Annotated in this window: 50 protein-coding genes and 1 pseudogene (2 of these 51 cut by a window edge); 15 read left to right on the plus strand and 36 right to left on the minus strand. The window is 34.8% G+C overall.

All coding sequences use genetic code 11. The features are described 5' to 3' along the window. A protein-coding gene (gene aspT / locus BB050_RS17635) for an aspartate-alanine antiporter (protein WP_066034511.1) crosses the window boundary here: on the plus strand, positions 1-32 show its final stretch. 1,651 nt of this gene lie to the left of the window's left edge; the window shows 32 of its 1,683 coding nt (coding positions 1,652-1,683); its start codon lies off the left edge, out of view; the stop codon is at positions 30-32. 163 nt (positions 33-195) lie between these two features. On the opposite strand, the gene BB050_RS17640 is transcribed toward aspT, so the two are convergent. The 9 genes and pseudogenes from BB050_RS17640 to BB050_RS17680 all read right to left on the minus strand — a co-directional run bounded on the left by BB050_RS17640 (position 196) and on the right by BB050_RS17680 (position 9,928). Then, positions 196-912, minus strand: coding sequence for an anaerobic ribonucleoside-triphosphate reductase activating protein (locus tag BB050_RS17640; protein WP_083219869.1), 717 nt, complete (start codon positions 910-912; stop codon positions 196-198). Next, a complete protein-coding gene (gene nrdD / locus BB050_RS22195) occupies positions 869-1,033 on the minus strand; it encodes an anaerobic ribonucleoside-triphosphate reductase (protein WP_008469083.1) in 165 nt (54 codons plus the stop codon). The genes BB050_RS17640 and nrdD overlap by 44 nt, the downstream gene beginning before the upstream one ends. After that, positions 1,014-3,137 carry a ribonucleoside triphosphate reductase gene (locus tag BB050_RS17650; protein ID WP_066034513.1) on the minus strand — a complete coding sequence of 708 codons (2,124 nt, stop codon included), beginning with the start codon at positions 3,135-3,137 and terminating at the stop codon, positions 1,014-1,016. The genes nrdD and BB050_RS17650 overlap by 20 nt, the downstream gene beginning before the upstream one ends. Before the next feature lie 14 nt (positions 3,138-3,151). Then, positions 3,152-3,883, minus strand: coding sequence for an iron-sulfur cluster repair di-iron protein (gene ric, locus BB050_RS17655; protein ID WP_066034514.1), 732 nt, complete (start codon positions 3,881-3,883; stop codon positions 3,152-3,154). Between the two features lie 31 nt (positions 3,884-3,914). Continuing rightward, positions 3,915-5,429: an L-aspartate oxidase gene (gene nadB / locus BB050_RS17660; RefSeq protein WP_066034515.1), complete on the minus strand. Its 1,515-nt coding sequence runs from the start codon at positions 5,427-5,429 to the stop codon at positions 3,915-3,917. Between the two features lie 30 nt (positions 5,430-5,459). Then, positions 5,460-6,391, minus strand: a pseudogene (nadA, locus tag BB050_RS17665) (quinolinate synthase NadA). A gap of 191 nt (positions 6,392-6,582) precedes the next feature. After that, positions 6,583-8,577, minus strand: a complete 1,995-nt coding sequence (locus BB050_RS17670) for a TonB-dependent receptor (RefSeq protein ID WP_066034516.1) — start codon at positions 8,575-8,577, stop codon at positions 6,583-6,585. A gap of 63 nt (positions 8,578-8,640) precedes the next feature. After that, positions 8,641-9,486 carry a FixH family protein gene (locus BB050_RS17675; RefSeq protein WP_066034517.1) on the minus strand — a complete coding sequence of 282 codons (846 nt, stop codon included), beginning with the start codon at positions 9,484-9,486 and terminating at the stop codon, positions 8,641-8,643. Between the two features lie 73 nt (positions 9,487-9,559). After that, positions 9,560-9,928 (minus strand): hypothetical protein, encoded by a 369-nt coding sequence (locus tag BB050_RS17680; RefSeq protein WP_066035220.1) that lies wholly within the window; start codon positions 9,926-9,928, stop codon positions 9,560-9,562. 126 nt (positions 9,929-10,054) lie between these two features. On the opposite strand from BB050_RS17680, the gene BB050_RS17685 reads away from it, so the two are divergent. The 7 genes from BB050_RS17685 to BB050_RS17715 are packed head-to-tail and all read left to right on the plus strand — an operon-like array spanning position 10,055 to position 16,729. Continuing rightward, positions 10,055-10,531, plus strand: a complete 477-nt coding sequence (locus tag BB050_RS17685; protein ID WP_066034518.1) for a c-type cytochrome — start codon at positions 10,055-10,057, stop codon at positions 10,529-10,531. Positions 10,532-10,563: 32 nt separating this feature from the next. Further along, entirely contained in the window at positions 10,564-12,537 is a 1,974-nt protein-coding gene (gene nosZ, locus BB050_RS17690; RefSeq protein WP_066034519.1) for a Sec-dependent nitrous-oxide reductase, read from the plus strand. Positions 12,538-12,591: 54 nt separating this feature from the next. After that, positions 12,592-13,593 carry a nitrous oxide reductase accessory protein NosL gene (locus tag BB050_RS17695; protein ID WP_236940359.1) on the plus strand — a complete coding sequence of 334 codons (1,002 nt, stop codon included), beginning with the start codon at positions 12,592-12,594 and terminating at the stop codon, positions 13,591-13,593. Positions 13,594-13,621: 28 nt separating this feature from the next. Continuing rightward, the gene (locus BB050_RS17700; protein ID WP_066034520.1) at positions 13,622-14,854 is read left to right on the plus strand and encodes a nitrous oxide reductase family maturation protein NosD; all 1,233 of its coding nucleotides are present in this window, start codon (positions 13,622-13,624) and stop codon (positions 14,852-14,854) included. After that, positions 14,851-15,573, plus strand: coding sequence for an ABC transporter ATP-binding protein (locus BB050_RS17705; RefSeq protein WP_066034521.1), 723 nt, complete (start codon positions 14,851-14,853; stop codon positions 15,571-15,573). The genes BB050_RS17700 and BB050_RS17705 overlap by 4 nt, the downstream gene beginning before the upstream one ends. 36 nt (positions 15,574-15,609) lie before the next feature. Beyond that, positions 15,610-16,323, plus strand: coding sequence for an ABC transporter permease subunit (locus tag BB050_RS17710; RefSeq protein WP_236940360.1), 714 nt, complete (start codon positions 15,610-15,612; stop codon positions 16,321-16,323). Positions 16,324-16,354: 31 nt separating this feature from the next. Next, positions 16,355-16,729, plus strand: a complete 375-nt coding sequence (locus BB050_RS17715) for a group III truncated hemoglobin (protein WP_066034522.1) — start codon at positions 16,355-16,357, stop codon at positions 16,727-16,729. 133 nt (positions 16,730-16,862) lie between these two features. Here the strand turns inward: BB050_RS17715 and BB050_RS17720 are convergent, their stop codons facing one another. The 7 genes from BB050_RS17720 to BB050_RS17750 all read right to left on the minus strand — a co-directional run bounded on the left by BB050_RS17720 (position 16,863) and on the right by BB050_RS17750 (position 30,094). Beyond that, positions 16,863-17,459 carry a Crp/Fnr family transcriptional regulator gene (locus tag BB050_RS17720; RefSeq protein ID WP_066034523.1) on the minus strand — a complete coding sequence of 199 codons (597 nt, stop codon included), beginning with the start codon at positions 17,457-17,459 and terminating at the stop codon, positions 16,863-16,865. A 197-nt stretch (positions 17,460-17,656) separates the two neighbouring features. After that, on the minus strand, positions 17,657-18,976 hold the full coding sequence (locus BB050_RS17725; RefSeq protein ID WP_164085594.1) for an OmpA family protein: 1,320 nt from the start codon (positions 18,974-18,976) through the stop codon (positions 17,657-17,659). A gap of 29 nt (positions 18,977-19,005) precedes the next feature. After that, positions 19,006-25,374: a T9SS type A sorting domain-containing protein gene (locus BB050_RS21765; protein WP_164085595.1), complete on the minus strand. Its 6,369-nt coding sequence runs from the start codon at positions 25,372-25,374 to the stop codon at positions 19,006-19,008. Between the two features lie 14 nt (positions 25,375-25,388). Further along, positions 25,389-26,519: an ABC transporter substrate-binding protein gene (locus tag BB050_RS17735; protein ID WP_066034526.1), complete on the minus strand. Its 1,131-nt coding sequence runs from the start codon at positions 26,517-26,519 to the stop codon at positions 25,389-25,391. Positions 26,520-26,570: 51 nt separating this feature from the next. Next, on the minus strand, positions 26,571-27,161 hold the full coding sequence (locus BB050_RS17740; protein WP_236940361.1) for a phage tail protein: 591 nt from the start codon (positions 27,159-27,161) through the stop codon (positions 26,571-26,573). 225 nt (positions 27,162-27,386) lie between these two features. Continuing rightward, positions 27,387-29,741: a mechanosensitive ion channel family protein gene (locus BB050_RS17745; RefSeq protein ID WP_066034527.1), complete on the minus strand. Its 2,355-nt coding sequence runs from the start codon at positions 29,739-29,741 to the stop codon at positions 27,387-27,389. A gap of 104 nt (positions 29,742-29,845) precedes the next feature. Next, complete coding sequence (locus BB050_RS17750) at positions 29,846-30,094, minus strand: hypothetical protein (RefSeq protein ID WP_066034528.1); 249 nt, start codon at positions 30,092-30,094, stop codon at positions 29,846-29,848. A gap of 91 nt (positions 30,095-30,185) precedes the next feature. Between BB050_RS17750 and BB050_RS17755 the strand changes: the two genes are divergently transcribed. Beyond that, positions 30,186-30,479 (plus strand): winged helix-turn-helix transcriptional regulator, encoded by a 294-nt coding sequence (locus BB050_RS17755; protein WP_008469053.1) that lies wholly within the window; start codon positions 30,186-30,188, stop codon positions 30,477-30,479. A gap of 2 nt (positions 30,480-30,481) precedes the next feature. On the opposite strand, the gene BB050_RS17760 is transcribed toward BB050_RS17755, so the two are convergent. The 11 genes from BB050_RS17760 to BB050_RS17810 form a co-directional block, all read right to left on the minus strand. Then, positions 30,482-32,146: a sensor histidine kinase gene (locus tag BB050_RS17760; protein WP_066034529.1), complete on the minus strand. Its 1,665-nt coding sequence runs from the start codon at positions 32,144-32,146 to the stop codon at positions 30,482-30,484. A gap of 4 nt (positions 32,147-32,150) precedes the next feature. Continuing rightward, on the minus strand, positions 32,151-33,164 hold the full coding sequence (locus BB050_RS17765; RefSeq protein WP_066034530.1) for a SpoIIE family protein phosphatase: 1,014 nt from the start codon (positions 33,162-33,164) through the stop codon (positions 32,151-32,153). Continuing rightward, a complete protein-coding gene (locus tag BB050_RS17770; RefSeq protein WP_008469048.1) occupies positions 33,157-33,573 on the minus strand; it encodes an anti-sigma regulatory factor in 417 nt (138 codons plus the stop codon). Before BB050_RS17770 ends, BB050_RS17765 begins: the two co-directional genes overlap by 8 nt. After that, a complete protein-coding gene (locus BB050_RS17775; RefSeq protein WP_008469047.1) occupies positions 33,554-33,952 on the minus strand; it encodes an STAS domain-containing protein in 399 nt (132 codons plus the stop codon). The genes BB050_RS17770 and BB050_RS17775 overlap by 20 nt, the downstream gene beginning before the upstream one ends. 18 nt (positions 33,953-33,970) lie before the next feature. Beyond that, complete coding sequence (locus tag BB050_RS17780) at positions 33,971-34,813, minus strand: STAS domain-containing protein (protein ID WP_008469046.1); 843 nt, start codon at positions 34,811-34,813, stop codon at positions 33,971-33,973. A gap of 487 nt (positions 34,814-35,300) precedes the next feature. Beyond that, complete coding sequence (gene pdeM, locus BB050_RS17785) at positions 35,301-35,939, minus strand: ligase-associated DNA damage response endonuclease PdeM (RefSeq protein WP_066034531.1); 639 nt, start codon at positions 35,937-35,939, stop codon at positions 35,301-35,303. Positions 35,940-35,945: 6 nt separating this feature from the next. Further along, positions 35,946-38,405, minus strand: coding sequence for a ligase-associated DNA damage response DEXH box helicase (locus BB050_RS17790; RefSeq protein WP_066034532.1), 2,460 nt, complete (start codon positions 38,403-38,405; stop codon positions 35,946-35,948). Beyond that, positions 38,405-40,006 (minus strand): ATP-dependent DNA ligase, encoded by a 1,602-nt coding sequence (locus BB050_RS17795; RefSeq protein WP_066034533.1) that lies wholly within the window; start codon positions 40,004-40,006, stop codon positions 38,405-38,407. Before BB050_RS17795 ends, BB050_RS17790 begins: the two co-directional genes overlap by 1 nt. A 71-nt stretch (positions 40,007-40,077) precedes the next feature. Beyond that, the gene (locus BB050_RS17800; protein WP_066034534.1) at positions 40,078-41,082 is read right to left on the minus strand and encodes a ligase-associated DNA damage response exonuclease; all 1,005 of its coding nucleotides are present in this window, start codon (positions 41,080-41,082) and stop codon (positions 40,078-40,080) included. Between the two features lie 36 nt (positions 41,083-41,118). Beyond that, the gene (locus tag BB050_RS17805) at positions 41,119-41,478 is read right to left on the minus strand and encodes a YidH family protein (RefSeq protein ID WP_164085596.1); all 360 of its coding nucleotides are present in this window, start codon (positions 41,476-41,478) and stop codon (positions 41,119-41,121) included. Positions 41,479-41,522: 44 nt separating this feature from the next. Further along, positions 41,523-41,840 carry a hypothetical protein gene (locus BB050_RS17810; protein ID WP_066034536.1) on the minus strand — a complete coding sequence of 106 codons (318 nt, stop codon included), beginning with the start codon at positions 41,838-41,840 and terminating at the stop codon, positions 41,523-41,525. A 226-nt stretch (positions 41,841-42,066) separates the two neighbouring features. On the opposite strand from BB050_RS17810, the gene BB050_RS22215 reads away from it, so the two are divergent. Then, on the plus strand, positions 42,067-42,195 hold the full coding sequence (locus BB050_RS22215) for a hypothetical protein (protein WP_257784745.1): 129 nt from the start codon (positions 42,067-42,069) through the stop codon (positions 42,193-42,195). An 87-nt stretch (positions 42,196-42,282) separates the two neighbouring features. Here the strand turns inward: BB050_RS22215 and BB050_RS17815 are convergent, their stop codons facing one another. The 6 genes from BB050_RS17815 to BB050_RS17840 form a co-directional block, all read right to left on the minus strand. Next, entirely contained in the window at positions 42,283-42,912 is a 630-nt protein-coding gene (locus BB050_RS17815; RefSeq protein ID WP_066034537.1) for a DsbA family oxidoreductase, read from the minus strand. 393 nt (positions 42,913-43,305) lie between these two features. Further along, a complete protein-coding gene (gene dnaN, locus BB050_RS17820) occupies positions 43,306-44,424 on the minus strand; it encodes a DNA polymerase III subunit beta (protein WP_008469033.1) in 1,119 nt (372 codons plus the stop codon). Positions 44,425-44,531: 107 nt separating this feature from the next. Beyond that, on the minus strand, positions 44,532-46,217 hold the full coding sequence (gldG, locus tag BB050_RS17825; protein WP_066034538.1) for a gliding motility-associated ABC transporter substrate-binding protein GldG: 1,686 nt from the start codon (positions 46,215-46,217) through the stop codon (positions 44,532-44,534). Then, the gene (gldF, locus tag BB050_RS17830) at positions 46,217-46,942 is read right to left on the minus strand and encodes a gliding motility-associated ABC transporter permease subunit GldF (RefSeq protein ID WP_066034539.1); all 726 of its coding nucleotides are present in this window, start codon (positions 46,940-46,942) and stop codon (positions 46,217-46,219) included. Before gldF ends, gldG begins: the two co-directional genes overlap by 1 nt. 100 nt (positions 46,943-47,042) lie before the next feature. Further along, positions 47,043-47,339, minus strand: a complete 297-nt coding sequence (locus BB050_RS17835) for a putative quinol monooxygenase (protein ID WP_066034540.1) — start codon at positions 47,337-47,339, stop codon at positions 47,043-47,045. A 185-nt stretch (positions 47,340-47,524) separates the two neighbouring features. Further along, on the minus strand, positions 47,525-48,352 hold the full coding sequence (locus BB050_RS17840; RefSeq protein ID WP_066034541.1) for an SAM hydrolase/SAM-dependent halogenase family protein: 828 nt from the start codon (positions 48,350-48,352) through the stop codon (positions 47,525-47,527). 265 nt (positions 48,353-48,617) lie between these two features. On the opposite strand from BB050_RS17840, the gene BB050_RS17845 reads away from it, so the two are divergent. From BB050_RS17845 to BB050_RS17860, 4 genes are all read left to right on the plus strand, one after another. Next, positions 48,618-49,568, plus strand: coding sequence for a PhoH family protein (locus BB050_RS17845; RefSeq protein WP_008469028.1), 951 nt, complete (start codon positions 48,618-48,620; stop codon positions 49,566-49,568). A 321-nt stretch (positions 49,569-49,889) separates the two neighbouring features. Next, positions 49,890-50,720, plus strand: a complete 831-nt coding sequence (locus BB050_RS17850; protein ID WP_066034542.1) for a Cof-type HAD-IIB family hydrolase — start codon at positions 49,890-49,892, stop codon at positions 50,718-50,720. Positions 50,721-50,861: 141 nt separating this feature from the next. Further along, the gene (locus BB050_RS17855; RefSeq protein ID WP_066034543.1) at positions 50,862-51,815 is read left to right on the plus strand and encodes a phosphoribosylaminoimidazolesuccinocarboxamide synthase; all 954 of its coding nucleotides are present in this window, start codon (positions 50,862-50,864) and stop codon (positions 51,813-51,815) included. A gap of 255 nt (positions 51,816-52,070) precedes the next feature. Further along, a complete protein-coding gene (locus BB050_RS17860) occupies positions 52,071-52,451 on the plus strand; it encodes an ankyrin repeat domain-containing protein (RefSeq protein ID WP_066034544.1) in 381 nt (126 codons plus the stop codon). A 70-nt stretch (positions 52,452-52,521) separates the two neighbouring features. Here the strand turns inward: BB050_RS17860 and BB050_RS17865 are convergent, their stop codons facing one another. Further along, positions 52,522-53,064 carry an SRPBCC family protein gene (locus BB050_RS17865; protein WP_066034545.1) on the minus strand — a complete coding sequence of 181 codons (543 nt, stop codon included), beginning with the start codon at positions 53,062-53,064 and terminating at the stop codon, positions 52,522-52,524. Positions 53,065-53,447: 383 nt separating this feature from the next. On the opposite strand from BB050_RS17865, the gene BB050_RS17870 reads away from it, so the two are divergent. Beyond that, entirely contained in the window at positions 53,448-53,828 is a 381-nt protein-coding gene (locus tag BB050_RS17870; RefSeq protein WP_066034546.1) for an ankyrin repeat domain-containing protein, read from the plus strand. A 163-nt stretch (positions 53,829-53,991) separates the two neighbouring features. On the opposite strand, the gene BB050_RS17875 is transcribed toward BB050_RS17870, so the two are convergent. Beyond that, positions 53,992-57,090: an efflux RND transporter permease subunit gene (locus BB050_RS17875; protein ID WP_066034547.1), complete on the minus strand. Its 3,099-nt coding sequence runs from the start codon at positions 57,088-57,090 to the stop codon at positions 53,992-53,994. A gap of 3 nt (positions 57,091-57,093) precedes the next feature. After that, positions 57,094-57,671, minus strand: the 3' portion of a protein-coding gene (locus tag BB050_RS17880) for an efflux RND transporter periplasmic adaptor subunit (RefSeq protein WP_066034548.1). It continues 508 nt past the right edge of the window; the window shows 578 of its 1,086 coding nt (coding positions 509-1,086); its start codon lies off the right edge, out of view — the gene reads right to left on this strand; its stop codon occupies positions 57,094-57,096.

Genomic DNA, 57,671 nt, shown 5'->3' on the forward strand with positions numbered 1-57,671 from the left:
TTGGACCAATACTTGTCGGAATGATGTCTTAATCCGATCAAATCAAATGTACTAAATTTCAATTGTTATTTTATGGCTTGAAACTTCAAATCCTTCAAATGAAGTCCAATAGTTAACATTTAAGCTTTATTAAAGTAATAGATGAAATAATGATTGCTATTTTTTTGCTATTCTACAGATTAAGACTTGTATGTATTACTCTCTAATAATAACTTTTATTTTGGGAGTAGAGAAGTCTTTAAGTTGTATCTCTTTAGTAGAATTATCTAGATTTGAAAGTGTTGGCACATTATTCATAAAGTGTTGCACATAATAATTGCCTTCAAAATTTTGACTTTCAAGATATTTGATCATTTGAATAAAATCACTTTCTGTAATTAAAGAAGAATGAAAAGTAGTACGAACTTCAAACGGAATATTAGATTGAATCAAAAGAGAAAGAGTTTCTTGAAATTCAGAAAATAAGCCTGATTGCGTTAGTTTTTTAAAGGTATGAGGAAGACTTTTATAATCTAACGCGACATAATCAATTAATTGATCACGAATCAGGCTATTCAATATTTTTGGGTTGGAACCGTTGGTATCAATTTTAACCGCAAAACCCATTGCCTTGACTTCTTTTATAAAATCAATTATTTTTTTGTGTAAAGTACATTCGCCACCGCTTAAAACCACTCCATCTAGCAATCCTTTTCGCGTTTTGAGGAAAGTTAGAACTTCATTAAAATTTATTTTTCCTTTTCCCAAAACAATATCAGGATTGTAGCAGTATAAACACCGCATGTTACAGCCCGCAAACCACACAATGCAGGCTGTTTTATGCGGATAATCTAATAAAGTAAAAGGTGTGAGGCTAAATACTGCTTTATTAGATAATGGTTTCTTCGAAATGTGTACGCTGTTGGTGTTCACCTTTTTTTCCAATATTAAAACTTTCTACAGGCCTGTGATATCCCATTACACGGGTGTAAACCAAACATTTGCTTCTTTGTGATTTGTTTTCTTCTAGAATTTTATGCGTTTTTGTTTTCATAAGCCAAGTGTTTTTGATTGTTTTTATTGAGTAAAATTTCGTCGCATTTTGGGCAATATTCATGTTCTCCGTTTAGATAGCCATGAATAGGGCAGATGCTGAAAATTGGTGTTACGGTTATATAAGGCAGTTTAAAGCTGGTTAAAACTTTTTTCACGAAGTTTTTACAGGCTTCGGGACTGCTTATTTTTTCTCTCATATAAAGATGCAAAACTGTACCGCCAGTATATTTGCATTGCAATTCATCTTGAAGCAATAGCGCTTCAAAAGGATCGTCGGTATGATCAACAGGAATTTGGGAACTATTTGTATAGTATATGTTTTCATTTTGCCCTGCCTGAAGAATCTCTGGAAAACGTTTTTTATCTTCTTTTGCAAAACGATACGTGGTTCCTTCAGCCGGAGTTGCTTCCAAATTGTAAAGATTTCCTGTTTCTTCTTGAAATTCTTTCATTCGCAGTCGAATATGATCTAGAATTTCAGTTGCAAAATGAATTCCTGAAGTTTCTGTTATATTATGTTTCCCTTCAGAAAAATTTAGCACCATTTCGTTCATTCCGTTTACGCCAATTGTAGAAAAGTGATTTCTAAAATGTTTCAAATAGCGCTGTGTGTACGGATAAAGTCCGCGGTCGTACATCTGCTGAATAAACATTCTTTTTTTCTCTAAAGTCGATTTTGCTATTTGAAGCAATTCATCCAAATGTTCAAACAAAGTAATGATGTTTCCTTTGTGCAGATAACCTAGACGTGCCATATTGATGGTTACTACACCAATGCTTCCCGTCATTTCGGCACTTCCAAAAAGACCATTTCCGCGTTTTAGCAATTCTCTTAAATCGAGCTGTAGACGGCAGCACATACTGCGAACAGCATTTGGTTTATAAGCGTCTGGATTTTCTATGCGCTTACCATTTTCATCCAAAAGATATTGGCTTCCAATAAAATTCTGGAAATAAGATGAACCAATTTTAGCTGTGTTTTCAAAAAGCAAATCAACATTTTCTCCGTTCCAATCAAAATCTTCGGTAATATTTACTGTCGGAATAGGGAATGTAAACGGCTGGCCATTTGCATCGCCTTCAGTGATAATGGTGTAATATGCTTTATTAATGAGATTCATTTCATTTTGAAAATTAGCATATTTTAAATCTATCAATTTAGAAACGCCTCTTTTTTTAGCTTCTTCAATTAGCTTTTCATTAGTAACATTCAAAAATAAATGTTCGTCATTTATTGTCGGAATCTGTTCTTTTAAATCTTCAGGAACATTCCAATCTAAAGTGATGTTTGTAAAAGGCGACTGTCCCCAACGTGCTGGCACATTTAGATTGTAAACAAAACTTCTAATTCCTTTTAGCACTTCTTCATAAGAAAGCTGATCTTTAAAAACATATGGCGCTAAATACGTATCAAAAGAGCTGAAAGCTTGAGCGCCTGCCCATTCGCTTTGCAGTATGCCCAAGAAATTGGCCATTTGTCCTAAAGCTTCTCTAAAATGAGAAGGAGGTCTGCTCTCGACACGGCCACGAACGCCGTTAAAACCTTCATTTAACAGCACACGTAAGCTCCAACCAGCGCAGTATCCGGTAAGACAATCCAAATCATGGATGTGTATGTCGCCATTCCTATGAGCAGAACCTTCTTCTTTATTATATATTTTATCTAACCAGTAATTGGCGATTACTTTTCCGGCGGTATTACTGACTAGTCCCGCGTTTGAATACGAAATATTCGCATTAGCATTAATTCGCCAATCTGACTGGTTGATGTATTCTTCAACAGTTTGCGTACTGTCTATGTAAGTAGTGTCATCGTTTAAACCATTAATATGTTCTCGCTGTAATTTTCTCGTATGACGATAAATAATAAACGAACGCATGGTCTGGAAATAGCCGTTTTCAAAAAGTACTCTTTCAATAATGTCCTGAATTTCTTCAACAGGCCATGAATACTTTGCTTCTAGACCAGAAAGAACCGTTTTGAAAATTCTTTTGTCTACAGGCTGATTCACGCTCTGAAAGGCTTTTTGAATGGCATCCTGAATTTTATAAGCTTCAAATGGCTTATAATCTCCGTTGCGTTTGATTACATATTTTTCCATGGTTCTGATTTTATTTAAGACACTTTTTCAAATGTTTTTTCAAGTTCAATTGCTTTTGGAAACAGAATATTGTTTTCCAAATGCATATGTTTTTTCAAATCCTTGTCAAATTCTTCTAGCATGAGAAAAGCCACTTTATAGGTGCTGCATGAATCCACGGGTGGTGTATAATTATTAGTTAAGGCAGCAATTCTTCTAAAGCGTTGCCCTTCTGTAATATGATCGTCTTTTAAGGTTACAATTGGAGTTTCAATAGATAAAAAAGGCGGTGTTTCCAGTTCTGTACCTTTACTGTGTGCGGCTTTCATTTTTTTAATAAAAGGAAAAACAACCAACTCTTCTCTTTTCATATGAGCCGTTAAGTCCAAAAACGATTTTGAAAAAATAGTATGGATTTCATGAAGCTCAGGATGAATCGCACCGTGAACACCGCATAATTTATCTAAATATTCTAGAATAACAGGAGCTTTTTCTGCAACATATCTATGGTGAGTTTTGGTAATATAATCTGCAATCATGTCTGCAGGCCAATTTTTATAATCAAAAGACTGATTGGCAGAACTGTTTCTTGCTTTTTCAATATGGTCAATAAGAACACTTTCTTCAATATCTCTTTTTCTGCAGACTTCTTCGATAGTTCGATGCCCTTTGCAGCAAAAATCAATATGGAATTTTGTAAAAATGGCTGCTGTTTTGAAATCATCTGCTACGATTTCGCCAACTGTGGTTTTACTGGTCAGTTTCATAATGGTTGGGGTATATAGATTTATTTTGGTTTCAGCACATTTGTTTGTCTGTAGTGGCTTTGCATTGTTTAATAATCAATAGTGAAGCAGCTATCATATTTGAAAATTCGATAAACGGAATCGTGATTTCGTATGATTTTGTAAGCGAAACAGCATAATTATGAAGCTCTTTTATTTTTGCAAAAGCAAAATCGGCATCGCGTTCTTCACTCGTGTAAAACGAAGTGACCCATTTTTGCAATTCTTTTTTAAGTATTTCAAAAGCAAGATAATCATCTACATTATGTGCTTTTGGAAACTTTGGAATCAATATTTTGGATGAATAAATAAATTCAGCTATAGTTTTATCAACATTTTCCGAAGCTTGGTGTGCATATACTATAGCTTCGAGGAGTGAGTTGGATGCCAGACGATTTTTACCATGAAGTCCTGTTCTCGCACATTCCCCAATAGCGTAAAGATTTTTAATTGATGTAACTCCGTTTTGATCGACTTTAATACCGCCACATTGATAATGTGCAGCAGGAACAACTGGGATTAAATCTTTTTCAGGATAGATTCCTAGTTCATTGCAATGTGCTGTGATGACAGGAAATTGATTTGCAAAAGCTTTCGGATCTAAATGCCTGCAGTCTAAATAAACATGATTTTTGCCACTCAATTGAAGTTCTTTGCTTATGGCATTTGAGACCATATCGCGTGTAGACAATTCGCCTTTAATGTCATATTTAAACAAGAATCTTTTTCCTTCGTCGTTTACTATATGAGCACCAAAACCTCTAACGGCCTCAGAAATTAAGAATAACGGATTCTCTTTTCCTGTAAATAAAGCTGTTGGATGAAACTGAATATACTGCATATCGACAATTTCTGCTCCTGCACGTGCTGCGATTGCCAATCCGTCTCCTGTTGCTATTTTCGGATTTGTTGTATTTTCAAAAAGCTGTCCGCATCCGCCCGCACTTAAAACGATTGTTCTGGCTCTAATGTATTTAATTCGGTTGTGTTTTTTTTCAAAGAAAAAAGCTCCGGTACAAGTAGTTTTAGCTTTTTTTGTTTCGGTATTTAAGTCAATGACCATATGATTTTCTAAGAGTTCAATATTGGGCATTTTCTTGATCATTTTGAGCAGTTTCTGCTCGATTTCTTGTCCGGAGCTATCTTTATGGTGTAATATTCTATGTTGTGAATGTCCGCCTTCTAAACCTAAATCCCATTGGCCTTTTTCATTTTTATCAAAACATGCCCCAATTTCAATTAATTCCTGAAGTCTTTCTGGAGCTTGTTTAATAACCATATTAACCACTTCTTTATCGCACAGCCCTCCACCTGACCGAAGCGTATCATGTATATGTTTGTTAAAACTATCTTTTATGAGATCAGTCACCACTGCAATACCGCCTTGTGCCAGTCTTGTATTGGTGTTTTTAGCTGTTTCTTTCGTCATTATAACAATTGATAAATCTGGCCGTTTTTTTGCGATTTTCGTTGCAAAAAATAATCCCGAAATACCAGAACCTACGATAAGTATATCTGTTTTAAGCATGTTATTTTGATTTAGAGTTGTTGCATTTTTTTATGATAGTTCAAGCATCCTTTCAATAGGCTTTAGCGCTTGTATTCTCAGTTCATCTTTAATTAGCATTTCTGGCCTTTCATTTTTAAGGCACAAATACAATTTTTCGAGTGTATTCATTTTCATGAAAGCACATTCACTGCAGGCACAGCTATTGTCATCTGTGGTAGGAGCCGGAATCAGCGTTTTATCAGGTACAGCTTTCGTAAGCTCATGCAGGATACCGGCTTCTGTGGCCACAATGAAAACGGTAGTAGGATCCGTTTTAATGAAATTAATAATTCCCGAAGTTGAGCCGATGTAATGTGCTGCTTTTAAAATATGCTCTTCAGATTCAGGGTGTGCTGCAATTTTTGCAGTTGGATTTCTGTTATATATTTCAATTAGTTTGTCTAATGAAAAGGCTTCATGCACAACACAAGAGCCTTTCCATAAGACCAGTTCGCGTTTGGTTTCTTTCTGTAGGTATTTGCCCAAATTTTCATCTGGAGCAAATATGATTTTTTGTTCTACCGGTATCGACTCAATTATTTTTTGGCATTTGCCGACGTGCAGACCAAATCGCTCATGGCTTTTATTTGGGCAGAGCAGTTAATGTAAGTAACCACAATATGGTCTGGATACTGATCTTTAAACAATTTAAAATCTTCTGGCGGACAACCATCAGCCAAGGAGCAGCCAGCGTTCCAATCGGGTAATACTACTTTTTTGTTTGGGTTTAAAATTTTTGCGGTTTCTGCCATAAAATGAACTCCAGCAAAAACTATAATATCAGCATTTGTATTTTGAGCTTTTTTTGCCAGTTCAAGACTGTCTCCAATAAAATCTGCTATATTCTGAATTTCCTCATCTTGATAATAATGAGCCAGAATAATAGCATTTTTTTCTTTTTTCAATCGGATTATTTCCTGTACTAAAAAGTCCTTGTTCATGTTAATTTTTGAATTTTCTGCTATGTAGCTATATGAAAGCTGATGCTATTTATCTTTTAAACCTGTTTTTAAAATATATTTAAATACATAATTTTAATAGGGTAAATATATTATCATCATTTTTTTCAAAACATGATTCTAATCATACTGTTTTATATTTGTTTGTATATGTTAACCTTGATAATCGAATCTTAATTTAAATTGAGAGTGAGATTAACAAATATATTTCGGCCCATTCTTGGAATCTTGTTCCAATCGGCATAAGTCGTGTAATACTTATCAAAAATATTCTCAATTCCTGTTTGCAGTTTTAAGATGTTTTGATTCCAATGAAAAGCATATCCTGCATTAATTCCAAAAATCAGATAATCTGAAGTTTTGGTTTGCCCATAAGTTTTTGCAAATTCATTTTGTGCCAGATTTCCTAAAGCGTTAATTCCTGCATTAATTTTTTCTTTTTTAAAATCGATTCCTGCGCTGTATTTAATCGGACTTATAAATGGGAGATTATTTCCTTCATTATCTTTTCCCGAACTATAAGTAAGCTGAGATTTGAATTGCCAATTTTCCAGAAAATCATAAGTCAGATTAAAATCGGTATTGAAAATTTTGGCATTGTCTATAGCCTCATATCTTTTTACTCCAGAAGCGCCAATAGTCATAGGGAGCGTATTAGGATCAATTTTACCTATTATATAATTTGAGAAGCAGAAATAAGAACCTGTAATTTTTGCTGTGATTTGAGATGTTTTATATCCAACCGAAAAGTTTCCTTCGAGGGCATTTTCATTTTTTAGATTTGGATTTCCTATATAATCATAAAAGTCACTGCTGTTATACAAGTAGAATCCGTAGCCTTCAGATACAGATGGCGCTCTTTCGGCGTAAGCCAAACCAAATCCAAATTCAAATTGATCGATATTTTTGGTATAATTAGTTGCAAAACTTTTTAGGAAACGGTTTTTTGAAGCATCCATATCAGGATAAAAAATGCGGAGACTCGCTAGTCCGAAATCATTTGCTACGGTATTATTTTGGAACCCGAGATTAGTACTAATTCTCAAATGCTCTTTTTCAGAAATTTTGATGTTATCTTCTAAGGATGATCCGTTGTACAAAGTTCTGACATCTGGCCAAGTATACATAAACATCAAATTTTCATTTGGATCTGATGGATACATCGTCATCTCGGCAATTGACTTATTGTAAAAACCATTCAAGTCAGCTAGAAAATTATGTTTTTTAATTTTTCCTTTAATTCTCGAATAATAACCATAAGTATCAGACCATCCCGGCATATCCATGTGTATCGGTACGCTTGGTCTTTTGGTATCGTCCATTTTGTGGGTTATAGAATTGAAATATCCTTTTGTTTCCCAGTTTGTTATAAGGTTAGATTTTGGCATATATTTATAACATAGAGATACAATTTTAGCTTCGGCTAAAGAAACATCCATAGGAAGGGCAGGGTAGCCCACATTTGTTGCTTTATCATAAATTGCAGAAGCTTCTAAAAGATTTTGTTTGTTTATAAAATAACCTCCAATAGCAGAAATATTGTATTTGGTAAATTGAGAAAAACTCACTTCTTTGTTTCCACCTGCTTTATAATTATCGGCATCACGATGCATAAAATCAATATGGGTATAAAATCGAGTATCATTATATCCTAAAGAAGCACCAATAATTTTTTGCAGATTATTACTTTCAAAACCTGAATTTAAACTGCCGTTCCACCCCGCATTTTTATCACTAAACTGATTTCGTTTTAAATCGACAGATCCGCCAATTCCTGCTCCGTGACAACTAGCTTGTTGTCCAGATGCTACGCTGGCTTCAGTTAAATTTGAAACCTCAACATAAGACGTAATCGGATCCATTTTATCGGTACACGCACCAAATATGCGCATTCCGTCAATAGTAATCACGGTGCGCTCTGTAGCCATGTTGTTTATAATGGGTTCCCATGCATAAGCACCTCTTTTAATCATATTTACTTTTGATGATTTTGAGAGATATTCTTCTATAGATGTCAGTGATCTTGATTGTTTTAAGTGTAAAGAAGGTTTACTTCCAATGACAATTATTTCATTAAGTTTTACGGTTTCAAGACTATCATTTGGTTTTTCCTGCGCCCAGCATATTGTTGAAAATATAGCCAAGAAGGTTGCTGCTAGATTTTTCATCATTTTATACTTTAATAGAAAGAGACAAATTGTGTTATGCCTCTTTCTTGTTGTTTTTTAGATTTAAAATTCAATCTCAAAATAAAGACTGCTTGATGGATTGTCTGCTGTAACAGGTTCTCCTTTCAAAACTTCGTTATCAGCATTTAAAACTTGAAGGTTTATTTTCCAATATCCTGTCATGGTAAGAGAAAGTTTTCCTTTATAAAAACCATTAGTTTCAGATTGAAGCAAATCTGTATTGTTTGGTGAACCATGATTACCCATGCTCGGCATTCTTGGATCGATTTTGATTTTGAAATTATTTACAGCTTCAAAAGTCATCATATCTTTCATTTTGTAAATTCCTACTGCCATGTCGTTTAGCGCCACTTTTGGAGAAAATGGTGCGATATAGGCAATTACATAATTGTTTCCATCACTTCCCATAAATGAGCTAACCGTGCGTTTTGTCGATGCTGGTACGCTTATTCTATCGGTTGCGGTATAACTTACATTATTGATTTCGTAAGCTATTGTTAATTCCCAGTATTCTGTTTCGTTTTGTGCCATCTGAAAGATGATATCTCCTTCGTATACTGTTTTTTTATCTTTTTTTTCTACCTGAGATCTTGGACAAGAATGCTGCATCATGGCCATGTGCATTAACGGTATCCATTCTATTTTGGCATCTGTAATATAATTGTTGGTTTTCTTGTCTTTTATTCGAAGTGAAATACGATTGTAACCCTGCACCAAAGAACCTGTTGATGAGAATAATTCGATTACATGAGTATCATTGGTCATTTCCTGTATTTTATGAAGTCCGCTTGTTTCATCAATTGGAATTGAAGAAGAATCGTCATCAGAAGAGCAAGAGAATGAGATAATTGCTAGAAGTAAAAGCACTGTATATTTTAAAATTTTCATGAGATTTTAATTTAAATAATGATAATAAAAGGTCTGTCGAATGAATTCGAAAGAAGGAAGAATGAAATAAAAATCAAATGAAAATTGGAGGACGGAAGATATTGACGGCCTCTAAATGAGAATATAAGTTGTTGTAAAATGCATTTACTATAAAAGTAGAAGCACTATTTTTTTCAAAGGAGAATACTGGGATTTTGACAATAAACAAAACTACGGTTTCTGCTGTTTCACTTTTCTTTTCGTTAGAAGCTGGCGTATCATTTTTATAGCTTTTTGCTAATTCTTTTTTCAAATGACATTTTCCATTACAATGCAATTCCGGAGCATTTTTGTTTTCGCATAATTCAGTTGCAATGTAATGGTAGTTGACCACATAATCCAAAAATGGAAATGCAGGTCTGAATATTACCGCAAATAAAAATATGTAAATACAAAGCTTCATTGCTTGTGATTTTTGAGAATACGAAGGTATTATGAACTTTTTTTTGACGATATGATTGTAATCATACTTTTTGAAAAACATGTTTTAGAATTTTGATCAAAAGTTTAACAAGTAAAAAACAAAGTAATGAACAGATTATTTTTATTAACCATGTTTGGTTTTGTCTTACTCACATCTTGCGGCAAAGAAAAGTCAAACACCGATCAGGATTTTTCTACTCCAGCTCCAGCAGAGAAAACAGCTGACGCAGAATCCTATGATCCTAAAAGGGGTATTGGGAAATATGAAACCGTTGAATTAGGAGCTTCTTTGGATAAAGCATTGGCTGAAAAAGGACTTAAGACTGCCGAAGTTAAATGTACCTCTTGTCATAAACCTACAGATGAAAAATTAGTAGGTCCAGGATGGAAAGGGGTAACAGGAAGAAGAACACCTCAATGGATTATGAATTTTATTACCAATCCAGACCCAATGATCGACAAAGACCCAGAATTGCAGGCGCAATTGGAGCTTTGCATGATTCGTATGCCTAATCAAGGATTAACAGAAGATGAAGCAAGATCTATTTTGGAATATATGCGCCAGAATGATGGGGTTAAATAATTGAAAGGAATCAAAATCTAAATAATAGCCTTATGAAAAATAAATTTTTAAAATCGATTTTCGTTGTTACGTTAGGGTGTGCTTTTTTTGTTTCATGCAAACCAAAAGACTCTACAGATGCTGTTGAAGGCGATGCAGCCCAAAAAGTGTATGTGGCACCTGGAAAGTATGATGAATTCTACAACTTTGTATCGGGCGGTTTTAGCGGTCAGGTCAGTGTTTATGGACTTCCTAGCGGAAGATTGCTAAAAGTAATGCCCGTGTTTTCTGAAGATCCACAAAGTGGTTACGGTTACAGCGAAGAGACAAAACCAATGCTAAATACTTCTCATGGTTATGTGCCATGGGACGATCAGCATCACTTGGATTTGTCACAAACAAATGGAGAAGTTGACGGCAGATGGATTTTTGCTAATGCGAATAATACGCCACGTATTGCCCGTATTGACTTAAAAACATTTAGAACTGCTGAAATTATTGAGCTTCCAAATTGCGCAGGTAATCACTCCTCACCATTTATTACTGAAAATACAGAATATGTAGTAGGAGCAAGCCGTTTCAGTGTTCCATCAGATAATGATAATGGAGATGTGCCGATTAATACGTACAAGAAAAACTTTAAAGGATATCTTAGTTTCGTGAAAATTGGTAAAGAAGGTCAATTGGGTCTTTCTTTCCAAATCGTTGCTCCGGGTGTGAATTTTGATCTTAGCCACCCAGGTAAAAAAGAATCGCACGGATGGTTTTTCTTCTCATGTTATAACACAGAACAAGCTAATACTTTGTTGGAAGTTAATGCTTCTAAAAATGATAAAGATTTTATCATGGCTGTAAACTGGAAAAAAGCAGAGGAATATATTAAAGCTGGAAAAGGAAAACGAGTTCCTGCAAAATATGCCCACAATACTTGGGATGAAAAAACTCAAAGTGCAAAATCTGTAATCATGAATGAGGTTTTAACTCTAGATGCTGCAGAGCTTAAAGATATCTGTTATATGATTCCTTGTCCGAAATCGCCTCATGGCTGTGATATTGATCCAACAGGAGAATATATTATTGGAAGTGGAAAATTGGCGGCTTTGATTCCAGTATTTAGTTTCACAAAATTAAAAGATGCAATTGCAAAAAAACAATTTGATGGTGCTTACGCAGGAATTCCAGTTGTAAAATATGAAGCCGCACTTTATGGTGAAGTTCAAAAACCTGGTTTAGGACCTCTTCATACAGAATTTGATGGAAAAGGAAATGCTTATACTACAATGTTCGTTTCGTCTGAAGTGGTAAAATGGAATATCAAAGACTTAAAAGTTTTAGACAGAAAAGCAACTTATTATTCTCCTGGACACTTGATGGTTCCTGGTGGAAATACAGAAAAACCATTTGGAAAATACATGGTGGTTTACAATAAAATTACCAAAGATCGTTATCTGCCAACTGGTCCAGAATTAGCACAAAGTGCTCAATTATTTGATATTAGCGGCGATAAAATGAAATTACTTTTGGATTTCCCAACTATTGGAGAACCTCACTATGCGCAAGGTATTCCAGCAGATAAAGTTAGAAATAACGGTCAATTGAAATATTATGATATTGCAGCCAACAAACATCCTTTTGCTACTAAAGGTGAAAAGGAATCTAAAGTGATTAGAGAAGGCAACAAAGTTCACATTTATATGACTTCTATACGTTCTCACTTTTCACCAGATAATATTGAAGGAATTCGTGTGGGAGATGAAGTTTACTTCCATGTTACCAACCTTGAGCAGGATTGGGATGTTCCTCACGGATTTGCTATTAAAGGAGCAAATAATGCAGAATTGCTAATTATGCCAGGAGAAACATTAACATTAAAATGGGTGCCTGAGAAAAAAGGAATCTTCCCATTCTATTGTACAGATTTCTGTAGTGCACTGCATCAGGAAATGCAAGGGTATGTGCGAGTTTCGCCAGCAGGAAGCAATGTACCAATTACTTATAGTGTAGGTACCAATTTACCAAAAGAATAGTCAGTAACCACAAGGGAACAAAGTATTCTTTGTTCCCTTTTATTTTGAATTATTATGAGAAATAAAAAACTATCCGCTTTTTCTAGAGTCATGCTGTTTTTATCAGGGCTTTTATTAATTGGGGCGATATTTTTTCCTATTTGGAAAATTGAACTTACGGCTCCTCAATATCCCGAAGGGCTGGTGTTAAAACTCCACGCTTCAAAGATTGCAGGTGATGTAGATATAATTAACGGATTGAACCATTACATCGGAATGAAAACTCTGCATACAGAAGATTTTATTGAATTTAAAGTTTTGCCTTTTATCCTAGTAGTTTTAGGTATTGTTTCGATTGTTTGTACATGGAAATCAAATAGAAAAGGGCTCTTTATTTTCTTCTTTTCTTTTGTGATTTTTGGAATATTATCTGCTTGCGATTTCTACAGATGGAATTATGAATATGGACATAATTTAGATCCGAATGCTGCTATTAGAGTTCCTGGAATGGCTTATCAGCCGCCAATGCTTGGATACAAACAATTATTAAATTTTGGTGCCTATTCAATTCCTGATATTGGTGGATGGATGCTGATTGCAGTTGGAGTTTTGCTTTTTGCTGCTATCGCAAAAGAAAAATTTGCCAAACCATCTGGTCGGCTCTTGGGCATATTGTTGGTTCCTGCTTTTCTTTATTCATGTTCCAATGATAAACCTGTTCTGATAAAACTAAATGCTGACAATTGTGATTTCTGTATGATGGGAATTAGCGATGGCAGACATGGAGCTGAAATCATTACTGAAAAAGGAAGGATATACAAGTTTGATGATATTGCCTGCATGGCACATTATTGTAAAGATCATAGTGATACTAAAATCAAGAAATATTATGTACACGACTACACTAAAAATAATGAACTGATTCCAGCTGAAAGTGCCTTTTTTGTTTCAGGAGGAACGATTAAAAGTCCGATGAACGGAAATATTGCTGCCTTTACCAATAAAAGTGAAGCAAAAGCATTTGAAGCGCGAACAAAAGGAGAAGAAAAAGAATGGACCGCAATTTTGAATAAATAAAATGCTGTCTTAATTAAAATCTTAAATCATGAAACTGCATTTTTGCCTTTCAATGTTATTATTGTTTAATTGTCTTTGGTCACAGAAAATTGAAGTTGGCCAAGACAAAGCCGTAAAAACAATCAAAAAGGCAATAGAACTTGCCAAGTCTGGAGACACCATTATCGTTAATAATGGCATTTATCGAGAAGGCAATATTATTATAGATAAAAAAGTAATTCTACAGGGTAAAGATTTGCCAATTCTGGATGGACAGCTAAAATATGAAGTAGTTTCCATAAAAGCAGATAGCGTAATTTTTTCTGGATTTAAAGTGATAAATTCTGGTTATGCTTCCTTGAATGATCCTTGTGGAATTAAAATATATAACAAAACAGGAGTTGTTGTAAAAGATAATTTCTTAGAAAATAATTTTTTCGGAATCTATGCCCAAAAAGGAATAAACTGCATTATAAAAAATAATACCATAAAAGCCTATCAAAAAGAAGAACAGCGTATTGGAAATGGAATTCATTGCTGGAAAAGTGAGAACATGCAGATTGTAGGAAATAGGATTTCTGGCCATCGCGATGGAATCTATTTTGAGTTTGTTTCTAATTCTGTAATCTGGCGAAATGTTTCTAAAGCCAACATCCGTTATGGGTTACACTTTATGTTTTCTAATGATGATGCTTATATCGGCAATGTTTTTAAAAACAATGGGGCAGGAGTGGCAGTAATGTTTACTAAAAATGTAAAAATGTTCAACAATTATTTTGAAGAGAATTGGGGCGATGCGTCTTATGGTTTACTGCTCAAAGAAATTTCAGACAGTCACATTATTGGTAATAAGTTTATCCGAAATACTTCAGGAATTTATATGGAAGGAACGAGTCGTGTAAAATTGGAGAAGAATATTTTTAAAGATAATGGTTGGGGAATGAAAGTGCAGGCAAGCTGTATGGATAATGTGATTTCGTTTAATAATTTTCTTTCTAATACTTTCGACATCAGTACTAACGGAAGTTTGGTTTTGAATCATTTCAATAATAATTATTGGGATAAATATGAAGGTTATGATTTGAATCGGGACGGAATTGGCGATGTGCCGTTTCATCCACTTAGTCTTTTTGCTGTTATTACTGAGAATAACCCGTCGGCGATGCTTTTGTTCCGAAGTTTTATGATTACGCTTTTGGATAAATCAGAGAAAATCCTTCCGAGCATAACGCCTGATAATTTTGTTGATGAATCTCCCGAAATGAAATCTCTTGTATTATGATTACTTTAAAAAATATAAATAAAAAATTTGGCAGACTTCAGGTTTTGCAAGATGTAAACCTAGAGTTTAAAGCAGGAGAATGCATTGCGCTTATAGGCCCAAATGGTTGCGGAAAAACTACTTTGATAAAATCGGTTTTAGGAATGGTTTTGCCCGATAGCGGAGATATTTTGCTGCATGATGAATCTATTTTAAAGCAGTTTGAATATCGAAACAGAATAGGGTATATGCCGCAAATTGGGCGTTATCCCGATAATATGACTATCGCTCAGATTATAGCCATGATTAAACAAATTAGAAACTCGAAAAATGAGTTGGATGAAGATTTAATCAAAGCTTTTAAACTGGATAAAATGAGTGAAAAACAAATGCGAACTCTCTCTGGCGGAACAACACAGAAGGTAAGTGCAACATTGGCTTTTCTTTTTAATCCCGACGTTTTAATTCTGGATGAACCTACAGCAGGACTAGATCCGCTGGCTGCAGAAATTTTGAAGGAGAAAATCATTAAAGAGAAAAACAAAGGAAAATTAATCTTGATTACTTCTCATTTGTTAAGCGAACTAGACGATATGATTACTCAGATTATTTTTATGCAGGACGGAAAAGTTCATTTTCATAAAACAATAAAAGATCTTTTGGAATCAACTGGGGAAACTAAAATTTCAAGATCTATCGCTACCATATTAAAAGAAAAACAGCATGAACAGAATAATTAAAATTGTCTTATTGGATATTCTTAAAATAAGATTATTGTGAGTTATGCCTTAATTTTGGCATTGCTTTCTTGGGGATCTTTTATGCTTGAAGACAATACGGCAAAAGGTTTACTGACGATTTTGAATGTGATTTTATTTACAGTTCCGTTGGTATCCATTCTTTTTTCGACTATTTATATTTACAATAGTTCAGAATTTATAGAGCTTTTGCTAAGCCAGCCGATTAAAAGAAAAAAAATCTGGATTAGTTTGTTTGGTGGTCTTTCCATAGCAATGTTTCTAGCTTTTTTTCTTGGTGCAGGAATTCCGCTTTTGCTAAATGCTCCAGGTATGGCAGGTTTAATGATGCTTTTGTCGGGAAGTTTAATTTCGATTGTTTTTGTTGCATTGGCTTTTTTGAGCTGTATTTTAACTCGAGACAAGGCAAAGGGAATAGGTTTATCCATTTTGTTTTGGATGTATTTTGCCATATTGTTTGATGCGCTGGTATTGTTTCTTTTGTTTCAATTTGCAGAATATCCGATTGAAGAAATGATGGTAACCTTGACCGCTTCGAGCCCGATTGATTTAGCTAGAATTCAAATATTGCTGCATTTAGATCAATCTGCCATGATGGGATATACAGGAGCTATTTTCAAGGACTTTTTCGGAACAGTAATTGGCCTGTTAGTTTCTTTCTTGTTACTCGTTTTATGGATTGCTGTTCCGTTTCTGATTTCAATCAGAAAATTTGACCGCAAAGATCTTTAATGTTTTATTATTCATTCAGAATCAAAAAAATATGAAAACAGATATTAGAAATAAAGATGATATAACCGTGTTGGTAGATGCTTTTTATTTAAAAGTAAAAACAGACTTAATCATAGGATATTTGTTTACAGAAATTGCTATGACAAACTGGGAGAAGCATCTTCCGATTATGTATGATTTTTGGGATAACATTATTTTTCATAGCGGAAATTTTGACGGAAATCCGATGCTGAAACATCGCATGCTAGATCAGAAAAGTACTCTTACACAGGCTCATTTTGAGCATTGGACTAAACTTTGGAAAAAAACGGTAGATGATTTGTTTGAAGGAGAAAAAGCTGATGAGATAAAAATAAGAGCAGAAAATATTTCAAAATGGATGATGAATAAAGTTATTTCAATATAAAAATGGGAACTAAAACAGCTCCCATTTTTAGTTTTTAAAGATATTAGAACTGAATTAATAATTTCTTGTAACCTTCAACAAAAAAAGAAAAAATCTTCCTGTTTTGGTATGATTCAAATCATAAGGCATGTAATTAATAGAACAATTTATGATCGATAATTTCGATTTTTTTGTTCTTGCTCATAAGCGATAATGTACGTATTACGGTTTCTACACGAAGTCCTGTAAAATCTGCAATTTCTTGTCTTGTATATGGAATTTTCATTTTTATTGAAGCGCCTATGTTACTTTGCTTTTTTAAATTATCTAAAAAATACTGAATGCGATATTCAGGTTTATTATTAACTATGTTTTTAGAAAAGACAATCTTGTTATATATTTTCCACGCAAATAATTTGAGTATTTTATATTGCATTTCTGGATTTTCTTCAAGAAAAGAAAAAAAGTTGTTTTTGGACAATTTTAGAATGACACAATCCGTTTGAGCAATAGCAGTAGCAGGGTAAGGCTGTCCGATAAAAAGCGGCGGTTCGCCAAAACTGTTTCCTTCATTAAAAATGCCAACCGTCAAATCTTTGCCATCTTCGTTGGTATAACTCATTTTTACAGTTCCTTCTAAAATTTGATAATAAGAAATAGCGGCGTCATTTTCGAAGAAAATAATGGAGTTTTTGGTAACCTTTTTTGCTACGGCTCCCCAAGTGTAAAGTAAGTCAGTATCAATATGCATGGCAAAACAATTAATACGTTGCGAAGAATTGGTAAAATGTCTGGATTAGTTTTAATTAAAACAAAGAAAGACATTAAGCAAAAAAGAAAACATGATATTTGTTAGCTTTTGAAATGTTTTTAAATCAAAAAGAAAAAAGCATGAAAAAGAGAACTAAGCTCTTTATCATGCTTTATAGAATTGTAGAATTAAAAAAATTATTTTGCGTCTATCAGAGTAAGTGAAACTCTTCTGTTTTGCGGTTTATTTTCTGCTGGAGTATTTGGAACTAAAGGTTCGCTTTCTCCTTTTGAGAATAAATGTATACGGTTAGACTCTATTCCTTTGTTCTGTAAATAATCTGCAACTGCCTGAGCTCTTTTCATTCCAATTTCAAGATTGCGTTTTTCAGTTCCTATATCACAAGTATATCCAGTAATATTTAGATCTGTGTCTTTGTTCGATCTTAGAATTTTTGCAATTTCATCTAATCTTGAAGCAAGTTCTGGCGTTACGCTAGTATTTCCAATTTCTTGGAAAGCGAGAGGCTCTTTTTCAATATAATTTCTTTCCTCTGTAGTCAGTTCTTTTTTAGCAGGAACTGCTTCTACAACTTTTTGCTGTACAGGAACCTCTTTCTGAACTGGAGCTGTTTCTGTTTGAGTGAAAGTTTCTTCTTTTGCCTGTACAGGTTCTGGTTTGTCTTTAGCTAATGAAAAACCTAGTTTCAGTTGGATTCCAGCAGATAGATAACGGCTTTCTTGTACGATACTGCTATTTCCGATTGTACCATTTGCCTGAATATTGTCAAGTCCGTTTGGATTGTAAGCCACAATATTGGTATTTGGAGTTTCTTTTGCCAAATCAGTTAAACCGTAATCAAGGTATAAACCTGTATAAAGCTTTGTTTTTTCTGCTAGTTTAAATGTTAGACCAGTTTCAAAACTTAACATAAAAGCGGGATCTAAGCTTACTGTTGTTTTATCTTGCCAATTGGTTACTTTTCCAAATCCGTGAGAAGGCAGATCATCAACTAAAAGATTTACATCAGGATAATAACCGCTCAGCTGTAACTCAGAAGCCGAAGCTTTTACAGTTTGTTTTCCTGGGAACATAATTTTTCCTCCGAATCCAAAGTACAATTGTGTCTGAGAAGCAATTGATGTTCTGTATTGAAGAAGAAGCGGAATCGCGAAACCAATAAAATGTTGATCTTCTTTATAGTTGGTAGGAGTGACCCGATACTCAAATGCAGAAGTTTGGTCATCGACCTCATAAGTTGAGATGGTAGTTCCATTATTTAATTCAAAACTATTTTGATTGTATGTAACATCAACGCCTGTCGAAATTCCCCAGTGATTGCTGAAGAAATAGGTATATCCAACACCTATTCCTCCACCAAATTTTAGTTTACCTTCTCCGATATTGCTATCGTATAGAATTCCAGACGGACCGCCGTTAATTTTAAAATTAATTTCCTGTGCTTTTATCGTGACGCTAAACAGTGTAAGTATAGCTATGGTGGCTTTAATTTTCATTGTTTGTAATTTTAAATTAAATCTCATTTTTATTTAACCAATAAGTTGATTGTTTTTAACTGACCGTCAGCCAGTTTAAGAACAACAATGTATAAGGCTGTCTGTGATGGAGCGATAATTTGATTTTTTGGTTTTACATTTGAAATAGTCTGAACTAATTTCCCTGCAATGTCATAAATAACCACCTCAGATCCATTTAATTGAGATTCGCTAAAATCACATTCTAAAGTAAACTCGGCATTAGGTTTAACTGGGTTTGGATAAATTTTGATTTTCTTGGTGAAAATTGTTCCAGTTGTTTCAATTGGACAAGATTTAATGGAGTTTCCGTTTTTGTCTTTTGCAATTACGTAATAAATGCCATTTAAAGGCTGTATTTCACTATAATATTGCTTAGTTGCTCCAGAAATAGCTGCTCCGTTTTTATACCATTGCCAAGCCACAAAATTATTTGATCTATTATCAAAGAATAGGACATTTGCCCATTGCTGTATAACAAGACCAGATTGGCTTATTTCTATTGGTTTTACAACGACAGTTGCAGGATTATGATTCTGATCTCCATTTTGTGTTGCAGTAATGGTTGAGCTTCCTGAACCTGTAATGTTTAAAGTTGATCCTGAAATTGTTCCCAATGCTGCATTTGCAATACTGTAAGAAACTGGTAAGCCACTATCAGTTGTTGCTGTTAAGGTAACATTTTTAGAATCTGAACAGCCAAATTCTAATGTTTGATTCCAAGTAATTGTTTGATTTGCTTTAGTAATTTCAAATTCTGCACCAGTAAAGGCAATTACGTAATCTGCCCCAGCATTGATTGTTCCCAGGTTAATGTTGTATTTTCCAACATTTTCTCCAGCATCTCTTGTAAGCAGACCGCTAAGTATTGAGTTTGTATCTCCGTTAGCAAAACCTAAAGCAGTGTAATTGAATACGGGATCTGTTGTGCCATATACTTTAGTATGTCCTGTTGCTGCGGTTATAGTAAGAGTATATTTTTGTGTTGTAAAACTTACTTCATTTCCATAATTAATAAAACCGTTACTGTTTATAGCATAAGTTCTAACATAATACGTTCTATTTCCTCTAAGTCCAGATAAAGAGTTTGCAAATGTTCCTAATGCAGCAGTGACATTAATTTTAGTATCAGCTGTAGTAGGGTTAGCATGCTGAGCATATACAAAACCAACTTCCGTTAAACAAGAACCACTGTCAGTATTGATTCCGTCAGAAGATGCTGTACCAGATAATGAAGCGCCAGTTGTAGTTATTCCAGAAACCACTGCAGTATTTAAATTGACTGGATTAGCAGGTTGAATTACTTCAACAGTTGCAGTAGCCGTACAAGAATTATCATCTGTAACAGTTACAGTGTAAGTTCCGGCAGCAAGACCAGTTGCAGTTGCGGCATTTCCGCCAGATGGAGCCCAAGAGTAAGAATAGGCACCTGTACCGCCTGTTACGCTTACTGTAGCCGACCCGTTATTTCCGTTATGGCAAGATACTGCTAAAGGAGTTGCAGTTAAGGTTAAGGCATCTGGTTCTGTAATGGTAATCGCTTTTGTTGCAGAACATGAATTTTCATCTGTAACGGTTACAGTATAAACTCCTGCGGTAAGACCAGTTGCTGTTGCTGCACTTCCGCCAGACGGAGACCAAGAGTAAGTATAAGCTCCAGTTCCTCCAGTTCCTCCAGTTGCCACTACAGATGCAGTACCGTTATTGCCTCCATTACAAGAAACATTGATATGAGAATCTGTTAGCGAAAGGGCAGAAGGCTCTGTAATTTGAACGGTTTCTGTCACAGAACATCCGTTTGCATCGGTCACAGTAACACTATAAGTATTTGGACTTAATCCTGTAGCTGTTGCAGCAGTTCCCCCAGATGGCGACCAAGAATAGGTATAAGTTCCAGTTCCTCCAGAAGGAGTTACAGTAGCTGTTCCGTTATTTGCCTGATTGCATAAAACGTCTGTTTTAGCTACCGTTGCTGTAAGAACAGGAGGTTCAGTAATAGTTACGCTTGCCGTAGTTTGACATAGGTTGGCATCTTTGACAGTAACTGTATATGTTCCTGCTGGTAAACCAGAAGCAGTTGCGGCAGTTCCGCCAGAAGGAGACCAAGAGTATGTATAAGTTCCAGTTCCTCCAGTAACGTTTACGGTTGCAGTTCCGTTAGAACCTCCATTGCAAGTAACATCGGTTTGAGATGTTGTTGCACTAAGAGCATTAGGTTCTGTTATAGTAAAACTTTGTGTTTTGGTGCATGAGTTAGCGTCTTTTACTGTGACAGTATAAGTTCCAGCAGAAAGTCCGGTTGCTGTTGCTGCATTTCCGCCAGAAGGAGACCAAGTGTAGGAATATGCACCTGTGCCACCTGTTACTGAAACACTTGCAGAACCATTGTTTCCTCCACTGCAAGTCACATTTGTTTGAGGATTTGGTGTTATTACAATGGACGATGGCTCAGTGATTGTAAAGTTTTTGACAATTGAACATCCATTGCTGGCAGTGATTGTTACAGAATAGTTTCCTGCACTAAGGTTGTTTGCAGTATCAGAAGATCCTCCAGAAGGAGACCAACTATAAGTAAACGGTCCAGCGGCTCCTGAAGGAATAACTGAAGCAGAACCAGTGTTGGATCCGTTGCATAACACATTAACTTGATAAGTAGCAGCTACTAGTGTATTAGTTGTATTGATGATAAAGTTTTTAGTGACCGTACATCCATTTCCATCTGTAATGAGGCAGCTGTAATTGCCCGCGGCTAAGTTGGTAATATTTTGCGTGGTAGCACCTCCTGGTGTCCATAAATAGCTATAATTACCAACACCGCCGAATGGTGTTACAGAAGCATCTCCACCCACAGAACAAGTTGCATTTGTCTGCGAAGTAGTAGCGCCTAAAACTGAAGGCTGATTGATCGTAAAATTTTTAGTAATAGAACATCCATTAGCATCTGTAATTAGGCAGCTATAATTTCCTACGGTTAAGCCAGTAGCAGTAGCAGCTGTACCCCCGGATGGAGACCATAAGTAGGTATAATTTCCAGTCCCACCTGATGCTGTAACTGTAGCAGTTCCTGTTGCTCCGCCATTACATAAAACATCGGTATGTGTTTGTGTTGCACTTAAAATAGGTGGTTGATTAATGGTGAAACTTTGTGAAGTCTGGCAATTATTAGCATCCTTTACTGTTACAATATAAGTTCCAGCTGATAGTCCTGTAGCAGTTGCAGCAGTTCCTCCGCTAGGAGCCCATTGGTAAGTATAAGTGCCTGTTCCTCCAGTAACGTTTACAGTAGCTGAACCATTTGATCCTCCATTGCAAGAAACATCGGTTTGACCACCATTGCTTGCCGTAAGTGCAGGCGGTTCAGATATAGTAAAACTTCTAGTTGCTTGGCAGCTATTAGAATCGGTTACCGTTACTGTATAAGTGCCTGCAGTAAGACCCATTGCGGTAGCAGTTGTTTGTACAGGAGTTGTATTCCAAGAATAGGTATAACCTCCAGCACCTCCGGTCGGCACAACTGTTGCCGTACCATTAGCGCCCCCATTACAGGATGCGTCTGTTTTGCCTCCTCCAATTGATAAGTTTAAAGCTGGTGGCTGGTTAATGGTAAAGCTCCTAGTTGCCTGACAGCTATTGGCATCAGTTACCGTTACAGTATAAGTGCCTGCAGCAAGACCTGTTGCCGTAGCAGTTGTTTGAACAGGTGTTGTATTCCAAGAATAAGTATAACCTGGAGTTCCTCCAGTTGGCACAACCGTTGCAGTACCATTAGCACCTCCATTGCAGGATACGTCTGTTTTGCCTCCTCCAGTTATTAAGCTTAAAGCAGTTGCTGGCTGGTTAATGGTAAAGCTTCTAGTTGCCTGACAGCTATTGGCATCGGTTACCGTTACTGTATAAGTGCCTGCAGCAAGACCTGTTGCAGTAGCAGTTGTTTGTACAGGAGTTGTGTTCCAAGAATAAGTATAGCTTCCAGCACCTCCAGTTGGAGCTACTGTTGCCGTACCATTAGCACCTCCATTGCAGGATACGTCTGTTTTGCCTCCTCCAGTTAGTAGGCTTAAAGCAGTTGCTGGCTGGTCAATGGTAAAGCTTCGGGTTGCCTGGCAGTTATTGGCATCGGTCACCGTTACTGTATAAGTGCCTGCAGCAAGACCTGTTGCCGTAGCGGTTGTTTGTACAGGAGTTGTGTTCCAAGAATAAGTGTAACCTCCAGCACCTCCAGTTGGAGCTACTGTTGCCGTACCATTAGCGCCTCCATTACATGATACGTCTGTTTTGCCTCCTCCAGATGCAGCGTTTAAAGCTGTTGCTGGCTGGTTAATGGTAAAGCTCCTAGTTGCCTGACAGCTATTGGCATCGGTTACCGTTACCGTATAATTGCCTGCAGCAAGACCTGTTGCGGTAGCAGTGGTTTGAACAGGTGTTGTGTTCCAAGAATAAGTATAACCTCCAGCACCTCCGGTCGGCACAACTGTTGCCGTGCCATTAGCGCCTCCATTGCAGGATACGTCTGTTTTGCCTCCTCCAGTTGCTATGTTTAATAATGGAGGCTGGTTAATAGTAAAAGTTCTAGTTGTCTGGCAGTTATTGGCATCAGTTACCGTCACAGTATAAGTCCCTGCTATGAGTCCTGTTGCTGTAGCAGTTGTTTGGACGGGTGTTGTATTCCAGGAATAAGTATAGCTTCCAGCACCTCCAGTTGGAGCTACCGTTGCCGTGCCATTAGCGCCTCCATTGCAGGATACGTCTGTTTTTCCGCCTCCAATTGCTGCGCTTAAAGCTGTAGGCTGACTAACTACAATATTATTTATTATTGTGCTACAATTATTAGAGTCAGTAATAGTGACAGAATATGTCCCTGCTACTAGACCAGTTCTATCTTGTGTTGTGACTCCACCTCCCCAATTGTATGTATAAGATCCGCTGCCTCCTGAAGGGGTAAGGTCTATAGACCCATTGTTTCCTCCGTTACACGCCACATTGGTAACGCTAAGTCCACCCAATATTGCTGGATTTTCTGCTATAGTAAAATTTTTTGATATCGTAGTTTGTTCACTGTCTGTTATTAAAACATTGTAAGTAATATTTGGCTCTAAACCTGTTGCTGTTGCTGCTGTACTACCATTAGTCCAAGCATAAGTGTAAGGAGATTTTCCTCCTGAAACGTTTACTGTTGCCGTTGCATTATTGGTGCCATTACAAGCAATTGTCTGTGATTGTGTCGCAGATAATGTGGAATTGGTTGTAAAAGATACCGTGTTTCCATAAGATGTACCAATTGAATTTTGCGCATAGGCTCTATAATATATTGTCGTTGCTGGAGGCAGTGAAAGTACATTTATAGTAAATGCACCAGTGCCTGCAGTTCCAAATACGTTTGTTACTCCTGGACCGCTTATTACTGGATTGGTTGTTAAAGACCAAACAACGCCTCTATTTATAGTCCCAGTGTCTCCGCCATTATCGTTTGAACCTCCTAACACGGCCGAGACTGCTCCAAAACTTGTTACTGGTGTGTTTGTGGTCACTGTTGGGGCTACCATAGGAGTTATATTTGGAGCAGTGTAGTTGCTAGGTAAGATTCCTTGACTGCCTGCAGGTGTAGAAGTTGGTGTTGTAATAATCCAGTTACTGTACGTGTTAATGCTTGTTCTTATAGCAGTAGCTGTACCCGTTAAGGAACCTGTGTATTTTGCGAAAAATTGTCCTTGTTCTGTAATCCCAGGAAATAATGCAACGCAATTTTTTCCATTTTCTAATCCCCATGGTTTTATACTTTCTCCACCACCAAGATTTCCTGTTGTGTTAGGATTATTCCAATGTGTAACTACATCATAATTACTAACATTGTAATCGCCATGAACACCTGCTATAAAAGTTATATTTGGTTGTACCGGTTCTGGGTCTGGTATCGGGTCTGGTACCGGTGTCATTGTAGGCCTCATTACATTTCCAACGCTTTGATAGGCTAGCATCTGGTCTCCTGCAGATAGATTAAAGCTGTAAACAGGCCCTGTAGGATTAATTACAAAACTACTTGTCACGTCACCAATTACACTAGCAGTTGCAGTAAAGACATTGTTTGTTGCAGTTTCTATCACAGATATGATTGTTCCTACGGTCACATTAGGAGGAATTGTCCATCTTATGTGTGGTTCATTGCTTCCTATCCAGCCATTGATAAATAAACCTTCTTCGGTGAAATATACAATCTCTCCCGCTGGTAAATTTTTTAAGGCAATAAAGCTGAAGCCGTCTTGACCTCCAGTATCAAAACCAATAAAAGCAATATCTCCAGGCCCTAAAGTTTGTCCTTTTAAATTTTGATGAAAACTAAAGACGCAAAAGAACGTAAAAAGTAAAAGTAATTTTTTTTTCATAACATATAATTTAGTTAATGACATAGATAAGCATTGTCCCAGCCTCCTATATGATCAGGTTTTGGCAGTGAGGTAAAAGCTTTAATAAAATTGCCATCGTTTGCCAATGTTTCAATTTTTTTAAAGCTTATATTATTAAAAGAGTCCAAGTTTAATTGGTATATATAGTGATTGAATAATGTTCTGTTGTTATCCTTGTCAAATTTGATATTTCCTCTTGGCCCTTCAATATCTAACTTGTATATTTCTTCAATTAAGGAACTTGTTTTTAAACTCTTAGCATTTAAAAGTAAATTCTTTAATATGAGACCATTTTCGTAACCCAAAACGGAAAAAAAAGATGGATTTTCATCATAAACATCTTTATATCGTGAAGTAAAATCTGTTGAATCTGGATCACTTTGCATCCAACTGCTAACGACATAAAGCTCATGAGGATCATTTTTATATTCTTCTAAAATTTTATCATTGACAGAAAAAGGTGTAACATAAAAAGGATATTTTTGAGTAAGTTTATTTTGTTTAAGAAAACCGGCATTCTCATCTGCATACAAACCGCTATAAAAAGCAAAAACAGCATTTGGTTGCTGTGCATTTATAGTGTGATCCATGTGTCCCGCTTCATCTTCTCTAGGCATAAAAGGAGTTATGTAGTGTCCTGTAAATTGATTTTGCTCTTTAAATGCATATTCTAATGCAGAAAGCAAACTATATCCAGAATCATAAAAAGAAGTAGAAGTTGCTATTTGATAATTTTTATTGCTAAAATACCGCCCTAAATAATAGCAAGAATCGGTTAATCCTAATGAATTGATAAATATGCCCTTATGTTCAGACGTTTGATAAGGAGTGGTTGCTCCCAAATCGGCCACCAATAATAAGATATTGTTATTAGAAGCATATTTATACACATCAGTCGTATTACGATGTCCAAGAAAGCCAATTATAATTGTAACATCTTCCTGAAAATTAAGTTTTTGTATTTTATCGATTATCAGCTTCTCGTCTGCACCAATACCAATGCTTTCTACAAAAAGTTTTACATCCAGATTGTTAAGTTTTAAACCTCTTATGAAATCTCTATCTAATGAAGGATACTGTTGAGACTTTGGGATTAAAATTCCGATTTTAATTTGCTTATCCATAAAATGAGATTAAAAAATAGAGGCAAAAATTGCCTCTATTAATAAATTGATTTAATTTCTGGAAGGAAAAATTCCATTTAGGGCAATACACATGTTTACAGCAAGGTATGGATCACGTATGCTAAAAGGAATAGTACTTCCAGTTATTGCTGTTGTACCGCCAAGCGTAGCCGTTCCGGTAAGGCCTCCAATTTTGTCAGTTCCACTTCCTCCTGGTTCGCTGTAGATATTAGGTGTTGAGCCACTTGAAGCAAAAGAGTTATTTCCATTATCAGTTTCATTGGTAATTGTACCGCCAGTTATAGTAGTTGCAGTTATCGCTACTGTTGCAGTACCACCAGTTAGAGCATGTACGTGAGCTGGCATGTTTGCCGTTGTTAAGGTCGTATTTTCAGTACCTGCGCTTTCTCCTATTACGACAGGACTTAGGCCAGGTCCCTGTCCGAAATGGATAGGACTTCTTCCTCTTAGATCAGGAAGGCCGAACGTAGAAACGCCGTTGCCCCCGTAAGTTGTTCCAAGTAGTGCAAAAAGAGCTGAATTTTGAGAAATTGACATAGTTTGTCCATTGCAAGCAGCCCACCCAGCAGGAGGGTAGTTAAATGCGAAAGATAAAATTGTTCCCAAGTAGACTTCCATCATAATTTTAAGATTTAATAGTTAATGTTAGTTTTATGTAGTGTTTTACTACAATGCTAAATTACTTTATAACAAAATTATGGGTACACGGGTTTATACGTGTTTTTGCTAATGTGCTATTATTTAACACAATACCTTAAAAGTAAGAAAAAAAAACAATATTTTTACTCCAAGTAAAATGTTTTGGGCAATAAAAAAGGCAGTAACTCGTTACTGCCTTTTTTTGTTTTAACTTGAGAATGTCAAGCCTTTATTTTTAAAGCTTGCATAAAGCTCTTGTCGCGCCAAACTTATTGTTTCTTCAGTTCTGTAAATACTGCACCAGAACTTGATTAGAAGTTTATATTTTCCATCAGAAATTGCGCTGTAATATATTTGTGATGGCTTTGAATTGTTTACCAGTGGAAGGTTTGCAAGCGTTTCATTCACAACCAAATTAATTTCCTCTGGAATGGTTTCTCCATTAATTTCAAAGGTTATTTCTACTAATTTAAAATTATCAGTATACGTCCAGTTCGTAATATTTTGTGATAATAAGTTACCATTCGGAATAATGATTTCGGCACCGTTTGGAGCATTAATCTTGGTTGTTCGCAATCCCATTGATTTGATGCGGCCAGATTCTGAACTAATTTCAACCACATCGCCAACTTGAATTGGCTTGTCAAAAATCAAAATAATTCCCGATACAAAATTGTTGACAATATTTTGAAGTCCAAGTCCGACACCGACACCAAGAGCGCCTAGAAGAATACTCAACTTGTCTAAAGGCATTCCAGAAGCTGCAACAGCAAGCAAATAACCGCTTATAAGGACCACCAATCGAGTGATAAGCAATTTTGAATGCTGTCTTTTATTGATGTTTTCTTCGTTTTCATCATCAATTTCGCCAAAGAAATAAGCAACATATTTTTGCAGTAAATGCGCTGCCCAGATAATAATGAAAAATAAAACGATATTGCCAAGCGTAAATGTGATGCTTCCGATTGTATTCGGGTGACTTAATAGTTTTGTCAAAGAAGCGCGAAGCGATTCCCAAATATTCAAATTCGAGGCAATTACAATCAGCCACATATAACTAATGGCAATGATAAAAGGCCTTTTCAAAGTGTCTGACAAGCTTTCGTAGTCAAACATTTTTTCAATTCCTCTTTTTACTCTAGTCGTATAAATTTGAAGCAAAATAATTTCCAAAATAATCTTTAGAAGTACACTTAAAGCAACAATTTGGGTAAGTGATATAAAAGCAGTTAAGCTTAACATATTAGAAAGCGAAACTCTTCCGAAAACATTATAAAGAATAGATAAAATATTTAATCCGATAAAAATGATACTTGCCCATTTAAAAAAGCCTTTTATATAAAGTTCTTCTTTAAGTGTTTTGATCTGAACCAAACCGTAGCGGATTCCTAGAATATTGATCACAACAAAAGCAAAACGCTGCAATAATCCGATTGTGATAAACAAGTCCAAAAAGCAAAGCGCGAAGAATAATCCTAACAAGAAAAGCCAGTTTCTCATAGCAACGCCAGACCACTGATTTTTGAAAAGAAAGATTAAAACGCCAAGTAAGGAAAGCTGAATTAATTCTAAAAATAGAGCAGGAGCATATAAATTGGTAACCACTGCAATGTTTAATGCAATCACTAAAACTGGCAATAAAACACCTCGATTTAAATATTTAAAATTTAAAAGCTTCAAGTTTTCGGCATAACCATTTGTTTTAAGGTATTTGATGTTTCTGGAAATGTACCAAAACAAAAGTCCCATAAAAAAGCATAAAGTGATAAGTCCGCCAGCTTTATAACTTAGATAGTAAGCGGCGACATTTTCTTCAATTATAATTTTGGCTTTAATGTTGTGGGTCACCCTTTTCTTTACGGCAGAATCACTAATTTGCCATAGAGAAGGATATTCTTTCTTGAAGATGCTGATTCCAGATTTCTCCAATTTGCTTTCGACGGTTGCCAAGGCATTAGAAACAGCAATTTTTCGTTGTACAGTAAGTCTTTTTTTGTTGTTTAGCGTCGTCTGGTTTTTAGTCATTAGACTATCCGTGGCAACATATCTTTTTCTAAGGTTCCCGAATTCTTTTTTAAATTGCTTACGGCGTATCGTATCTTTTAATAAAGTAATTAAAGTTTTGTCTTTGCGAAGATCAATTACGCGTTTCTTGATGTTTTCAAGATTTTGATTTCGATCATTGATAGCTTTGTTCTGTTCCTCCAATTCTTGTTGAATTTCCTGAAGAACAACTCGGTACATCTGTTGGTTTCTCACATTCGGATTGGCTCCTTTTAAACTGGCTAAGATTAAATCCAGTTTGCTTTCGGTACGTTTCATATCGCCAAAAAGGTGACGCGTATCTCCTGCGAAATCAATGTCGTTGTACGCAGATTCTAAAACTTCTCCAGCTTTCTCGATTGCCATTAAGTAATCGCTATCTGTTGCTGTAGTATCGTTAAATAATCTTCCGCGACTTTCTTTTTTTGCAGTTTTTTGTTCTTGACCGTAATTGAGCTGTGAGAAGAAAAGGAATAAAAATAAAGAGAAAAAATAAAGTGTTCTTTTTTGAATAGTCATAGTATTAAGGCTTATTTGGGAGCTCAAATTTAATTTTTTTTGAAAGACTTTCAGTTAAGAAAAATTAAATTTAAAACCATAACTTAATATTTAGTGGGAGAACTTTATTCTAGTTCTCTTGAAGTAATTTCTTGTTCAATTTCTTTAAGAGAATTCGAATGGTTAATCATAATAAATGCCAAAACAAAAGGAAATAGTATTAAAATTAGAAATCCCTTTTTTAGAAGTAGCAACACAATAAGAATGAATAATATGATGGCAACTAGAATCAAAATTGTAATTGTGGTCTGAATCATTTTTTGCATTTTTAACAGCTCTTCAATGCTCATGTCGCTTGGTTTCTTTCCTTTCATTTTATATTTTTACTTTAGAATTACAACAAATTTTATTTAAAAAACTTTCCAAAACAAGAAGTCAGATTTTTTTGACTACCCAGCAATTATTATGGAAGAAACAGAAACTTGTCCAGCACAAAGACTTTTGAAAATGTTATCTGGAAAATGGAAGGCAGAAATTTTTCGTTTGGCTGTAGAATCGCCTTTACGTTTTAATACTTTACTGCGTCAGATTCAAGGTTCTAACAAACAGTCATTATCTACAGCCTTAAAAGAGCTGGAGGAAGAAGGGCTTTTGGAAAAGACTACAATTAAGCTAAAACCTCTCCATATTGAATACAATTTGACAGAGAAGGGAAAAGCTTTAATTCCCGTTTTCCAGCATTTGGAAGGATTATCCTGATTTTAATTCGAGGACTGATTTTTAAGAGATAATTTAGCGGAATAGAGTTTGTTTTTTGGAAAATATATCCAAAAAGTGGTTCCTTCATCAGGTTTGCTGGTGAAGTTAATTATACCATTATGGTTTTCAATAATTCTTCGGCATAAAGCAAGTCCTATACCATTTCCTCCATATTGATCGCGTTCGTGAAGACGCTGAAACATGTCGAAAATTCGATTAGAATATTTGCTATCCATTCCAATTCCATTATCAGAAATTGCTATTACTTCATAGTTTTCTGCTCCTATAGGCAGGTGTTCATCTTTAGGAACATTTTCATGAAAAACTTTTACAGAAGGCTGTTTGGCATTAAATTTAAGAGCATTATTGATGAGATTATATAATAGCTGACGAAGCTGAGTGTCGAGCCCAAAAACTGTTGGTAGAGGATTTACATTTATAACTGCATGTTTTTCTTCAATAACCAAACTTAAATCTCCTAAAACGTCAATAATAATTTTGTTTAAATCGACTTTTTCAAAATATTGTTCTTTATTTTCAATTCTTGAATAATTAAGGACATCTGTAATTAAATTTGATAATCTTCCCGCAGCAGATGTTATTCGGTCAAAGTAATATTTTTTCTTTTGATCTTCGCTCAAATGTTCGCCAGCGCGAGAAAGCATTATCATAATTTTTCTCAGCGGCTCTTGAAGATCGTGGCTGGCAATATAAGCAAACTGTTCTAGTTCTTTATTTTTAAAACGAAGCTTTGAGTTGGCGCTTTCCAGTTCATGCTGAATTAATTTTAACTGAGTGTTATCTTTCAGTGTTTCAACCATCATTTTCTGTGCATTAATATCTACAAAATAGACCAGCCAGCTGTTAAAACTTCCATCTTCAGTTTTGTTCGGAACTATAGAAATTAAATGCCAGATATAATTAGAATCTTTTTTAATTCTAGTTTCACCTAAGAAATTTGATCGATTTTGTTTGGCTTTATTCCAGCCTTCCAAAATTCCATCGATATCTTCAGTATGAATGAAGTTCATCAAAGTTTTACGATCAAAAGAAAGTAAGGGTTTGTCTAAATAATTTTCTAGGGATTCATTTACCAGCAAGACATTATTTCGTTCATTAATTACGCAAATTAAAATCGGAATCGTGTTTGCCAACTGTTTGTATTTATTTTCACTTTCTGCCAGTTTTTCTGAAAGTGCTATAAGTTCAATATTCTTCTTTCGAATTTCGTCGTAAGGAGAAAGGGGAGTTTCAAACTTAAAATAATCAATTAACGTTTTAATCTTAGTTTCAGAAAGAAGCCCAGGAGATGGAATAGGCAGACTTATTTTAGTTACAGATTGATTATTCGAATACTGATATTCTATATGATGCGAAATTTTTGATGCATAAATAAAAGCATCTGGACTGCAACTTTTTAGATCAACATTATCGGTGATGATAGCTGTAATTTCTTTTTGTGTTGCCTTTATGATATTTATATTAAGCACCAGCAAAGAATCTTTTCCTTTTGCAATGGCACATCGGGCGACTTCAGAGACGGCAGTTGCAAATCTTGTCTGAAGGGATGATGCCATACCGCACATTTCAGCAATTTTCATGCAGCGCTTATGGGCTAGTATCAAGTCCATTTCGTTGTCAAGATTTATTTGTACAATCTCTTTCATAGTCTTAATTTATTTTTCCTACTAGAATAGTTGCATCATCATTGCCTCTGATGTTTTCTTTATAAAGAGCAGATGCAATTATGTTCGGACTTTGTTTAAAGATAGAAGTTAAATCATTTAAACTCCATCTTGTACGCAATCCGTCACTATGCATAATGATGATCTGATGTCTTCTGTAGGGCACGATCGTATTGTTTAATGTACGCGGTACGTTGTGCCCTATGATTCCGTTATAAGGTGTATACGTCTTATTATCTAACCCGTTGTAAATACGGGTGTTAATATTTCCGATACCACAAATGTTCCAAACTTCAGATTTATAATCAACAGATGCTATGGTTGCAACCAATCCTCTGGTTTTTTTTACTTTTATATGAATATCTCTCAGGATAGCGGCAGGTTCTGTTTCTATGGTTTGCCTAAACGCTTTTATCGCTGCTTCGACTGCTTCATTGGCACTTTCTCCATGTCCTAATCCATCGCCTACAAATATCTGAAAACCTTTGCTGGTTTGTTTTATATAATACCCATCTCCGCAAAGTTTTTCACCTGGATAATTTACAGCAATTGTAGCATGATTTAGTCCGCTTTTGGCAGAAGGTATTTCTAGATCGGGTTTCTCGCAGATTTTGACATATTGCACACATCCCCAATTTTTCATAGAATAAATCTGAAAATCGTTGCTTAGCCTTTTAATAGAACCTAAGCCATGTCCAAGAGTATTAGAAGACGAATAGCCGTCGTTCATTATTTTGACCACATTATCAAATCCAACTCCTTTATCGAGGCAGTAAATTTCAATTTCTTTGTATTCTCCGTCTATGTTCGCGCGATAGAGCAATTCGCCACCGTTGGCAAATTTCATTAAGTTTGAAGTTAATTCTGCAACAATAATGTCTGTTTCAGCGGCTCTGTGAGGTGTAAAACCCAATTGAAGGGCAAGATTGTGTATTTCTCTTTTTATAAAAGCAATGAGACTTCTGTCATCTATTTTATAAGTGGAAAACGTATTATCCATTTTTCCATTTTGTTATAGTAACGGTGGTACCGTTTCCTAGTTCTGATTTAATGTCAAATTCATTGACAAGTCTTTTTGTTCCGGGCAATCCTAATCCGAGGCTTTTTCCTGTGCTGTATCCATCTTTCATTGCCAGTTCAATATCGGCTATTCCAGGGCCATTATCAATAAAAGTAACCCGTACGCCATTTTCGCGTCCGTTGCTGACAGATTCAATAATGACTTTACCGCCACCGCCATATTTGAGAAGGTTACGCACAAGTTCGCTTGTGGCCGTAATAAGTTTGGTCTGATTCAAAATACTCATGCCAATTTTTACGCCATACTCTTTAACACGATTGCGGAGCGGTACAACATCCTGTTCTTTTACGATCAGTGCTTCTTCTTTGTTATTCGTTATCGTCGTCATACTCCGGCTCTTCGTTATCGCTAGTTCGCATTTTTGAGCGAAGTAAATCCATGCCTTTTTCTACATTTAAGGCACTTATAACTCCATTTAAAGATAATCCAAGTTCTACCAGTGTAATGGCAACAGCAGGCTGCATTCCCACTACAACAGTTTGTGCGTCTAATATTCTTGACATTACTGCAATGTTTCCGAGAATTCGTCCCATAAACGAATCTATAATCGAAACAGCAGAGATGTCTATTAAAACACCTTTAGAACTATGTTTACTTATAGTATTAATTAAGTCTGATTCAAGATTTTCTGCCAGCTGATCATATAAATCTACCTGTATGGTAACAAGCAGAAAATCTCCCATTTTTAGGATAGGAATTCTTTCCATAAAAAATCTTAAATCTTTTTATTCTACAATTTTCTTTCTTTTTACAACAGCTAACTGAAGCATTTCGAAAGCTGTTTGTAAGGCGCTTGCAAGTGAAGCTTTGGTGGTTATACCGCTTAAATCGATTCCTAAATGCACCACAGTCTGCGCAATTTCAGGACGAATTCCGCTGATAATACATTCTGCTCCCATTAAACGGGTTGCACTTACCGTTTTAATAAGGTGCTGTGCTACTAGAGAATCTACTGCTGGCACACCAGAAATATCCAAAATAGCGATAGAACTTCCTGTGTCAACAATCTGTTGCAAAAGGCTTTCCATCACTGTCTGAGTTCTTGAACTGTCTAGCGTTCCAATAATTGGCAAGGCAACAATTCCGTCCCATACTGTAATTACTGGAGTTGAAATTTCGCTGATTTCATCAATTTGTCTTGAGATTACGTCTTCTCTTCCTTTCATGAAAGCTTCAAAAGTCATAATCATCATGTTGTCTAAAATAGCATTCAGCTTTAGATTTGCATCATAAAGCTTCTCAGGTTCTTGAATCAATTCAGACAAAACTTGTGAGCACGCTTCTTTAAATGAAATTAAATATTGAGCATTTTCTCTAGGTGAAAAACCGCGTTTTCCTCTTGAAGATGAAATCCCGACAATTAAATCCTGAACTTTTTCAAACTCTTGTGAGTTTTCGTATTTTTCATCAGACTTAGCCAATACACTTAAAAAGAGAGAAGCAAATTCTTTTGACTCTTCTTCTTCCATCGCTCCATCTTCAGATCCTCCATCTAAAAGAATTTGAGACCAGATAGTTAATAATTTGTTTTCGTGCTCTTTTAAGACACCAAGTAAGTTGTTTTGCATTTGCTATAAATTTGGAATTTTCTCTTTCAAATATATAAATTTAAATTGGATGTTGAGAAAAGAAATACTAAAATGAAAACAAACATAAAATTTAACCTTTTTGATTGAAAAATGTATAATTACATGTTTTTGAGGAGATTTATGTTAAAAAAAAATGAATAATACTTATTTTGTGATGTTTAGAGAAAAACTGAAAAGTAAGATTGTTCGCGCTTCTAGGAGGGGAGGTTTTATTAAAAATTGTTCCCTAATTTTAGCTGGGAAATTTTAAATTAATTCTTAAAAAGGCTTTAGCCCAAATTGCGATTTGGCTAAAGTCTTCTGTATTGCAAATCATTTAAACTCCAGCTAAAGCTGGAGGCAATTCAAATTTAATTGTGTTGCTAATCCGACGGGTTTTTTAAACCTGTGGTTTTTTGATTATACTTTAAATACAACTTTAAACAGATTGTTTTAAATGTTTGTAAATAAAAGCATCGGATGGTTTTCAATTGTTTTTATTTATTAAAATAACTTCATTGCCAGCTATAGCATAAACATTATGATCTTCTTCAGGTTTCATAATAAATTTTCCCGTAAATTCTCCAAAAGCAGGCAATATCATTTGATTGCTTTTTTGAAAAAAACATCTCAGTTTTAAACTTTGAAGCCCTAATCCGCGTAAAATTATTCCTGGATGAATATGCCCCGAAAAGTTAAAGAAATCTTCTTTTTCTGTCGGATGATGGGTTAAAAGAAAATGATCCATTTCTAAAGAATCAACAACAAGAATTCCAATTTCATAATAATGTTTCTGGTCAATTATATCGTGATTTCCTGCTATTAAATATGCCTCTTGATTATGTTTGGAAATCCATTCTTCAAATAAATCCCATTCTGCATTTTTTGAACTATGGAATAAATCTCCTAAAAAAATAACTTTTTCGGGTTCAAAATAATCTAAAACTTCTGTGATTTTTCTAAAATTTTCTGAAACCGCACTTTGCGGAATGGCGATTCCGTGTTTTCTAAAATGCGTTACTTTTCCTAAATGCACATCAGAAATGATAATCATTTTTTTCGATTCCCAATAAATAGCTCCGCTTGGATGAAGTATAAAATTTTCGTCTTTGATCTGAATTTTCATAAGCTGTTATTTCATATAGGAAGCGGTCATTTTTTGAATTCTTTCTGCGAGAGTTTCACTCGAAAGCTTTTCTCTTAATCGATCGGTAATGATAGGAAAACTAAAAGGAGTTGGCTTTAAACATTGTTTCCAGATGATTTTCTGATTGGCAATTCTTTCTAATGCTAAAATCAAACGTCCTTCTTCTAATTGATGTTCAAAGGTTTCGCGATAAGCTTGATGCAATAATAAATTATCGGGTTCAAAATCTCTGAAGACTTCGAAAAGCAATTGCGACCCGCTTTGCAAATGTTTGGTCTTAACCATTTTTCCTGGAAAACCCGTAAAAACTAATCCTGAAATTACTGCGATATCTCTAAATTTTCTTCTCGCCATTTCGGTTGAATTCAAGCTTTTCTGCAAATCATGATGAACATATTCGGTTGAAAATAGATTATTGTCTAAAACTGCTTCAATATCAATTTCCTGATCCGAAAGCAATTCAAATCCGTAGTCATTATACGCCAAAGAAAAAGTGATCGATTGCAATAAACTAATTCTAAATGCCAATAAACTGGCTAAAGCTTCATGCACAAATCGTCCTTCAAAAGGATAAAAAATAGCATGAAATCCTTCTCGGGTTTTAAAAGTTTCAATTAAGAATTCATCTGGACTTGGCACAATAGATTCTTTTCGCTGTCTTGTGAATAAAGGCTGTAAAGCTTTTAATTCTGGCGAAAGATTCTCAGTATTAGCTCGATATAATTCTTTTCGAAGCAATTCGCTCATCTGCGAAGACAACGCCAATCGGCCGCCCATCCAGCTCGCAATTTTAGATTCTTTTTTCGGACTCGCTTTTTTTACCAAAACCTGCATATTTCTGATTTTGAACAATTCCAGTTTTTTTCCAGCAAAAATAAAAGTATCTCCAGGTTTTAGTTTCGATATAAACCATTCTTCAATTGTACCGATATAACCACCACTGACATATTTGACATTCATCACAGCATCGCCAACAATAGTTCCAATTTGCATTCTGTGATGCATGGCAATCATTCTGCTATTTATTTTATAACAGCCATTTTCGTCAATTTCAACTTTTTTAAATTCGTCATAGGCGTGAAGGCTTTGGCTTCCTTGAGTAATAAAATTTAAAATCCAGTTCAAATTTTCGTTGCTTATAGTTTGATAGCTAAAAGTTCCTTGAATTTCTTTTAAAATTTGATTGGGATAAAATCCGTCAGAAACTGCGAGCGTGTTTAAATATTGCACCAAAACATCCCAACTATTCAAATAGGGAACACGATCTTCTATGACGCTGTTTTCAACCGCTTTTTTCAAAGCAGAGGCTTCAATTAATTCAATAGCATGAGTAGCAAGGAAATAAATAACGCTTTCTTTTCCAGGCTGATGTCCGCTTCGCCCCGCACGTTGCATAAAACGAGCAACACCTTTTGGACCGCCGACCTGAATAATTGATTCGACAGGCGCAAAGTCAACTCCCAAATCTAAACTCGAAGTGCAGACCACCACTTTTAATTCTTCATTTCGAATGGCGTTTTCTACCCAAAGTCTGGTTTCTCGATCAATACTTCCGTGATGCATGGCCATATCACCAGCAAATTCGGGATATTTTTCTAATAATCTTTGATACCAAATTTCGCAAGCTGAACGAACATTGGTAAAAATAAGTGTCGTTTTGCTGGCTTTTATAATTTTTGCCGCTTCATCAATCAGATGTAATCCCATGTGTCCGCGCCACGGATAAGTATCCATTTTTTCAGGAATAATGGAAACAACTTTTATTTTTTTATTAATGACGGCTTTGATTAAGACAGAATTATGGTAGGCCTCAGAATCAACCCCAAGTAAAACTTCTTGCGCTTGCTGTAAATTTCCAATTGTGGCTGAAATTCCCCAAATGCGAATGTTTTTAGAAATTGCTTTTAGCCGCGATAATGCCAATTCCACTTGGACGCCCCTTTTTGTTCCTAATAATTCGTGCCATTCGTCAATTACAATTGAACTGCAGTTTTTAAAAATATTAGCATAACCTTTCGTTGCTAAAAGTAATTGTAGACTTTCGGGAGTTGTAATCAGCAAATCAGGCATTTTGTTTTTTTGTTTGGCACGTTCGGCAGAAGAAGTATCTCCTGAACGAATTCCGACAGTCATTGGAATATCTAAATCTGTAAGTACTCTTTCTGCTGCTTGTTTTATTTCGACAGATAAAGAGCGTAAAGGTGTGATCCAAATCGCTTTTAATCCTGAGTTATGTTTGGTTTTATAATTCGGATTTTCTTTGATGTAATTTAAAATGATAGGAAGCCAGAGCGCATAGGTTTTTCCACTTCCGGTTGGAGCATTTAACAAACCATTTTTTCCCTGCAAAAAAGCAGTCCAAGTCTGTGTCTGAAACGGAAAAGGTTTCCATCCCTGACTTTCAAACCAATTGTTGGCTATGGTAAATAACTGCTCTCTGTTCATTATGAAATCATATTTTTTAAATCTTCTATCGAATTGGCATCTTCAATTTTTTTATCATGTCTCCATCTTAAAATTCGCGGAAAACGGGTTGCAACTCCGCTTTTATGTCTTTTGGAAAGCGCAATTCCTTCGAAACCAATTTCAAAAACCAATTGTGGCGTAACGCTTCTTACTGGACCAAATCGTTCTAAAGTATTCTTTTTTATGAAATCGTCTACCATTCTAAATTCGGCATCGGTTAAACCGGAATACGCTTTTGCGAAAGTGACGAGTTCACGTTCTTTATTTTCATTTTCCTGCCAAAGGGCAAAAGTATAATCGGTAAATAAATTAGATCGTCTTCCGTGTCCGCGCATGGCGTAGGTGAGGACGGCGTCTATAGTTAAAGGTTCAATTTTCCATTTCCACCAATCGCCTTTTTTTCTTCCGACTAAATATGGAGAATCTTTTCGTTTCAGCATCAAACCTTCGCTTCTCATTTCGCGCGACTTTAATCTTTCTTCTGTGACGTCTTCCCAAATAGAAAAATTAAATCTTTCAGATAGTTGTAGCGGAATTTCTTTTCCAATTAAAGTCGTAAATAGTCCTTCTAACAATGTACGACGTTCTTCGTAAGGCAGATTCCGAATATCATTTCCCTGCCATTCCAATAAATCATATGCTTTAATAATAACAGGCGTATTTTTTAAAACCGAAGCTAATACATTTTTACGGCCAATTCGGGTTTGCAAATCATTAAATGTCCCAATTTGATTGTTTATAAATGGAAGAATCTCGCCATCAATAACGGTTCCGTCTGGAATATTTCCGATGAAAGATTGAAATTCTGGATATTTATCGGTTACCAATTCTTCTCCACGGCTCCAAACATAGATTTCATTATCACGAATAATAGTCTGCGATCGTATTCCGTCCCATTTATGTTCGGCGCTCCAATCTTCTGGATTTCCTAAACTTTCCAGTTCACTTTCAATTGGATAAGCCAAATAAAACGGATAAGGTTTGGATAAATAATCACTGTTTCTTTCATCCAAAATCAATTCCTGAAACGTAATCGTATTCGGATTCCAATCGCCCATTAATTTGTAAGCTAGTGTATCTTCATCAATATTTTCAGCTTTAGAAAGTGCTCGCGTCATCAGTTTCTGACTTAAACCAATTCTGAAACTTCCCGTTATTAACTTCGTGAAAACGAATCTTTCGTAATAATTTAAATTAAGCCAATTGGTTTGCAGATATTCTTTTTTCTCGAAATCGGTTTTCTTTTTTAAGGCGATTATTTCCTGTAGAAATTCGGTCAGACTTTTATCGGAATGCTCTTTTGTAGTCGGAATAACCAACGCAATAGTTTCAGCCAAATCGCCCACAATATGATAACTTTCTTCAAATAGCCAAAGCGGAATATTGGCCAATTCATTTGCCCATAAACGCAATAAGGTAGTGTTGACAGGCCGTGGCGGACGACGATGCGAAAGAATAGCAATTGTCCAGACTTTGTCTTCGTCACTTGCCTTTAAAAAATAATTAGTCAACGCATCAACTTTTACCGATGTTTTATTAGAAGTATCTAAGGTTTTTATAAGCTCGGCAAAATTTTTCATTTTAAATTTAGTTGAGGGTTGAAAGCTGTTTGTTGATGGTTTAGGAATTTGGAATTTGCTTATTTTGGAATTTAACTTTCATCAGTATCATTGGTTTCTCCTTCGTATTGTGTATGTGCTGTTCTGGCATCATAACCTAATTCTCTTAAGTATCTCGAAAATATATCTGAATATCCATGAGTGCAAATTACTTTTTCAGCTCCTGTTGCTTTTATACCTTCCAATAAACCTGTCCAATCGCAATGGTCGCTTAGGACAAAACCGCGATCCACGGCACGTCTGCGTCTGGCTCCGCGAAAAGCCATCCAGCCACTTGCTGTTCCAGTTACAAAAGGAGTCATTTTTCTAATCCAAGTGCTTCCATGTGCGCTTGGCGGAGCAATTACAATGCTGCCGAGTAAATCTTCTTTCTTGGTTTCAGTAGTGACTCTAATCGTAGGAGGCAAATCGATTTGCGGACGCACAATATTGGTCATATTTTCGATAGCGCCATGTGTGTATATTGGTCCAATGCTTGTGTCTAGATTTTTTAGTAATCGCTGCGCCTTTCCTAAAGAATATCCAAATAGTACAGAAGTTTTTCCTTCTGCGCGATTCTCAGCCCACCAATTATTTATTTCTGTCATGACATCAGCTTGCGGTTCCCATTTAAAAGCGGGAAGTCCGAACGTGCATTCAGTAATAAAAGAATGGCATTTTACCACTTCGTACGGGACAGAAATTCCGTCATCTTCTGTTTTGTAATCTCCAGTAAAAACCCAAATTTCACCTTTGTATTCAACCCTTATTTGGGCAGAACCAATAATATGGCCTGCAGGATGAAAAGAAAATTTCACTCCATTTATCGTAAAAGTTTCATTCCAATTCTTTCCTGAAACATTAATTTCCCCCAAACGATGTTTAATAATTGGAATATTTGAGTAATGGGTAATATAGTTTTGATGTCCCCATCTGGCATGATCAGAATGTCCATGGGTAATGATAGCGTTTTTTACTGGTCGCCACGGATCAAGATATACGTCGGCCTGCTGGCAGTAGATTCCTTTGTCGTTAAATTGCAATAGTGGCGGATTCATTTTTTAATTAGATAATTTAGCAATTAGATATTTTTTTTATGTGCTTGCTGCTATAATTAGATAAGCTATAAGTGATATGCTCAGTACAAAAATCATCATTGTTATAAAGGTAAGCATTGCGGTTGAATATTGATACTTTCCTTTTTTTAATAATTTGATGGTGCGAACATAACGCAAATAGGAGAGCAGAATAGTCATTGCACCAGCAATCAACAAACCGATGCCTAAATAAATAGTGAAATTGCTATTTGGCGGGACCGTCTCGGCTATATATTTTGCTGGAAGCTGTTTTAAGAATAATGAAAATTTTACTGCAACAAACCCGAAAACCATTATCCCAATTCCTGTACGAATCCATGCTAATAATGTTCTCTCATTAGACAAGTATTCATTCATAACTTCTTGATCATTTTTTGGCGACATAGTTTCTTGGAGAATTTTTAATATTCAAAATTTCTGTAAGGAGGACAGTTATATTTATCATCTTCGTTATCTAAATTATAACTGTTATAAGGATTAGCATCATCATAAGTAGGATAAGGAGTATTGTCTTCAGCTAGATTAAGTCCGCTTTCTATGATTTCATAGGAGTCTTCAAAATGACTGCAATATTTTCTGTAATTTGTATCAGGATTTTCTCCTGAAGTAAATTCATCATCCATTGCTTCATTTTCATGCGCTGTATCAACATGATCTGGTTTACTGCATTTATAATCATTTAATCTTGCAGTTTTTCTGTTGTCTTTATCTGTTCTCATGGCTGCTATTTTAAATTAGTAAATGGTTATCATAAAATGATATATACAAATTTGAAAATTAGAAACTTGAAAAATTTATAAGATTCGATTTAATTTTTATATGATTTATTTTAAAAAGGATTTCTGTGTGCTTCTCATTTTGTAAAAATCAAATATAATTCTGTAAAATAAGGACTTACACATTTTGCAAATTTGTGTATATTAATTATTTAAAAAATTATTTATCATGGAAACTTCAAGAAAAGATTCGAAATCTGGAATGAAAGATTCTGGAAAAGCTCAAAAATCAACTTCTGGTTCTAGAGGAAAAAGCACCACAAAATCTAACGATTCTAAAGGTAGAGGTGGACATTAATTTTTAGTTTTATTGAAAAGACTAAATAATAAAAGCGTGCTGTTTAAATATAAACAGCACGCTTTTAGGTTAGATAAGATTTATAATTTATTTCAGAACTTCCTGAATCGTTTTTACAAATGTTTCTACAGGTTGTGCACCCGAAACAGCATATTTTCTATCGAATACAAAAAATGGAACTCCTTGCACGCCAATTTCACCTGCTTCTTTAATATCCGACTCAACTTCTTTTAGAAATAAAGAATCGCTTTCAAGGACTTCTCTAATTTCTTCTTCTTTCAAACCAGCTTGAATTCCCAATTCTATTAAAGTTGGACCATCGTTTAAATCTCGTCCATCAGTAAAGTAGGCTTTAAAGAAAATCTCTTCGATTCTGTCGCCTATATTTTTCGTTTTAGCCAATTGAATAATTCTGTGGGCGTTTAAAGAATTAGAGATAACAGCTTTATCAAAATTATAATCTAAACCAACACTTTTTGCGCGTTCTGCAACTCCTTTGTGCATTTCTTTAGATTGTTCAATCGACATGCCTTTTCTTTCTGCTAAGAACGTATAAACGTCCATATCAGGCTGAGATGTGATTGTTGGATCTAGCTGAAAGCTTTTCCATTCAATTTCAAATTCGTCATTAGGAAATACTGCAAGTGCAGTTTCCAATTGTCTTTTTCCGATATAACAAAACGGACACATGATGTCCGACCAAATTTCTATTTTCATATTGCAAAGATAGGGAAAATTGTTGTTTTAGGTTTCAGGTTTGAAGTTTCAAGTTTCAAGTTGCTATGCTTTGTGTTTTTCTTACCGCAAGGCACGCAAGGTTTTTTGATATGCAAAATCTATAGAAAACGCAAAGTTCGCAAAGCCTTGAGGAAAAAACCTTGCGAACTTTGCGTAAGCCTTTGCGAACTTTGCGGTTAAAAATCAACAGAAAGTATAGCAACTTGAAACTTGAAACAAAATCAACTCCAATAAAAAACCGCAACTCTTTATGGGAATTGCGGTTTCTAGGTATAAAAAATGGTTGGTTAATAGCGATATCTTTTTTTTTACAATGATATATCTTTTATTTAAAACTAAAAAATATCCCTGTAACAGAAAGAAACTTTAATGTTAACTATTTAACATTACAGGCATTACAAGCATAGTAACTGTTTCTCCTTCTTCTAAACCATCAACTGGAGTTAAAATACCAGCTCTGTTTGGTAATGACATTTCAAGCATAATCATGTCAGATTGAAGGTTAGTCAGCATCTCTGTTAAGAAACGAGAGTTGAAGCCAATTTGTAAATCATCTCCTTGATAATCACAAGTCAATCTTTCTTCTGCTTTGTTTGAGTAATCGATGTCTTCTGCAGATACGTTTAATTCTGCTCCTGCAATTTTTAAACGAATTTGGTGTGTAGTTTTGTTAGAGAAAATCGCAACACGTTTAACTGAACTTAAGAATAAAGAACGGTCAATCATTAATTTGTTTGGATTTTCTTTAGGAATTACCGCTTCGTAGTTCGGGTATTTTCCGTCAATTAAACGACACATTAAGATATAGTTGTCAAATGAGAAAGTCGCATTTGAATCGTTGTATTCAATTTTCACTTCAGCATCAGAAGTTCCTAAAATACTTTTCAAAATATTTAAAGGTTTTTTAGGCATAATAAAATCTGCAACTTGAGATGCTTTTACATCTGTACGTGCATATTTTACCAATTTATGAGCATCTGTAGCTACGAAAATTAATCCTTCTGGTGAAAACTGGAAGAAAACTCCAGACATTACCGGACGTAAATCATCGTTTCCAGCAGCAAAAATAGTTTTGCTTACCGCAGTTGCCAAAACTTCTGCAGGAACAAGCGTTACAGATGGATCTTCAAGACTTACTGCTTTAGGAAATTCTTCTCCAGCTGCGTAAGCCAGTGCATATTTACCTGAATTTGAGCTAATTTCTACTGTATTGTTGTCTTCAACAGTAAAAGTTAATGGCTGCTCTGGGAAAGTTTTTAAAATTTCAAGTAAAAGCTTAGCTGGAACCGCTACACTTCCTTTACTTGTAGAATCGATCGATAATGTAGCCGACATTGTCGTTTCAAGATCTGAAGCCGAAACGGTCAACTCATTATTGTTTAGTTCAAATAAGAAGTTGTCTAAAATAGGCAACGTATTATTACTATTGATTACACTACCTAAAACTTGTAATTGTTTTAATAAGTACGAACTCGATACTATAAATTTCATCTGTTTTATTTTATTTTTTGATGGATGCTTTAGCAAATAAAGGGCTAAATATACGGATTACAAATATATCTTAAACTATCCAAAGTATTACATTTTTTTATTAACATCTATTTGCTGTATTTTCTCTTTCTTACAAAAGTAAATACAAGTCCAAAAACGGTTAAAATTAGAATTGGTACTCCGATAGTTATGAATTGAGTCTGAGTATAGCTCTCGTAAACTTTTTCTTTGTCTAATAATGGCAGTTCTACATCTTTGCTTCTAATGTTAATAAGTCCTGTATCATCAAGAAGATAATTGATGCAATTCATGATAAAGTCTTTATTGTCGTATAAATTTCCAGTTCTTTGGTCGTAACCCAGTTCGACTGGCATCATGTTTTTGTCCAATTGGTTTTTTGCAATGTCTCCGTCAGCAATAACAATCATTTTGTTCGGTTTTCCTTTTGCTGTAAACGAATTGTCTTTGAAAGGCAAAACTCGGTTTTCAAAAGCAGAATGGAAAGAGCCTTCTAACAAAACGGCAAGATTTTGGTTTCCTTTATTCAAATAATCTTGCGGAGTTGATTTTTCAGTAACCATATTCAGATTGATTTCTGCTGGTGTTCCGATAGTTTTGGAATATTGAGAAGACTGCAATAAAACTGTTTTTTTGATTCCGTTTTTCAACGTATCAATTGGGTTGGCAAAATCAAACTTAATTCCGCCAAGATTTTTAACAATAGGATGCTGGCTCTTTGGATAAACCTGAGGAGCAAATTTCCAAATAAAATCTTGATATTGCGTTGCGCTCCCTTGTTCGCCGGTTGCCAATTTTATTGGACTTCCATATTCATCTTTTATCAAATCGGGATTAATTCTGAATCCATATTTGAAGAACATGTCGTTTAGATTCAGATCTCTTGGATAAGCTAAAGTTGCTCCTGCATCGTTGTATAAACTGTCCATATCAGCCGCAACTTGATCAATCAGCCAAATGGTTTTTCCGCCATTCATAATAAACTGATCCAGAACTTCTTTTTCTTCATCGGAGAATTTTTCTGTTGGTTTAGAAATAATGGCTAAATCATATTTTTTCAGCGCATTTAAAGTTCCGTGTGGATCTTTTGCAACAGAATCTAAAGTAAAAGGTCCGATAAAATAACTCTCACGAATCTGCATCAGCATTTTGGCGATATGAATTTCGTTTAATTCGCCATTTCCTTTTATGATGGCAACTTTTTTCTGTTTATTTTTAGTCACTTTATTTACGGCATCAGCAATTGAATATTCTAAATGCTGAATAGATCCAATTACTTTTTGCGTAGTAGAAGCTCCCATTATGTTTTTTAATAATGGAATATTAACTTCTTTGTTATTGTAAACTGCAACAGCCCATGGGAAAACCATAGCTTGAGATTGTTTTCCTTTATCGTCAACTGTAATGTTTACAGGAGTTAATCCTTTTTGGAAAAGTGATTTTGTAAGTTCTTCGCTTTCATCTTCATTTTCTAGCGGATCAACAAATTCGAAAACAATATTGCTATTATAGGCTTGAAATTCTTCCAGTAATTGTTTGGTTTCCTGCTGTAAACGTCTAAAATCGGCTGGGAGATCTCCAGCCATATAAATCTTAATAGAAAGTGGATTTTGAACTTGTTTTATAATGCCCAACGAAGTTGGAGATAACGTATAACGTTTGTCTTTGGTTAAATCAAAACGATGGAAAAATAGAGTTCCAAGTACATTTAAAACTACTAAAATGAAAATAGTAATACCTAATGTTTTTAAATTTTGCTTTATAGATGGTTTCATTAGGCTTTATAAGATTTTAATTGGTAAACAGTAAAAGACAAAAAAGCAATGGCAATGCTTAAAAAGTAAATAATGTCGCGAGTATCAATTACACCACGACTCATACTTTTAAAATGATTTTGCATCCCTAAGATTGAAATAAAATTGTTTGAACCTGGAATTAGCGAACTCAAACCTTCAAAACCAAAATAAAAGAAAAAACACAGAAAAACGGCCACAATAAAAGCCACAATCTGATTTTCTGAAAGGGTAGAAGTGAAGATTCCAATTGCTGAATAAGAAGCAATTAAAAATAATAATCCGAAGTAAGAACCAATTGTGCTGCCCATGTCAATATTGCCTTCTGGCGAACCTAAATCTGAAATTACTTTTACGTAAATTAACGTTGGAATAATCGCTAGAATAATCAGCAAAAATGAGCCGAAAAATTTACCGTTTACAATTTCCCAAATTGATAAAGGTTTTGTTAGAAGTAATTCTAAAGTCCCTTGTTTTTTTTCGTCAGAGAAACTTCTCATCGTTACAGCTGGAATTAAGAAAATCAGAATCCATGGCGCCAATGTGAAAAATGGAGTTAAATCGGCGTAACCTGTATTTAGAATGTTATAATCTCCTTCGAACACCCATAAAAATAGTCCGTTGCTGATTAAAAAAACAGCTATGACCAAATAGCCAATTGGAGAGCCAAAAAAAGATTTTATTTCTCTTAAAATGATTGATTTCATGTATAAGGTTTATTCGTTTGTTTGTTTAATCGTGTAATCGTTTTTTGTTTAGCAGTTGATTTGTTCTGGCCACGCTGCAAACTGCAACTGTGACTGAAAACTAATTTAAGCTCACCAATTTATCAACGCTCCATGCTTCTGGTTTTGCATTGAATAGTTTCTTTGTAAAATCCCAAACCGTATTAAAAAGTTCGGATTTTCTGTAATTTTCTAAATCTTGCTCCGTTTCCCAGTAACTGTAAGTGAAAAAGATGCATTTATCATTTTTGTCCTGATACAATTCTAAAAAACGATTCCCTTCTGCATTTCGTATTTTTTCTTTCACCGATTCAAAATTCTTCAGAAAATCAGGAATTTTTTCTTCGTGAAAACTCATTTTTACTATTCGAACAAACATCTTATTGTTTTAGATTTTAGATTGTTGATTTTAGATTTTGAATTGTCTAAAGTCTTACAGGTGCGCAAAAATACCAAATTTGATTGTTGTTTTTATAAAAAAGTAAAATTCCAATAAAGAAATTCCAAATTCTAAATTTTAAAGTTTCCAAATCTAAAATCTGACATCTAAAATCTAAAATTTTTCTAAGAAAACTTAATCGTAATCACATCACGATAATTCAATCCCAACAAACTATTTGCAGAACCCACTTTAGAAGGATTGCTTCTGAAAATAGCAATTTCAAGAAATCCAGCTTCATTAAAAATGGCTAGTTTTTCTCCTTCATAGGTTTTAATCGGATATTTGTCAGAAGTGGCAATAGCCGAATAATTTGGCAGAATTGTTTTGATGCTCTTTGGTTTCATCACAATTTCGTAAGGACGTCCGCGCGAAACTTCTAAGAATTGTTTTTTAGAAATATTGGTTACAACGTTTCCAAAATGATCAATATATATGATGTTTCCTTTTATAGAATTTCCGTCATCTGCAACAAGAGCCTGCAATTCGGTAGCTTCTTTAATAGACGAAATTTCTTTTCCGATAACATTCAATAAACCGCCTCTAGATAAGTGAGAAGCAACCTGAATAAAGATATCCAAATCTGTAGCTTCAATTGGGAAACGATCGTGAATATTAATTGCCACAATCTTTTGCGGAACAATTTTCTGCGTAAGCATGCTTAAGATTCCGTTATCGGCACAAATAAAGTAATGATCGTTCCATTGCATAGCGATATGCTGGTTTTCTTTATTACGCTCGATATCGACACCAATTAAGTGCACAGTTCCTTTTGGGAAACTCAAATAAGATGCTCCAATAATATAACTTGCTTCGGCCGTATTAAAGGGATCAATGTCATGAGAAATGTCAATGATTTGAACCTCTGGATTTTCAGAAAGTATTTTACCCTTCAGCGACCCCACAAAGTGATCTTTCAAGCCGTAGTCTGTAGTAAGGGTAATTATTGACATATTTTTGTTTATAACTATTGATAGTATTTAAATCTAATTTTCATTAAATTTGAGAAATGCAAAGCTAATAATAGTAAACACAAATTGAAAGAAAGTAAAGACAATTTGTGTTTTTTAAAAGTTTTTGCCTGTTACAATATTCAGAAACACAGATTTAAGTTCAAGAAAAGAAAAGCTGAAAACTGCGACCGGATACTGCGACTAAAAAAAGACCCGACAGCCACTAAATATTAAAAGGAATTATTTTAATTTAAAACAACTTCATTTGAACGAAAGAATAATCGAGCTAGTAGATATTGCACCAAAAGAATTTTGGGGCGCACAGGATAGCCATTTAGAAATTATTAAAAAGTATTACCCAAAGCTTAAAATCGTAGCACGAGGGACAACTTTAAAAGCATTTGGCGAAAAAGAAGTTTTAGACGAATTCGAAAAAAGATTTCAAAGATTAATGCTTCACTTTACACGTTACAACAATATTGACGATAACGTAATTGAGCGTGTGATAATGAGTGATGGTCAGGATGAAAAGAGAGCATACGATCATGATAAAATCTTAGTTCACGGTGTTGGCGGAAAAATTGTAAAAGCAATGACACCAAATCAGCAATTGCTGGTTGATACCGTTAAAAAGAACGATATGGTTTTTGCAGTAGGTCCCGCTGGAACTGGTAAAACATACACAGGAGTCGCTATGGCGGTAAAAATGCTGAAGGACAAAGAAGTAAAAAGAATTATTCTGACGCGTCCAGCGGTAGAAGCGGGTGAAAATCTAGGTTTCTTGCCTGGAGATATGAAGGAAAAACTTGATCCTTACATGCAACCGCTTTATGATGCCTTGCGAGATATGATTCCGAACGAAAAGTTGGAAGATTATATTCTGAAAGGAATTATCCAGATTGCACCTCTAGCTTTCATGCGCGGACGAACTCTTGACAATGCTTTTGTAATTCTTGACGAGGCTCAGAATACCACACATTCACAAATGAAAATGTTTTTGACCCGTATGGGAAAAAATGCCAAATTCATGATTACTGGTGATCCAGGTCAAGTCGATTTGCCGAGAAGAACAATTTCTGGTCTTAAAGAAGCACTTTTGGTTCTAAAAGACATTGAAGGCATCGGAATTATTTATCTAGATGATAAAGATATCGTTCGCCATAGATTGGTTAAAAAGGTAATTGATGCCTACAAGCAAATAGAAAACCACGATTAAGTTTAATTTAGTCAAATGTTAAATGTAAATCGTGAATTGTGTTTTAACATTTATTAATATTCGTTTTGTATGTTTTCTTTAGAAAAATGCAAAACGAATATTTTTTATTATCACTGAACAAAGAATTAGCCGATGAAAAAATGGAAAGTAAATTATATAAAACGGGAATTGTTAAGATTTAAATTGTTTATATAGCAATATTTAACGGAATAGTTAAATAAATAATAAACTTACCTCAATTCTAACCTTAAAAGCTTGTAATCTTTGTCTAGACGAGCTTAAAACCTTAAATTTGCCTATCATTGATATTTGATACTTAATATGACAAAACTTAAAAATATAAAAGTTGTAGTAAGCGACCTTGACGGAACTTTGCTTAACCCACAACACACTATTTCAGATTATACTAAATCAATTTTTCAAGAACTTCACAATCGAGGATATCTAATTGTGGTAGCTACAGGTCGCCATCATCTAGATGCAATGGCAATTATTGATAAATTGGAAGTTCCAGTTTATTTGGTAAGTTCTAATGGAGCCCGAATTCATTCGCCAAATAAAGAACAGCTTTTTGCTTTCAACTTAGACAGTGATGTGGTTAAGGCCGCATTAAATGTTGAAATTGATCCAGAAATTACGGTCGTTTTATTCAAAGAAAATGTTTGGCAAACCAATAAATGGAACGAAAAACTGAATTCTTTTCAAACAGAATTAAAATATCGTCCAGAACTGGTAGATTATAAGAATTTAGAAGATTTTGGAGCTATTAAAATTTTCTTCTCTTGCAGCGATCACGAAAAATTAGTCAAATTGAAAGATGCCATTTTAGCCAATTCTTCAGAACATTTGCATCATGCTTTTAGTTTGCCGACTTGTTTAGAATTTATGGACAAATCTATAGATAAAGCAGTTGCAATTGAGCAGGTATTGGAAAGAGAAGGATTTACATTGTCTGAAGCGGTTTCTTTTGGAGACGGATTTAATGATGTGCAAATGCTGTCTTCATCTGGAAAAGGATTGATTATGGGAAATGCTCCATCAATTTTGAAAGAAACTCTGCCAGATTTAGAAGTAATTAAAACAAATGCCGAGGATGGCGTTGCTAGATATATTGCATCTAAAATTTTAGATAAAGAATTTGCAACAAGTTAATTTTAGAAGATATTAGAAAGGAAAATCCCTAAATGAACTACTTATTTAGGGATTTTTTATTTTCTTATCTGAAATTTCATTGTGTAACTATGTGAAATAGTTTTAAATTTGCATTCATAAAAAACAACACAACTAAAGATAATGAGTAATACAATTACAACTACAAATTTTAATTTCCCGAACCAGAAATCAGTTTACCGCGGAAAAGTTAGAGAAGTTTATAATATTAACGACGAACTTTTAGTAATGGTAGCTACCGATAGACTTTCGGCTTTTGATGTAGTTTTGCCAAAAGGAATTCCATACAAAGGACAAATCTTGAATCAGATTGCAACAAAGTTTATGGAATTGACAGAAGATATTGTTCCAAACTGGCTGATTGCTACTCCAGATCCAAATGTTGCTGTTGGACATTTATGCGAACCTTTTAAAGTAGAAATGGTTATCCGTGGTTATTTGTCAGGACATGCGGCTCGTGAATATGCGGCTGGAAGAAAACAAATCTGTGGTGTTACTATGGCTGAAGGTTTAAAAGAAAACGATAAATTTCCAGAGCCAATTATTACACCAACTACAAAGGCAGATAACGGTTCTCATGATGAAGATATTTCTCGCGAAGATATTTTAGCAAAAGGAATTGTTTCAGAAGAAGATTATTTAGTTTTAGAAAAATATACGAGAGCTTTATTTCAAAGAGGAACTGAAATCGCTGCTAAACGTGGATTGATTTTAGTAGACACCAAATATGAGTTCGGAAAAACAAAAGATGGTGTTATTGTTTTAATTGACGAAATTCACACACCAGATTCTTCTCGTTATTTCTACGCTGATGGATATGCTGAAAGACAAGAAAAAGGTGAGGAGCAAAAACAATTATCCAAAGAATTTGTTCGCCGCTGGTTAATTGAAAATGGTTTTCAAGGTAAAGAGGGGCAACAGATTCCAAATATGACAGATGAATATATCGAGTCAGTTTCTGAAAGATATATCGAATTATACGAGAATATTTTAGGAGAAAAATTTGTAAAAGCGGATATTGATAATATTGACCAGCGTATTGAAAAAAACGTATTAGATTACCTTTCTTCAAAATAATAATTTCGTGCTTAAATGAACATTTAAGCTTTAACGTTTATAAAATGCCTCACTGTACAAGTGAGGCATTTTTTTTTGATAGAAATTCAAAAATTGAAATTTATGAAAAGGCGCGATTCAATTATTTTGACCGCGCTTTCTTTATTGTTAAAATAAAATTTGCATTTTTTTTCATTCTCGATGCAACGTTTTATGCCTAACCTGCGTCTAATAAGTAATCATCACAATCATTAATCATTAAACAAGCAATCAATCATGAAAAAAACAGTAATCGTTTTAGGAACGGCTTTGGCCTTATTTACAAATTTTGCAACAGCTTCTAACTTGAAGTTAGAAAATAAAAATCAAATTGAAATTCCTTTTGATTTGTCATCGCCTTTGCATTTGGCAGTATGCAACGGAGATGTTGAAACCGTAAAGAAAAGCATTGAATACGGCGCAGATGTAAATAAAATTGTGCGCAATATGACGCCTTTGATGCTCGCCGCTCGTTATAACCACGTTGAAATTGTAAAAATTTTGTTGGCAAGTGGAGCTAAACCTTCAATAGAAAACGCTCACGGACTAAGAGCATTGGATTATGCTAGATACGCAAAATCAACTGAGTCTGCAGAGATTTTAAAAGGATTGAGGTAAATTTTTTAAGAACAAAAGAAAGGAAAGCATCATCTTTTTATAAGGGTGATGTTTTTTTTTAAGAGAAGATTTATTTTTTTTCCATTTTATCTTTTAAATTTTCAAGACCTTTTTGCAAATCATTTCCAATCATTTGATCCATTCTTAGCAATGGAAGCATGATATTTGTTGGATATGGAATTGTACCGCTGATTCCCCATTTCACTTTTGTCTGGTTTTCAGAAATTGGTTCTGTAGACATAAATCCGACAGCAGTGTCATCCAATGGCTTTTTAAAACGGAGCGCAAAATCTAAACGTCTATTTTCTGTTATTTTTGTAATTTCTTGTTCGCCAACGCCAACTTCTTTCACATCGCTTTCCCAAGAACAAACCGAACCAATCATGCCGTCAATTCCTCTATAATGAACTTTCATTTTCGGATCCATATTTGCCCATACGCTAAACTCATTTTGATTTTTTAGAGAACGAACATATTTAAAAATGCTATCAGCGGGTTTATTGATTGTAATTTCTCTTTCTACCGAATATTCTTTCGGCATAAAATAAGCGGTAATTAAAACAATTGAAATAAATAAAATTAAAATGACGAGAATTCTTTTAATAAAAATCATGACGGTCTGCTTTAAGGTTATTACATTATTGTTTGTTTTTATTTTTAAAGCTAAGAATTAGAAGGCTTGGGCATTGATATGTTAGCCTTTGATTTCTAATGCTATAGTAAATTTAAAAAAATAATTTATGCGTTGGAAGCAGATTGATTTAAAAAGAATTAAAAAAAAATAAGATTTGTTGTAACATTTTTCCTTTTTTGTAGTCTATTAAAGTAAAATCAATAATTTGATAACGTTAAAGCTCTTTGATTATCGTTTTATTAAGTAAGTGTTAAGAATTGGTTAAAACATGGTACTTTGTAATGCATAATACGATAAAATGATTTACTTTTACATCATCAAATTAAAAATCATCATCAATCATTTAATAAACATCAATCATTATGAAAAAATCAGTTATTTATTTAGGATTAGCCTTAGTAACATTTGGAAATGTAGCAATGGCTTCAAATGAAATCTCAACTGTTAAAAATCAAGTTGAATTTAAAAATTACGTAGGAACTCCTTTAAATGTTGCTATTAGTAAAGGAGATTTAGAAACAGTTAAAAAATTTATTGAATATGGTGCAGATGTGAACCAAATATCAGAGGATCTTACTCCTTTAATGATAGCTGCACTTTACAATAAACATGAAATCATTAAAATTTTATTAGCAAATGGGGCAAATCCTAAAGCTAAAAACGAAAAAGGTTATACTGCATTAAAATATGCACAAGCATCAAATGCTTCGGAAGCAATTGCGCTTTTGAAAGATTTGAAATAAGATTTTAAAAGTTTTGAGTTAGTAAAAAGACCTTTCTGAGCAAAAGGTCTTTTTTTTGCTTTGTGCAGACTTGATTATAAACAAAAAAGCATCATTACGAGAATGATGCTTCTTCTTTTTTTAAATCCCAACAAATTGATTTAAAACTAAATATTTTAATTATTTATTCTATCGGTACATGTTTTTTTCTGTTGAATATCCAGAATAAAATTGGAAATACTAATAGTGTTAAAACAGTAGCTGTCATCAGTCCACCGATAATTACAATCGCAAGCGGTTTCTGCGATTCAGATCCAATTCCGGTAGAAATTGCTGCAGGCATTAATCCTATAGATGCCATTAATGCTGTCATAACTACCGCTCTGGTTCTGGCTTTTACTCCCATAAAAATAGATTCTTCGAGAGAGAATTTGGCCTTCAGGTTATGATGAAATTCAGAAATTAAAATAACTCCGTTTTGAATACAGATTCCGAGAAGCGCTATAAATCCAACTCCTGCTGAAATTCCGAAATTCATTCCTGTAATATGAAGCGCAATAATTCCACCGATAATAGCAAATGGGACGTTAGCCAAAACAAGAAGAGAATCTTTAAAGTTTCCAAACAAAATAAACAATAGTACAAAAATTCCAATTAAACTGATGGGCACTACTTGCGCTAAACGGGCACTCGCACGAACTTGATTTTCAAATTCTCCTGTCCATCCTGTCGTGTAACCAGCTGGTAATTTAAGTTTGTTTACTTTTTGTTGGGCTTCTGCAATTGTACTTCCTAAATCACGATCACGAACAGAAAATTTTACACCAATAAAACGTTTGGTGTTATCTCGATAAATAAATGCGGGACCTGTAATAGTTTTAATATCACAAATTTCTTTTAAAGGGATTTTGATTCCGCTAATGGTCGGAACTTTAATTTCTTCCAAATCTTTTTCATCTTTTCGGTATTCTTTAGAAAAACGAACACGAACATCAAACTTCTTTTCATCTTCATATTTTTCTGTTGCGGTTTTTCCTCCGAAAGCTAATTCTAAAACTGCTTGTGCATCACTCAGAGTTACTCCATAGGCCGCCATTTTTTCGCGATCCAAGATTACGCTAATTTCAGGTTGTCCAACATTTCGCAAAATTCCAACATCTTTTATACCTGGAATATTTTTAATTTGAGCCAAGACTTCATTCGCAAGCTCATCTAATTTATTCAAATCGTCCCCATAAATTTTAACGGCATTCGAAGCTTTAAACCCAGCTACCGATTCTGCAACGTTATCAATTACGGGTTGAGAATAATTATATGTGATTCCCTGATGGACTTTTAGTTTATTATCCATTTCATTAATCAGATCGTCCATAGAAATTTTACGTTTCCATTCTGCTTTTGGAAGTAAATCAACTTGAAGTTGGATAAATCCAAAACCATTCGGGTCAGTTCCATCGTTGCTTCGTCCAGTTTGAGATAAAACTTGTTTAACCTCAGGAAAACTTTCTAGATCTTTTCTAATCATTGCTGCTGTTTTTACACTTTCAGGGAGAGAGGTACTCATTGGCAATTCTGCCGTAACCCATAGTGCTCCTTCGTTTAATTGTGGTAAAAACTCGGTTCCTAAGAAACCTGCTGAGAAGAAAACAGCTGCTAACAATCCTAATGATGCAATTAAGGTCTGCACCTTATGTTTGAATGTCCATTGAAAACCTTTGCTGACAATTCTATCCCAAAAATTCACAAACGGATTATGTTTTTCTTTTACATTTTTATTTAATAAAATATGAGAAAGAACGGGAACCAAAGTCAAGGTAAAAATAAGCGCTCCTAATAAGGCAAAACCTAATGTAAAGGCTAGGGGAGAGAACATCTTTCCTTCTACTTTCTGGAAAGAGAAAATAGGAAGCAAAGCTGTAATAATAATCAGTTTTGAAAAGAAAATGGCTTTACCCATTTCAGTTCCTGTCTTTTTGATTAAGCTTCCTTTGGCAATTTTATTAAATTTCTCCATTCCCAATTGATGCGCTCGATGATCTAAAACCACAAACAAACCTTCAACCATTACGACGGCTCCATCGATAATAATTCCGAAGTCGACTGCCCCTAAACTTAATAAGTTGGCGCTCATTCCCATCATTTTAAGACATAAAAAGGCAAATAATAAGGAAAGCGGAATGACAATAGAAACGGTAAAAGTAGTTCTCCAGTCGGCCATGAAAAGGAACACAACAACAGTAACTAAAATTATACCTTCAAATAAGTTATGCATTACGGTTTCTGTCGTGAAATTCATTAAATTATCACGGTCATAGAAAGTTTCAATTTTAATGTCTTTTGGTAAAACATTGTCATTTAGGTCTTTAATCTTAGCTTTGATTAAGGCAAGAGTTTCCTGCGGATTTTCGCCTTTTCGCATCACCACAATTCCTTCAACGGCATCGTCATTATTTCCAATACCCGTTTGACCTACTCTTGGCATTGAGCTTTCGTAAACATCAGCTAAATTTTTTACCAAAATTGGATTTCCTCCAGCGTCATCAACAATAATATTACCAATATCTTCTCTGGACTTTAATAAACCAACTCCACGGACAACAAATGCTTGTCCGTTTTTCTCAATGACGTCACCGCCAACATTTAAGTTACCAGCATTTACTGCGTTATAAACTTGTAAAGGCGTAATGTTGTATTTTGCTAATTTGATTGGATCAACCCCAACTTCATAGGTTTTAGTCTGACCTCCAAAAACATTTAAATCGGCAACGCCAGGAAGAGAGCGCAATTGTTTATCGATAACCCAGTTTTGGTAGGTCAATAATTCTCTGCTATCTCTGCTGTCGCTTTTTACAATATATCTGAAAATCTCGCCTGTAGGTCCATAAGGTGGCTGTACATCTGGTTCAACTTCATCAGGAAGAGAAACATTTTTTAATAGATTATTTACCTGAAAACGTGCAAAAGTATCATCTACACCATCATCAAAAATGATTTTAATTACAGATAAACCAAACATAGTTATACTTCGAACGCTTGTTTTTTTCTGTACTGAGTTCATGGCAATCTCAATTGGAGAAGTAACAAAACGCTCTACTTCTTCGGCGCTTTTCCCATTCCACTGCGTAATAATAATAATCTGAGTATTGGTAACGTCAGGAAAAGCATCGATTGGCATATTTTTGAATGAAATAAATCCAGCAACAGCTAACAATCCCACCCAAAAGAAGGTAAATGCTTTATTCTTTAGCGAAAAAGCAATAATATTTTTTATGAATTTGTTCATGTCTTAATTATTTAAAGCACCATAAATAAATAGCTGATTGTTTGTGATTACTTTTTCATTTTCCTTTAAACCACTTGAAAGATAGGTAGTATCTCCAACCACTCTATAAACTTCTACTTGTCTGGTTTCAATATTATTTCGGTCTTTAAATACCACAACGAAGTTTTTACTTTTATCAAAAACAATCGCTTTACTAGGCACGGCTATCATAGACTGATTTTCATTAAAAGATAGTTTGATATTAGCATTCATATCGGGTTTAAGCATGTAATCTGGATTATTAAGCTTAATTCTAGCCTGCATGGCTTTCGTTTCTGGATCAATAACATTATAAATTTTATCTACTTTTCCATAAAACGTTTTATCTGGATAACTCAAAGTGGTCACTGCAGCATTGGTTCCTAATTTTACTTTATTGATATCAATTTCATTAATATTCGCCATTGCCCAAACTTCACTGATTTCTGCAATGTCAAATATATTTTCAGAACGATCATTTCTCAAAAGCATATCCTGATTGATACTTTTCTGAATAATAAAACCGCTTATTGGAGCTGTTACTTCATAAATAGAACCTGCTT

The sequence above is a fragment of the Flavobacterium anhuiense genome, assembly GCF_001705175.1.
Lineage (GTDB): Bacteria > Bacteroidota > Bacteroidia > Flavobacteriales > Flavobacteriaceae > Flavobacterium > Flavobacterium anhuiense.

Excerpts from the sequence above, each read along its gene's own strand:
- BB050_RS17720 (WP_066034523.1), bottom strand. The coding sequence starts at position 17,459 with ATGCATATTGATACTGACTTACTTTACACTTGGGGAGCCGTAGCAAAA.
- BB050_RS17810 (WP_066034536.1), bottom strand. The coding sequence starts at position 41,840 with ATGAGAACAGATAAAGACAACAGAAAAACTGCAAGATTAAATGATTAT.
- gldF (WP_066034539.1), bottom strand. The coding sequence starts at position 46,942 with ATGAAATCAATCATTTTAAGAGAAATAAAATCTTTTTTTGGCTCTCCA.
- BB050_RS17745 (WP_066034527.1), bottom strand. The coding sequence starts at position 29,741 with ATGACTATTCAAAAAAGAACACTTTATTTTTTCTCTTTATTTTTATTC.
- BB050_RS17700 (WP_066034520.1), top strand. The coding sequence starts at position 13,622 with ATGAAACTGCATTTTTGCCTTTCAATGTTATTATTGTTTAATTGTCTT.
- BB050_RS21765 (WP_164085595.1), bottom strand. The coding sequence starts at position 25,374 with ATGAAAAAAAAATTACTTTTACTTTTTACGTTCTTTTGCGTCTTTAGT.
- BB050_RS17865 (WP_066034545.1), bottom strand. The coding sequence starts at position 53,064 with ATGATTTTTATTAAAAGAATTCTCGTCATTTTAATTTTATTTATTTCA.
- gldG (WP_066034538.1), bottom strand. The coding sequence starts at position 46,217 with ATGAAACCATCTATAAAGCAAAATTTAAAAACATTAGGTATTACTATT.
- BB050_RS17650 (WP_066034513.1), bottom strand. The coding sequence starts at position 3,137 with ATGGAAAAATATGTAATCAAACGCAACGGAGATTATAAGCCATTTGAA.
- BB050_RS17840 (WP_066034541.1), bottom strand. The coding sequence starts at position 48,352 with ATGTCAATAATTACCCTTACTACAGACTACGGCTTGAAAGATCACTTT.
- BB050_RS17755 (WP_008469053.1), top strand. The coding sequence starts at position 30,186 with ATGGAAGAAACAGAAACTTGTCCAGCACAAAGACTTTTGAAAATGTTA.
- BB050_RS17775 (WP_008469047.1), bottom strand. The coding sequence starts at position 33,952 with ATGGAAAGAATTCCTATCCTAAAAATGGGAGATTTTCTGCTTGTTACC.
- nadB (WP_066034515.1), bottom strand. The coding sequence starts at position 5,429 with ATGCTTAAAACAGATATACTTATCGTAGGTTCTGGTATTTCGGGATTA.
- BB050_RS17870 (WP_066034546.1), top strand. The coding sequence starts at position 53,448 with ATGAAAAAATCAGTTATTTATTTAGGATTAGCCTTAGTAACATTTGGA.
- BB050_RS17750 (WP_066034528.1), bottom strand. The coding sequence starts at position 30,094 with ATGAAAGGAAAGAAACCAAGCGACATGAGCATTGAAGAGCTGTTAAAA.
- BB050_RS17875 (WP_066034547.1), bottom strand. The coding sequence starts at position 57,090 with ATGAACAAATTCATAAAAAATATTATTGCTTTTTCGCTAAAGAATAAA.
- BB050_RS17670 (WP_066034516.1), bottom strand. The coding sequence starts at position 8,577 with ATGAAAAATCTAGCAGCAACCTTCTTGGCTATATTTTCAACAATATGC.
- BB050_RS17715 (WP_066034522.1), top strand. The coding sequence starts at position 16,355 with ATGAAAACAGATATTAGAAATAAAGATGATATAACCGTGTTGGTAGAT.
- BB050_RS17695 (WP_236940359.1), top strand. The coding sequence starts at position 12,592 with ATGAGAAATAAAAAACTATCCGCTTTTTCTAGAGTCATGCTGTTTTTA.
- BB050_RS17705 (WP_066034521.1), top strand. The coding sequence starts at position 14,851 with ATGATTACTTTAAAAAATATAAATAAAAAATTTGGCAGACTTCAGGTT.
- BB050_RS17765 (WP_066034530.1), bottom strand. The coding sequence starts at position 33,164 with ATGGATAATACGTTTTCCACTTATAAAATAGATGACAGAAGTCTCATT.
- BB050_RS17855 (WP_066034543.1), top strand. The coding sequence starts at position 50,862 with ATGAGTAATACAATTACAACTACAAATTTTAATTTCCCGAACCAGAAA.
- BB050_RS17760 (WP_066034529.1), bottom strand. The coding sequence starts at position 32,146 with ATGAAAGAGATTGTACAAATAAATCTTGACAACGAAATGGACTTGATA.
- BB050_RS17770 (WP_008469048.1), bottom strand. The coding sequence starts at position 33,573 with ATGACGACGATAACGAATAACAAAGAAGAAGCACTGATCGTAAAAGAA.
- BB050_RS22215 (WP_257784745.1), top strand. The coding sequence starts at position 42,067 with ATGGAAACTTCAAGAAAAGATTCGAAATCTGGAATGAAAGATTCTGGA.
- BB050_RS17780 (WP_008469046.1), bottom strand. The coding sequence starts at position 34,813 with ATGCAAAACAACTTACTTGGTGTCTTAAAAGAGCACGAAAACAAATTA.
- BB050_RS17850 (WP_066034542.1), top strand. The coding sequence starts at position 49,890 with ATGACAAAACTTAAAAATATAAAAGTTGTAGTAAGCGACCTTGACGGA.
- BB050_RS17815 (WP_066034537.1), bottom strand. The coding sequence starts at position 42,912 with ATGAAAATAGAAATTTGGTCGGACATCATGTGTCCGTTTTGTTATATC.
- BB050_RS17725 (WP_164085594.1), bottom strand. The coding sequence starts at position 18,976 with ATGAAAATTAAAGCCACCATAGCTATACTTACACTGTTTAGCGTCACG.
- pdeM (WP_066034531.1), bottom strand. The coding sequence starts at position 35,939 with ATGAAAATTCAGATCAAAGACGAAAATTTTATACTTCATCCAAGCGGA.
- BB050_RS17680 (WP_066035220.1), bottom strand. The coding sequence starts at position 9,928 with ATGAAGCTTTGTATTTACATATTTTTATTTGCGGTAATATTCAGACCT.
- BB050_RS17735 (WP_066034526.1), bottom strand. The coding sequence starts at position 26,519 with ATGGATAAGCAAATTAAAATCGGAATTTTAATCCCAAAGTCTCAACAG.
- BB050_RS17790 (WP_066034532.1), bottom strand. The coding sequence starts at position 38,405 with ATGAACAGAGAGCAGTTATTTACCATAGCCAACAATTGGTTTGAAAGT.
- BB050_RS17835 (WP_066034540.1), bottom strand. The coding sequence starts at position 47,339 with ATGTTTGTTCGAATAGTAAAAATGAGTTTTCACGAAGAAAAAATTCCT.
- dnaN (WP_008469033.1), bottom strand. The coding sequence starts at position 44,424 with ATGAAATTTATAGTATCGAGTTCGTACTTATTAAAACAATTACAAGTT.
- BB050_RS17795 (WP_066034533.1), bottom strand. The coding sequence starts at position 40,006 with ATGAAAAATTTTGCCGAGCTTATAAAAACCTTAGATACTTCTAATAAA.
- nosZ (WP_066034519.1), top strand. The coding sequence starts at position 10,564 with ATGAAAAATAAATTTTTAAAATCGATTTTCGTTGTTACGTTAGGGTGT.
- BB050_RS17675 (WP_066034517.1), bottom strand. The coding sequence starts at position 9,486 with ATGAAAATTTTAAAATATACAGTGCTTTTACTTCTAGCAATTATCTCA.
- BB050_RS17685 (WP_066034518.1), top strand. The coding sequence starts at position 10,055 with ATGAACAGATTATTTTTATTAACCATGTTTGGTTTTGTCTTACTCACA.
- BB050_RS17740 (WP_236940361.1), bottom strand. The coding sequence starts at position 27,161 with ATGATGGAAGTCTACTTGGGAACAATTTTATCTTTCGCATTTAACTAC.
- nrdD (WP_008469083.1), bottom strand. The coding sequence starts at position 1,033 with ATGAAAACAAAAACGCATAAAATTCTAGAAGAAAACAAATCACAAAGA.
- ric (WP_066034514.1), bottom strand. The coding sequence starts at position 3,883 with ATGAAACTGACCAGTAAAACCACAGTTGGCGAAATCGTAGCAGATGAT.
- BB050_RS17800 (WP_066034534.1), bottom strand. The coding sequence starts at position 41,082 with ATGAATCCGCCACTATTGCAATTTAACGACAAAGGAATCTACTGCCAG.
- BB050_RS17805 (WP_164085596.1), bottom strand. The coding sequence starts at position 41,478 with ATGAATGAATACTTGTCTAATGAGAGAACATTATTAGCATGGATTCGT.
- BB050_RS17860 (WP_066034544.1), top strand. The coding sequence starts at position 52,071 with ATGAAAAAAACAGTAATCGTTTTAGGAACGGCTTTGGCCTTATTTACA.